The 56396-nt window shown below is 63.5% G+C and carries 51 protein-coding genes and 2 tRNA genes (2 of these 53 running past the window's edge); 28 read left to right on the top strand and 25 right to left on the bottom strand.

Going from position 1 to position 56396, the window contains the following annotated elements; genetic code table 11:
* The 3 genes in view from mksF to mksB are tightly spaced (each overlapping or abutting the next) and all read right to left on the bottom strand, a layout consistent with a single transcriptional unit that may run on beyond the window.
* Positions 1–2614 carry the 5' portion of an Mks condensin complex protein MksF gene (gene mksF, locus ACIQUI_RS11635; protein ID WP_391132261.1) on the bottom strand. 218 nt of this gene lie to the left of the window's left edge, so the window shows 2614 of its 2832 coding nt (coding positions 1–2614); the start codon lies at positions 2612–2614; its stop codon lies off the left edge, out of view.
* Complete coding sequence (gene mksE / locus ACIQUI_RS11630; RefSeq protein WP_346643362.1) at positions 2611–3318, bottom strand: Mks condensin complex protein MksE; 708 nt, start codon at positions 3316–3318, stop codon at positions 2611–2613. Before mksE ends, mksF begins: the two co-directional genes overlap by 4 nt.
* On the bottom strand, positions 3308–4597 hold the full coding sequence (gene mksB, locus ACIQUI_RS11625; RefSeq protein WP_403198394.1) for an Mks condensin complex protein MksB: 1290 nt from the start codon (positions 4595–4597) through the stop codon (positions 3308–3310). Before mksB ends, mksE begins: the two co-directional genes overlap by 11 nt.
* A 456-nt stretch (positions 4598–5053) precedes the next feature.
* On the opposite strand from mksB, the gene ACIQUI_RS11620 reads away from it, so the two are divergent.
* From ACIQUI_RS11620 to ACIQUI_RS11610, 3 genes are all read left to right on the top strand, one after another.
* Positions 5054–5839 (top strand): energy transducer TonB, encoded by a 786-nt coding sequence (locus ACIQUI_RS11620; protein ID WP_403198391.1) that lies wholly within the window; start codon positions 5054–5056, stop codon positions 5837–5839.
* On the top strand, positions 5836–6291 hold the full coding sequence (gene rimI / locus ACIQUI_RS11615) for a ribosomal protein S18-alanine N-acetyltransferase (protein ID WP_012316291.1): 456 nt from the start codon (positions 5836–5838) through the stop codon (positions 6289–6291). The genes ACIQUI_RS11620 and rimI overlap by 4 nt, the downstream gene beginning before the upstream one ends.
* A gap of 62 nt (positions 6292–6353) precedes the next feature.
* A complete protein-coding gene (locus ACIQUI_RS11610) occupies positions 6354–6929 on the top strand; it encodes a D-Ala-D-Ala carboxypeptidase family metallohydrolase (protein WP_403198388.1) in 576 nt (191 codons plus the stop codon).
* Here the strand turns inward: ACIQUI_RS11610 and ACIQUI_RS11605 are convergent.
* On the bottom strand, positions 6869–7786 hold the full coding sequence (locus ACIQUI_RS11605; RefSeq protein ID WP_403198385.1) for a LysR substrate-binding domain-containing protein: 918 nt from the start codon (positions 7784–7786) through the stop codon (positions 6869–6871). The two genes, ACIQUI_RS11610 and ACIQUI_RS11605, sit on opposite strands and share 61 nt — an antisense overlap.
* Positions 7787–8012: 226 nt before the next feature.
* Here ACIQUI_RS11605 and ACIQUI_RS11600 point away from each other — a divergent pair, with 226 nt between their 5' ends.
* The 4 genes from ACIQUI_RS11600 to ACIQUI_RS11585 all read left to right on the top strand — a co-directional run bounded on the left by ACIQUI_RS11600 (position 8013) and on the right by ACIQUI_RS11585 (position 12748).
* Positions 8013–8627, top strand: coding sequence for a LysE family translocator (locus ACIQUI_RS11600; protein ID WP_403198383.1), 615 nt, complete (start codon positions 8013–8015; stop codon positions 8625–8627).
* Between the two features lie 67 nt (positions 8628–8694).
* The gene (locus tag ACIQUI_RS11595; RefSeq protein ID WP_403198380.1) at positions 8695–9216 is read left to right on the top strand and encodes a sigma-70 family RNA polymerase sigma factor; all 522 of its coding nucleotides are present in this window, start codon (positions 8695–8697) and stop codon (positions 9214–9216) included.
* A complete protein-coding gene (locus tag ACIQUI_RS11590; protein WP_403198377.1) occupies positions 9213–10163 on the top strand; it encodes a FecR family protein in 951 nt (316 codons plus the stop codon). The genes ACIQUI_RS11595 and ACIQUI_RS11590 overlap by 4 nt, the downstream gene beginning before the upstream one ends.
* Before the next feature lie 77 nt (positions 10164–10240).
* Entirely contained in the window at positions 10241–12748 is a 2508-nt protein-coding gene (locus tag ACIQUI_RS11585; protein WP_403198374.1) for a TonB-dependent siderophore receptor, read from the top strand.
* 234 nt (positions 12749–12982) lie between these two features.
* On the opposite strand, the gene ACIQUI_RS11580 is transcribed toward ACIQUI_RS11585, so the two are convergent.
* Together ACIQUI_RS11580 and ACIQUI_RS11575 are read right to left on the bottom strand one after the other, a co-directional pair.
* A tRNA-Met gene (locus ACIQUI_RS11580) sits at positions 12983–13059 on the bottom strand.
* 95 nt (positions 13060–13154) lie between these two features.
* The gene (locus tag ACIQUI_RS11575; RefSeq protein ID WP_403198471.1) at positions 13155–14078 is read right to left on the bottom strand and encodes a FecR family protein; all 924 of its coding nucleotides are present in this window, start codon (positions 14076–14078) and stop codon (positions 13155–13157) included.
* 192 nt (positions 14079–14270) lie between these two features.
* Between ACIQUI_RS11575 and ACIQUI_RS11570 the strand changes: the two genes are divergently transcribed.
* From ACIQUI_RS11570 to ACIQUI_RS11560, 3 genes are all read left to right on the top strand, one after another.
* Complete coding sequence (locus ACIQUI_RS11570) at positions 14271–15485, top strand: MFS transporter (RefSeq protein ID WP_403198371.1); 1215 nt, start codon at positions 14271–14273, stop codon at positions 15483–15485.
* Between the two features lie 199 nt (positions 15486–15684).
* Complete coding sequence (locus ACIQUI_RS11565; RefSeq protein WP_403198368.1) at positions 15685–15822, top strand: hypothetical protein; 138 nt, start codon at positions 15685–15687, stop codon at positions 15820–15822.
* 82 nt (positions 15823–15904) lie between these two features.
* On the top strand, positions 15905–17062 hold the full coding sequence (locus ACIQUI_RS11560) for an MFS transporter (RefSeq protein ID WP_403198365.1): 1158 nt from the start codon (positions 15905–15907) through the stop codon (positions 17060–17062).
* Between the two features lie 7 nt (positions 17063–17069).
* Here ACIQUI_RS11560 and ACIQUI_RS11555 read toward each other — a convergent pair whose 3' ends face one another.
* Together ACIQUI_RS11555 and ACIQUI_RS11550 are read right to left on the bottom strand one after the other, a co-directional pair.
* Entirely contained in the window at positions 17070–18026 is a 957-nt protein-coding gene (locus tag ACIQUI_RS11555; protein ID WP_403198363.1) for a FecR domain-containing protein, read from the bottom strand.
* Positions 18013–18528, bottom strand: a complete 516-nt coding sequence (locus tag ACIQUI_RS11550) for a sigma-70 family RNA polymerase sigma factor (RefSeq protein ID WP_403198360.1) — start codon at positions 18526–18528, stop codon at positions 18013–18015. The genes ACIQUI_RS11555 and ACIQUI_RS11550 overlap by 14 nt, the downstream gene beginning before the upstream one ends.
* 171 nt (positions 18529–18699) lie before the next feature.
* On the opposite strand from ACIQUI_RS11550, the gene ACIQUI_RS11545 reads away from it, so the two are divergent.
* From ACIQUI_RS11545 to ACIQUI_RS11535, 3 genes are all read left to right on the top strand, one after another.
* On the top strand, positions 18700–19326 hold the full coding sequence (locus tag ACIQUI_RS11545) for a DNA-3-methyladenine glycosylase family protein (RefSeq protein WP_403198357.1): 627 nt from the start codon (positions 18700–18702) through the stop codon (positions 19324–19326).
* 148 nt (positions 19327–19474) lie between these two features.
* Positions 19475–20527, top strand: coding sequence for a bifunctional DNA-binding transcriptional regulator/O6-methylguanine-DNA methyltransferase Ada (gene ada / locus ACIQUI_RS11540; protein WP_403198354.1), 1053 nt, complete (start codon positions 19475–19477; stop codon positions 20525–20527).
* A gap of 56 nt (positions 20528–20583) precedes the next feature.
* Positions 20584–22986 carry a DUF3772 domain-containing protein gene (locus ACIQUI_RS11535; RefSeq protein WP_403198352.1) on the top strand — a complete coding sequence of 801 codons (2403 nt, stop codon included), beginning with the start codon at positions 20584–20586 and terminating at the stop codon, positions 22984–22986.
* 28 nt (positions 22987–23014) lie between these two features.
* On the opposite strand, the gene ACIQUI_RS11530 is transcribed toward ACIQUI_RS11535, so the two are convergent.
* The 5 genes from ACIQUI_RS11530 to ACIQUI_RS11510 form a co-directional block, all read right to left on the bottom strand.
* Positions 23015–24232: a DUF3422 domain-containing protein gene (locus tag ACIQUI_RS11530; protein WP_403198350.1), complete on the bottom strand. Its 1218-nt coding sequence runs from the start codon at positions 24230–24232 to the stop codon at positions 23015–23017.
* 224 nt (positions 24233–24456) lie between these two features.
* Positions 24457–24708 (bottom strand): DUF6429 family protein, encoded by a 252-nt coding sequence (locus ACIQUI_RS11525; RefSeq protein WP_403198347.1) that lies wholly within the window; start codon positions 24706–24708, stop codon positions 24457–24459.
* Positions 24709–25059: 351 nt separating this feature from the next.
* On the bottom strand, positions 25060–26490 hold the full coding sequence (locus ACIQUI_RS11520) for an aldehyde dehydrogenase family protein (RefSeq protein ID WP_403198344.1): 1431 nt from the start codon (positions 26488–26490) through the stop codon (positions 25060–25062).
* Between the two features lie 13 nt (positions 26491–26503).
* The gene (locus ACIQUI_RS11515) at positions 26504–28003 is read right to left on the bottom strand and encodes a purine-cytosine permease family protein (protein ID WP_403198342.1); all 1500 of its coding nucleotides are present in this window, start codon (positions 28001–28003) and stop codon (positions 26504–26506) included.
* A gap of 93 nt (positions 28004–28096) precedes the next feature.
* Complete coding sequence (locus ACIQUI_RS11510; RefSeq protein WP_403198340.1) at positions 28097–28486, bottom strand: YybH family protein; 390 nt, start codon at positions 28484–28486, stop codon at positions 28097–28099.
* A gap of 258 nt (positions 28487–28744) precedes the next feature.
* Between ACIQUI_RS11510 and ACIQUI_RS11505 the strand changes: the two genes are divergently transcribed.
* From ACIQUI_RS11505 to ACIQUI_RS11465, 9 genes are all read left to right on the top strand, one after another.
* Positions 28745–29248, top strand: a complete 504-nt coding sequence (locus tag ACIQUI_RS11505; RefSeq protein WP_403198337.1) for a sigma-70 family RNA polymerase sigma factor — start codon at positions 28745–28747, stop codon at positions 29246–29248.
* Positions 29245–30189: a FecR domain-containing protein gene (locus ACIQUI_RS11500; RefSeq protein ID WP_403198335.1), complete on the top strand. Its 945-nt coding sequence runs from the start codon at positions 29245–29247 to the stop codon at positions 30187–30189. Before ACIQUI_RS11505 ends, ACIQUI_RS11500 begins: the two co-directional genes overlap by 4 nt.
* A gap of 202 nt (positions 30190–30391) precedes the next feature.
* On the top strand, positions 30392–32812 hold the full coding sequence (locus tag ACIQUI_RS11495; RefSeq protein ID WP_403198333.1) for a TonB-dependent siderophore receptor: 2421 nt from the start codon (positions 30392–30394) through the stop codon (positions 32810–32812).
* 195 nt (positions 32813–33007) lie between these two features.
* Positions 33008–34027 carry a transporter gene (locus ACIQUI_RS11490; protein WP_403198331.1) on the top strand — a complete coding sequence of 340 codons (1020 nt, stop codon included), beginning with the start codon at positions 33008–33010 and terminating at the stop codon, positions 34025–34027.
* A gap of 77 nt (positions 34028–34104) precedes the next feature.
* Positions 34105–34725 carry an isochorismate family cysteine hydrolase YcaC gene (gene ycaC, locus ACIQUI_RS11485; RefSeq protein ID WP_010951959.1) on the top strand — a complete coding sequence of 207 codons (621 nt, stop codon included), beginning with the start codon at positions 34105–34107 and terminating at the stop codon, positions 34723–34725.
* A 106-nt stretch (positions 34726–34831) separates the two neighbouring features.
* A complete protein-coding gene (ppk2, locus tag ACIQUI_RS11480) occupies positions 34832–35650 on the top strand; it encodes a polyphosphate kinase 2 (protein WP_403198328.1) in 819 nt (272 codons plus the stop codon).
* Positions 35651–35803: 153 nt separating this feature from the next.
* Positions 35804–36310 (top strand): sigma-70 family RNA polymerase sigma factor, encoded by a 507-nt coding sequence (locus tag ACIQUI_RS11475; protein WP_403198326.1) that lies wholly within the window; start codon positions 35804–35806, stop codon positions 36308–36310.
* Entirely contained in the window at positions 36307–37254 is a 948-nt protein-coding gene (locus ACIQUI_RS11470; RefSeq protein WP_403198323.1) for a FecR domain-containing protein, read from the top strand. The genes ACIQUI_RS11475 and ACIQUI_RS11470 overlap by 4 nt, the downstream gene beginning before the upstream one ends.
* A 203-nt stretch (positions 37255–37457) precedes the next feature.
* Entirely contained in the window at positions 37458–39860 is a 2403-nt protein-coding gene (locus tag ACIQUI_RS11465; protein WP_403198320.1) for a TonB-dependent siderophore receptor, read from the top strand.
* A 190-nt stretch (positions 39861–40050) separates the two neighbouring features.
* On the opposite strand, the gene ychF is transcribed toward ACIQUI_RS11465, so the two are convergent.
* The 8 genes from ychF to ACIQUI_RS11425 all read right to left on the bottom strand — a co-directional run bounded on the left by ychF (position 40051) and on the right by ACIQUI_RS11425 (position 46845).
* Complete coding sequence (gene ychF / locus ACIQUI_RS11460; protein ID WP_023629554.1) at positions 40051–41151, bottom strand: redox-regulated ATPase YchF; 1101 nt, start codon at positions 41149–41151, stop codon at positions 40051–40053.
* Between the two features lie 22 nt (positions 41152–41173).
* The gene (pth, locus tag ACIQUI_RS11455) at positions 41174–41758 is read right to left on the bottom strand and encodes an aminoacyl-tRNA hydrolase (RefSeq protein WP_028631692.1); all 585 of its coding nucleotides are present in this window, start codon (positions 41756–41758) and stop codon (positions 41174–41176) included.
* A gap of 79 nt (positions 41759–41837) precedes the next feature.
* Positions 41838–42431, bottom strand: a complete 594-nt coding sequence (locus ACIQUI_RS11450) for a 50S ribosomal protein L25/general stress protein Ctc (RefSeq protein ID WP_201201641.1) — start codon at positions 42429–42431, stop codon at positions 41838–41840.
* Between the two features lie 120 nt (positions 42432–42551).
* Positions 42552–43493: a ribose-phosphate pyrophosphokinase gene (locus ACIQUI_RS11445; protein ID WP_003247410.1), complete on the bottom strand. Its 942-nt coding sequence runs from the start codon at positions 43491–43493 to the stop codon at positions 42552–42554.
* 48 nt (positions 43494–43541) lie between these two features.
* A tRNA-Gln gene (locus ACIQUI_RS11440) sits at positions 43542–43616 on the bottom strand.
* Between the two features lie 20 nt (positions 43617–43636).
* Positions 43637–44497 carry a 4-(cytidine 5'-diphospho)-2-C-methyl-D-erythritol kinase gene (ispE, locus tag ACIQUI_RS11435; RefSeq protein ID WP_403198317.1) on the bottom strand — a complete coding sequence of 287 codons (861 nt, stop codon included), beginning with the start codon at positions 44495–44497 and terminating at the stop codon, positions 43637–43639.
* A 4-nt stretch (positions 44498–44501) separates the two neighbouring features.
* Positions 44502–45119 carry a lipoprotein insertase outer membrane protein LolB gene (gene lolB, locus ACIQUI_RS11430; RefSeq protein WP_403198314.1) on the bottom strand — a complete coding sequence of 206 codons (618 nt, stop codon included), beginning with the start codon at positions 45117–45119 and terminating at the stop codon, positions 44502–44504.
* A 4-nt stretch (positions 45120–45123) separates the two neighbouring features.
* Positions 45124–46845: a tetratricopeptide repeat protein gene (locus tag ACIQUI_RS11425; protein WP_403198311.1), complete on the bottom strand. Its 1722-nt coding sequence runs from the start codon at positions 46843–46845 to the stop codon at positions 45124–45126.
* Between the two features lie 661 nt (positions 46846–47506).
* Here ACIQUI_RS11425 and hemA point away from each other — a divergent pair.
* The 6 genes from hemA (at position 47507) to ACIQUI_RS11395 (ending at position 52852) form a co-directional block, all read left to right on the top strand.
* Positions 47507–48784, top strand: coding sequence for a glutamyl-tRNA reductase (hemA, locus tag ACIQUI_RS11420; RefSeq protein WP_391124120.1), 1278 nt, complete (start codon positions 47507–47509; stop codon positions 48782–48784).
* Positions 48781–49863, top strand: a complete 1083-nt coding sequence (gene prfA, locus ACIQUI_RS11415; RefSeq protein WP_403198309.1) for a peptide chain release factor 1 — start codon at positions 48781–48783, stop codon at positions 49861–49863. The genes hemA and prfA overlap by 4 nt, the downstream gene beginning before the upstream one ends.
* Positions 49863–50693 (top strand): peptide chain release factor N(5)-glutamine methyltransferase, encoded by an 831-nt coding sequence (gene prmC / locus ACIQUI_RS11410; protein ID WP_403198306.1) that lies wholly within the window; start codon positions 49863–49865, stop codon positions 50691–50693. Before prfA ends, prmC begins: the two co-directional genes overlap by 1 nt.
* Positions 50687–51442, top strand: coding sequence for a molybdopterin-synthase adenylyltransferase MoeB (locus ACIQUI_RS11405; protein WP_403198304.1), 756 nt, complete (start codon positions 50687–50689; stop codon positions 51440–51442). Before prmC ends, ACIQUI_RS11405 begins: the two co-directional genes overlap by 7 nt.
* A complete protein-coding gene (murI, locus tag ACIQUI_RS11400) occupies positions 51435–52232 on the top strand; it encodes a glutamate racemase (protein WP_403198301.1) in 798 nt (265 codons plus the stop codon). Before ACIQUI_RS11405 ends, murI begins: the two co-directional genes overlap by 8 nt.
* 101 nt (positions 52233–52333) lie before the next feature.
* A complete protein-coding gene (locus tag ACIQUI_RS11395; RefSeq protein WP_403198298.1) occupies positions 52334–52852 on the top strand; it encodes an acyloxyacyl hydrolase in 519 nt (172 codons plus the stop codon).
* A 124-nt stretch (positions 52853–52976) separates the two neighbouring features.
* Here the strand turns inward: ACIQUI_RS11395 and ACIQUI_RS11390 are convergent, their stop codons facing one another.
* The 4 genes in view from ACIQUI_RS11390 to ACIQUI_RS11375 are tightly spaced (at most 11 nt apart) and all read right to left on the bottom strand, a layout consistent with a single transcriptional unit that may run on beyond the window.
* Positions 52977–53675 (bottom strand): SDR family NAD(P)-dependent oxidoreductase, encoded by a 699-nt coding sequence (locus ACIQUI_RS11390; RefSeq protein ID WP_403198296.1) that lies wholly within the window; start codon positions 53673–53675, stop codon positions 52977–52979.
* Between the two features lie 11 nt (positions 53676–53686).
* Positions 53687–55114 (bottom strand): deoxyribodipyrimidine photo-lyase, encoded by a 1428-nt coding sequence (phrB, locus tag ACIQUI_RS11385; protein ID WP_403198293.1) that lies wholly within the window; start codon positions 55112–55114, stop codon positions 53687–53689.
* The gene (locus ACIQUI_RS11380) at positions 55105–56007 is read right to left on the bottom strand and encodes a MerR family transcriptional regulator (protein WP_403198290.1); all 903 of its coding nucleotides are present in this window, start codon (positions 56005–56007) and stop codon (positions 55105–55107) included. The genes phrB and ACIQUI_RS11380 overlap by 10 nt, the downstream gene beginning before the upstream one ends.
* A protein-coding gene (locus ACIQUI_RS11375; RefSeq protein WP_403198287.1) for a YbgA family protein crosses the window boundary here: on the bottom strand, positions 55997–56396 show its end. 569 nt of this gene lie beyond the right edge of the window; 400 of the gene's 969 nt are visible here — the last part of the coding sequence; the start codon falls outside the window, past its right edge; its stop codon occupies positions 55997–55999. Before ACIQUI_RS11375 ends, ACIQUI_RS11380 begins: the two co-directional genes overlap by 11 nt.

Below are 56396 nucleotides of genomic sequence, written 5' to 3'. Positions count from 1 at the left end.
GTTCGTCGATGTCCGCCGCCTCATCCAGGTAGTACGGCAGGCGAATGCGCCCGGCCAGGTCGCGGTCCATCAGGTGCAGCAACAGGTACATGTTGGTCAGCGCCTTGATGGTCATGGTAGTGCCGTTGGACGCAGCGCCGTCGATGTCGGCGTGGATGATCGGCTGGCCGTTGACCTTGGTGATCTCGAACGCCAGCTCGAACAGGTCCTTCAGGCCCAGCTGGTTGTGGTTGGCCGCTACCAGGCGTGCCAGGTACTCCTTGGCCTCTTCGTTCTTGTTGTCCTGCTCGGCGCTCTGGGTCAGGTCGAATACCGACAGGGTCTCGCCTTCTTCGTACTGGCCGGCACTGTGGATGATCTGGTCGATGTGCTTGAGCGCTTCCTTGTTCGGCGCCAGCACGACGCGGAAGCTTTCCAGGTTGGAGACCTGGCGCTTGTTGATCTCGCGGTTGAACAGGGCCAGCTGGTGTTCGAGGCTGTCGTAGTCACTGCGGATGTTGCGCAGGGTACGGGCGATGTCGGTGACTGCTGCACGGCGTGCCTTGGCCAGGGTCAGGGCTTCTTCGGTGCGGTGTGCATAGGCGTTCACCAGCAGTTGCAGGCGGCGCTCCATGTCGTCTTCGCTGTCGAACTTGGCCACGCCTTTCAGGCGCACCTGGGCGTACAGCGCCTCGATCTGGTTATCCACCCGCTGCAGGCCCTGCCAGCTGTCCTGGTAATCGTTGAGCAGCGGCAGCAGGTTGTCCATCGAATCGTCGATGGCTTCCATGAACGGCGTGCCGTAGGGCAGGTCGGCCGGCAGCAGCTGGCGACGGCGCAGGGCGTCTTCCAGGGTGCGCTGCTTGGACTCGAGGTCGCCGATTTGCCGGCCGACCAGTTGCAGCTTGGCCGACAGCTGCTGGACACGCTCGGTAAAGGCGTCACTGGAGCGCTTGAGCTCGTCCTGGGCGGCCTCCAGCTGCGACAGTTGCTCGAGCTTTTCCGGCTCTTCGGCGCTCAGGGTTTCGCTGCGGCGGAAGTCTTCCAGCGCCTTCTGCGCGTCCAGTACCTGTTGGTACAGGGTCTCGGTCTGCGCCTTCGAGGCGGTGCGGTCGGCGGTCACGGCCTGCTGGGTCTTGAGCTGCTTCAGCTCTTTTTCCAGGCGCTCTTTCTGGTCGCGCAGGGCGGCGCGATCGGCCAGGGCCTGCAGGGCCGGCGGGTCGATGTGGGTGAGGTCGATGGACAGGCCCGGGGCCTCGAAGCGCTCGCCCTTGAAGCCGTCGAGTACCGCTTCCAGCGATTTTACCCACACGTCGCTGTCGTCCAGCTCGATGCCGCGGTCGCCCAGCGGCAAGCTGAACAGTGCACCGTTGAACAGGCGCATCAGGCGATCGACATCCTGCTGCGAGAACTCTTCGCGCAGGCGGGCATAGCTGTTGTTGTCGGCGTGGTCCAGCTGCTGCTTGACCTGCTTCAGGCGCTTTTCCAGGTCGCGGACACGCTCGTCCAGGTCTTCGGCGCTGAACTGCCGCGACTGGGCCAGGGCGCCGGCCAGTTCGTCATGGGCATCCTTGGCTGCCAGCAGCTGCTGCTCCAGCACCTTGACGTCATCGACCAGGGCAAAGCGGTGCTTGAGCACCGACAGTTCACCCAGCCAACGCTGGATGCCGGTAATTTCCCGCTCCAGGCGCATCAGCTCCTGGGTACCGCCGCGCTGGTCGTTCTGCAAGCGGTCCTGCTCGCCACGGTAGTGCTCGGACTGGATGACCAGCTCTTCCTTGCGCGCCATGGCGTATTCCTGCCAGGTGCCCAGCAGGGTGTCGAGCACGGGCGAAATGCGGTGCAGCTTGCCGCGCAGGATGTCGCGCTGAGCCACGCCACCGGCCAAGGCCTCGACCAGCGGGCCGGCGGCAACCAGGGCGTTGTAGTCCTGCTCCATGCGGCGCACGTCGCGGAAGGCTTCCTCGCACGCGGCAATGTAGTCGACGCTGCCCGAACGCAGGCTGTGCTCGAACGCGTCGAGGAACAGCTGCTTGAGCTTGGCGGCGGTGATTTCGCGCATGTGCAGCAGGTTGATGAACAGCGCGCGGAAGGTTTTCAGGCTTTGCTCGCTGGTGGAGCGCAGCGGGATCATGGTCAGGTCCAGCGGCACTGAAGTGTGGCCGCCAACCAGCAGGCGGCGCAGTTCGTCCGGCTTCAGCTCGTAAGCCTTGATCCCCAGGCGTTCAAGGTTGGTGAACAACTCTTTCTGGCGCAGGCAGGTGTCGTTCTTCTGGTAGTGGGCCAGGTCCAGCTCGCCCTTGTAGGCGAAGAACTGGTGGCCGAAGCCGCCACCCGGGCCGCGGCCGACTACGCCGATCACGTGCGGGCCGTGGGGCAGGCTCAGCTCGCAGAGAATGTACGAGGTGTCGCTGGCGAAGTAGAAACGGCGCGACTGCTCGAGGCTGTACTTGCCGAAGCTCATGTCCGACATGCGCGCCAGGATCGGGAACTGCAGGGCGTTGATCGACGCCGATTTACCCAGGTTGTTGGCACCGTAGACCGACAGCGGGTGCTCCAGCGGGAACAGGCCCAGGCTGTAGCCGGCGGTGTTGAGCAATGCAAAGCGGCGAATGCCGTAGCGTTCCTGGCTCATGCGTCAATCTCCTGTTGCTCTTCACGGATGGCCCGGGCCAGGGCGTCCTCTTCGCTTTCCTCGCCGTCGAACGGGCTGAGGTCGAGCGGGTCGTCGGTGCGGTTGAGTTCTTCGGGGCTTTCTTCCTCGACCAGTACCGGGGTCGGCAGCGGCAGGTCGCTGTGCAGGGTGGCGGCCAGGTCACGGTCTTGCTGCACCGACAGGCACACATCGAGGAAGCGGTGCATCGGCGGAAGGAAGCGGTAGATACCGCCTTCTTCATGGGCAAAGCCCAGCTGGGTCATGCGGCGCAGGATTTTTTCTTCCAGCTCGTCCACGGTCTGCACTTCGGCCTGCAGGAACAGGTCGCGGTACTTGTCCAGCAGCGAGGGCAGCTCGTCACGGCCGATACTGCCGCCGTCGAGCACGGCCATCGGGTCGCGGCCCTGGTCGGCCAGGTGCTCGACCAGGATGAAGGTGAACAGCGACAGCCGCTGCGCGGTCTTGTTCACCTGCGCGGCGGTCATGTCCGGCACGAAGTAGTAGAACCCGCGGGTGTCGCACACCAGCTCGAAGCCCAGGGCTTTGAACAAGGTGCGGTACTGGTCCTGGAAGTTCGACAGCTGGGCGTACAGCTCGGGGTCGCGGCGGCTGACGTGGAAGCCTTTGAACAGCTCGCGGAAGATCGGCGCGAGCTGGGACAGTTCGGAAAGATCAAGATGCATGGGCTGGGCTCGCGTTGGATTCGGTAGGCGCGCTGGTGGCGTCTTCGCGGCTGGAAGTCAGGGCGAACGAGCGCAGGCTGACCAGGTGTTCCTGGGTGGTGTACTCGCGGCGGTCGAGGCGTTCGCGCTTGAAGCGCTTTTCCCGCGACAGGCGCGAGAACCAGTACAGCAGCTCGTCGGTGGCGCCTTCGGGTTCCTGCTCCAGCAGCCAGACCATCAGGTCGGGCAGCGGCAGGGCCTGTTCGCAGCGCTCGGCCATTTCCTTGACCGTGCGCGGTGCGCGGGGCAGGGCGCCGGACTGGGGGTTGTGGGCCTTGGGGAAGCGTGCCGGCTTGGGCTCGAAGCGCGCCAGGGCGTAAACATAGGCCTCGACCTGGCTGGCGCTGCCAAGGAAGGTGCTTTGCGGGCGGGTGAACATTGGCATGGCCGCTTGCGGCACGGCATCGATGCCCTTGCGCCGGATGACCGACAGGGCCAGTGCGGCGCCACGGGTCACGGCGTTGTGCCGGCGGGCTTCTTCACGCAGCGGCAACAGCAGTTCGCGGGCGTGGCGCAGGGTGAGCTGGGCGCTGGTCTGCATTTCCAGGATGCGCGCGTGGGTACGCAGCAGCATGTCGTCGTCGACCAGGTGGCCCAGGCGGGCCTGTTCGCCCAGCAGCTTCAGCAGCACGGTCTCGACCTTGCGCACGCCTTGTTCGAAGGCGCCGTCGGCGTTCACCAGCTGGATCATCGGCTCGACGTATTCGTCCCAGGTGGCCAGTACTTCGGCGTAACGCTGGCGCAGCGGGATCTGGCGGTTGCTGGTCTTGGCGCGTTCGGCCACTGCCACCAGTGCCTGCTCGTCATTGTCGAGTTTTTTAAGCACATCGCGCACACGCATGTCGAGCAGGCGCAGCTGGCGCGCCAGGTCGTCGCTGTCGCGGTTGTCGAAGGCGTCCTGGATGTGGCCGGCAAGGCGCTCCAGGTGCCGCAGGTAGGCTTCGATCTCCAGGCACAGACCCAGCCGGTGTTCGCGGCGCAGGTAGGCGAGGAAGTCGTGGATCTGCGCATTCAGCTCGAAGCGGTTCGGGCTTTTCGCCACCGGGACCAGGATGTCCAGGCGGATCCACACGTCGAGTAGCTGGGTGATGTCCTGCGGGGTGCTTTCGAGCTGCTGGCGGCCCACATGCTGGCGCAACTCGACCAGGCTCAGGGTGCCCTGGTCGAAACGCTCGCACAGCGGCTCGATCAGGGCCCAGTGTTCGGCTAGGGCGCGCAGGACGCGCTTGGGTTCGATCATTGGCTTCGACTCGTTGCCAAGAAAAAGGGGGCGATTGTACTGCATCCGGGGGGGAGGTTTTCACCCCTTGGTCTGTAATGGGGCGTGTATGCCTTTAATTTTGCAGCGCCTGTCAGACCGAGCGCCGCCCGCGCGGCGCTTCGCGGGGCAAGCCCGCTCCCACATTTGTTGCAACGTGCCGAACCTGCAAGTCCATGGTTGTCAGCCTTGGTTGCCCAGACTGGATTTCTCGACTGGCGCATCCGCCGCCCCACCTGTCTTGAGACTTGCGCCAAGGCGGACAACGCCACTTCCACAGGCATGGCCACGTTGCAACAAATGTGGGAGCGGCGGTGCGGCGATCCGACTTGCCCCGCGAAGCGCCGCGCGGGCGGCGCTCGGTCTGACAGGCGCTGCAAAACCCAAGGCATACGCGCTAGAATACCCCCCAATTTTCGCCCCTCGGAACCCCGCCCCTTGCTCACCGAACCCCGTCGCCGCGCCTTCCTTTCCGCCATGCAAGTGGTGCACTGGCTGCCGCGCGCCGAACTGCCGTTCGCCGCACCGTCGCGGCCCGAGCTGTTGTTACCGGTGGCGCCGGTCGACGACATCGATTTCGAGGTCAAGCCGGCGCAGGCTTCAAACGACGCGCCCGCTACGCCCCAGGCCCGTTCCGGTGAAAGGCCGAAAATCGAGATCCCGCGCCCGGGCAGTGCGCCCAAGCCGGCTGCAAAACCCGTCGAGGCCGGCGAACAACCCGCACCGCCACGCCCGGCCCCTGTGCCGCCGCCGCGTTTCTCGCTGCAACTGCTGCGCGCCGGCAGCTGCCTGCTGCTGGTCGAGCTGACCACCGGCCAGCCGTTCCAGAGCCGCGATCCGTCCTACCTGCTGCTCAAGGACATGCTGCGTGCCGCAGGCCTGCCCGACGCCCCGCAGATCATCGGCGAGCCGGTGCGCTGGCCGCTGCTGGTGCGCGGCAACATGGACCAGGGCCCGGATGCCGCGCGCGATTTTGTCCGGGGCTTTGTCCAGGCGCGCCTTGAGGACGCCCCGTGCACCTGCCTGTGGCTGATCGGCCTGCCGGCACTGCGCTTTGCCGCCAATGCCGAGGCCGACGCCTGGTACCAAACCCTGAAGCTCGACGGCCTGGGCGATGCCTGGGCGTTGCCGGGCCTTGAACTGTTGATGGACGAGCCGCAGCGCAAGGCGGACGTCTGGAAAGCCATGCGCCAGCTGATGGCGCGCTGGAAGAGCGTTGAATGAGTGAATCGATCAGTTTCCGCCCGATGACCGAGGCGGATCTGGATGCCGTACTTAAGATCGAATATGCCGCGTTCAGTCACCCCTGGACCCGTGGGATTTTTCAGGATGCGCTCAAGTCGTACGAAGTCTGGCTGATGTTCGACGGCCAGCAGCAGGTTGGCCATGGGGTGATCAACGTGATCATCGACGAGGCGCACCTGCTCAACATCACCGTCAAGCCGGAAAACCAGGGCCGTGGCCTGGGCCTGCGCCTGCTGGAGCACCTGATGGCCCGGGCTTACCAGTTGAATGGCCGCGAATGCTTCCTGGAAGTACGCGCCAGCAACCAGTCGGCCTATCGTTTGTACGAGCGCTACGGTTTCAACGAAATCGGCCGCCGGCGCGACTATTATCCGGTAGCTGGTGGTCGCGAAGACGCCCTGGTGATGGCCTGCACCCTGCTTGAGGACTGACCAGGCACAGCGGCTACCACTATTGGCCTTTTCTTTGTTCTCTATGCACGGATGGATAAAGGATGAAAAAACGGCTTCTGGTGGCGGGCCTGCTGATCGCTGTTGCATCACACGCCGATGAACGCGACCTGTGGATGTTCGCCCAATGGGCAGGCGACCATCAAACCCGGCCCTTCCGTGAAATGCTGGTGGATGCCCGCCTTTACGGCGTAGTGCCTATCCACCAGTTGTTGCGCTCGGCATCGGACTGGAAGCTCTGCCAGGCGTCTCCTTTTGCCGTGCCACCCACCAGCAACTGGCCGGCAGTACGCTCGACCCTTTCGCTGATCAGGACGCTTGATGAGCAAGGTATCCTGCGCCAGTTCGAAGTGGTCTCGGCCTACCGCAACCCACGCCTGAATACCTGCGCAGGTGGTGCTGCCAACAGTGCCCATACCCGCGCTTTCGCCGTCGATATCCTGCTGCCGGCCTGGGCCGACCCCAACCCGCTGTGCCGCTTCTGGCAGCAGTATGGGCAGGCCTGGAGCATGGGCCTGGGGCGCTACCCGTCCGGGCGCATCCATGTGGACACTGCCGGCTATCGGACCTGGGGCGGCGATGGCAGTGCCGGGTCGTCGTTCTGCGTCAAGCCCAAGTGAGCCAGGCAACGCTGGCATTCGCCCGTGACCCATTCGGCGAAACGCTGACGCTTGCCGTTATCTTCAAGGGGTTGTGGGCTAAGCAGGTGGTAGGCCGAGCCATCGCGCACAAAACCGAACGGTGCCTGCAACTGGCCGTTGTCCAGTTCGTCACGCACCATCAGGGCCGAGGCCATGGCCAGCCCCAGGCCGGCGCTGGCGGCCTGGATTGACAGGTAGAAGTGCTCGTAGTCGCTGCGTTCGTCGTGCCGCACCTGCTGGCCGCTCAGGCGCAGCCAGGTGGGCCAGGCGCCGGGGCGGGTAGCGCTGTGCAGCAGGCGCTGGCCTTGCACTTGGGTGGGAGTGTTGGGGCTGCATACCGGGCCGATCCATTCGTCACAGATCTTCTGGTTGTACAGCTGGTTGCCCCAGTGGAAGTCGTCGCGGCGGATTGCCAGGTCGACGCCACTACGGGCGAAGTCCAGCGGCCCACCGGCGGCCACCAGGTGCAGCTGCAGGTCGGGGTGGTCGGCATGGAAGCGGGGGAGGCGCGGGATCAGCCAGCGCATGGCGATGGTTGGCTCGCAGGAGAGCACCAGTACATTGTCGCGGGCCTGATCCTGCAGGCGCTGCACGGCGCCCTCGAGCTGTTCGAAAATCGCCTGGGTGGTGCTTTGCAGGGCACGGCCGGCAGGGGTGAGGAAAATGGCCCGGTTGCGGCGTTCGAACAAGTCCACGCCAAGGTTTTCTTCAAGCAGGCGGATTTGCCGACTGACCGCGCCATGGGTGACGTGCAGGTGCTCGGCGGCGCGCACGAAGCTTTCGGTCTGGGCGGCGATGTCGAAGTAGCGGAAGGCGTTGAGTGGCGGCAGTTTCATGGCATCCCTTTTAACCTGTGCCGGCCTCTTCGCGGGCATGCCCGCTCCCACAGGTCCTGCGCTTTTCTGTGGGAGCGGGCGTGCCCGCGAAGAGGCCAGCTCAGGCGCTATAGCTCTGTGAGAAAAACTATCAGATCTGCCTCACTATAAATCGATTTTTACCCGCCCGTATCATCCCGATAATCCCTGGGTCTGTGCATTTCCATCGCCTATCGAGACCCACCCAATGACCGAACTCATCGCCGTCGCCCTGTTCACCCTGCTCGCCGTCATCAGCCCGGGCGCCGATTTCGCCATGGTCACCCGCAGCAGTTATGCACAGGGCCGCAAGGCCGGCCTTGCCGCTGCTGTGGGTATTGCGCTGGGGGTGCAGGTACATGTGCTGTACACGGTCTTGGGCATTGCCCTGATCATCAGCCAGAACCCACCGTTGTTCCTCACCATGAAAGTACTGGGTGCCGGCTACCTGATCTATCTGGGCTACCAGTCACTGACCAATACCCGGCGTATCAGCCTTGACGGGGTTGGGCCCTCGGCTGCCGGTGTGCTGCAGGCCCTGCGCACGGGCTTTCTGACCAATGCCCTCAACCCCAAGACCATGCTGTTTGTCATCAGCGCCTTCACCCAGGTAGTCCAGCCTGGCAGCCCGCTGGCGCTGGATTTCGCCTATGGCGCGTTCATGTCCTTTGCCCATTGGTTGTGGTTCAGCCTGGTGGCGGTGTTTTTCTCCAGTACTGCATTACGCAAGGCCATGATCGAACGGCAATGGCTGGTGGACCGTGCCATCGGCCTGGCGCTGATCGGGCTTGGCCTTGCGGTAGCGGTAAGCGGAATACGGTGAAGTGTCGATTGCATGACGAGGTGATGGCCATTTAGAATAGAATCATTCCCATTTGCGAAGCCTCGCGATGAAAACACCACCACCCGCCGTTGCCGACAGCCTGGACGCTTTGTACAAGGGCTATCACAGTTGGTTGCTGGTGTGGTTGCGCCAACGCCTGAACTGCCCGCAGCATGCGGCAGACATGGCTCAGGACACGTTCGTCCGCTTACTCAGCGCTGGCAGCTACGTTGCCCCCCGTGAACCACGGGCCTTGCTGGCCACGGTCGCGCGGCGCCTGCTGATCGACCGTGGCCGTAGGCACAAGCTCGAGCAGGCCTATCGCGAAGCGCTGGCGTTGCATGTGGAGCAGATGGAGCAAGCGCCTTCCCCCGAGCAGGTTCACGCCGCCGTACAAGCCCTGGAGCAGATCGACCGCGCCTTGTCGCGCATGCAGCCGCGGGTACGTCAGGCGTTTGTGCTGCGCCACCTTGAAGGCCTGAGCCACAGCGAAATCGCCGAGCACCTGCAGGTGTCCACCAAAAGCGTGCAGGGCTACCTGGTGCAAGCGCTGCTGGCATGCCACGCCGCTGCCGAGGCCTGCCTGTGAGCCCGGAAGTCCTCCATGAAGCCGCCGAATGGCTGGTACGCCTGGACGACCAGCCCAGCGGCCGCGACCGTGAAGCGTTTCGTGCCTGGCTGGCGCAGGACAGCGAGCACCTCGAAGCCTTCCAGCGCATGCAGGAAACCTTGGCGCCCTTGCAGTTACTCAAGCAGGCGCCGGCTCGCAGCGCGCTGCGGGCGCTCAAGCAACAGCGGCGTTCGGCGCAAGCCCTCAAGGCGCTCGCGCTGGCTGCCGTGCTGGCCCTGCCCTTAGGCATGCTCGTGCAGCAGGGGCCGGCGTATCTGCTGGCTGATATCCGCACCGGCAGCGGCGAATGGGCCACGCGGCAGTTGCCCGATGGCAGCCTGCTGCGGCTGGACGGTGGGTCCGCCGTCGACCTGGACTTCGATGAGCGTACGCGCACGCTTCACCTGCTGCGCGGGGAAATCCTGGTGGATGTGGCCAAGGACGCCGGGCGCCCGTTCAAGGTGGTGACCGAACATGGCAGCGTGCGGGCGTTGGGCACACGCTTTGTGGTGGAGCAATTGGCCGAAAGTTCGCGCCTGGCAATGGTCGAGTCCAGCACTGAAGTCGACAGCCATGGCCGGCAGCGGGTGGTGTCGGCAGGCCAGGAACTGTACTTCGACGCGACGGGGCCCGGCGAGGTGCAGGCCATCGACGGCAGGAGTGTGGAGCAGGCCTGGGCAAGACACCAGTTGGTAGTACGTGAACGGCCGCTGGTCGAAGTGCTTGAACAGCTGGGTCGTAATCATTCGGGCTACCTGCTGTTCGATCGCAAAGCCCTGGCGAACATCCGCGTCACCGCCGTATTGCCGGCCGACGACAGCGAGCGTGCATTGCGCCTGTTGGCGCGCAGCCTGCCGCTGGGTATCGATCACTACACGCCCTGGATCACGCGGGTGCGCTACCTGCACGCATCCGAGCCCAGATAAAAAAGATTCCCACCTGCTTCCAGTTCCCGATTTCCGTGCGTCCTTGTCGTAAGCCAACATAACGGAGTATCGGGAACATGCTTTCTACACTGCGCGCGCGCATTCCTTTCAGGCCTCGCAATGCACTGGCATTAGGCCTTCACCTGGGGCTGGGCAGCCTGCCGCTGTTGCTGGCACCGCTGGCGGTGGCCCAGCAGCAGGTGCAGCGCTATGACATCCCGGCAGGCGCCTTGGGTGATGTGCTCAGCAGCTTCGCACGGCAGGCCGGCGTGGCGATTTCGTTCGACGCCACACAAGTGGCTGGGCGGCGTAGCGCGGGCTTGCAGGGCAGTTATGGCGTGAATGAAGGCTTCGCCATGCTGCTGGGCGGGCAGGGCATGCAGGCGCAGGGCAGTGACGACGGCTTCGTGCTGGTCAGCGTGCCAGGCAGTGAAGGGGCGTTGGAACTGGGTGCGACCACCATCAACAGCCAGTTGCTGGGCAGCACTACCGAGGGCACGGGTTCGTACACCACGGGTATCACCAACGCTGCTACCAGGCTCAACCTCAGCCTGCGCGAGACACCGCAGTCGGTCAGTGTAATGACCCGCCAGCGGATGGAAGACCAGAACCTGCGCAGCATCGGGCAGGTGTTGGAGCAAACGCCGGGGGTCAATGTGCAGAGCCCGGGCAGTGATCGCCTGTATGTGTTCTCGCGCGGCCTGGCGATCGACAGCTACCAGTACGACGGCATGCCAACCACCACGTTCGCTTTCAGCCAGGCGCTGCCCCAGGCGCTTTCGGACATGGCGATCTACGACCGGGTCGAAGTGGTGCGGGGTGCTACCGGCTTGTTGACGGGGGCGGGCGACCCGTCCGGCACGGTAAACCTGGTGCGCAAGAAACCCACGGAGCATTTCAAGGGCTACATCAGTGGCGGGCTGGGCTCCTGGGATCTGTACCGCACTGAAGTGGATGTGTCCGGCCCGTTGACCGACAACGGTGCCGTGCGCGGCCGTGCAGTAGCGGCGTACCAGCAGAGCAACAGTTTCACCGACCACCTGCAGCAACAGAAGACCATCGTGTACGGCGTCAGCGAGATGGACCTGTCGCCGGACACGCTGTTTACCCTGGGCGTGGAGTACCTGGACAGCGACCCGCGAGGTTTCTCCACCACAGGTTTGCCGGTGGTGGCCACCGATGGCTCGGGGCGTGGTTTCCAGTACCGCATGCCGCGCTCGTACAACGGTGCCAGCCGCGATAGCAGCAACCAGCAGGAGTCGGTGAACACCTTCACCTCGCTTGAGCAGCGGTTGGGCGAAGGCTGGTCACTCAAGCTCGCTGCCAATTATCTGTACGGCACCCGAGACTACGACTCGGTCATCGTTGGTACCACCACCGGCGTGCTCAACCCGGCCACGGGCGATGGCTTGCGCTACACCGCCACCAAGGGTGACAACACGCAGAAGCAACGCGGCATCGACCTGATGCTCAGTGGCCCGTTCCAGTTGCTGGGGCGTGAACACGAGTTGGTGATGGGCTTCAATTACCAAAGCTATGAGAACCGCCGCAACGGCTTTGGCAACTTGCTGGCCAACGGCAGCAGCAACAATGGTGTCAGTGGTGTGCCGGTGAATGTCTGGACCTGGGACAACCAAGGCCCGACGCCGTCCTACAACTTCAACCGCGAGGACGACGATATCGACCAGCGCCAGACCGGCGCCTACCTGGCCACGCGCCTGAAGCCGACGGATGACCTGTCGGTAATTCTGGGTGCACGGGTCAGCAACTACCAGTACGACGCCCTGTTCCACTACCACGTTGCCAGCCTGCAACCCTATGACACCGAAGACTCGGTCAAGGCCACCGGTGAAGTGACACCCTATGCCGGCGTGGTCTACGACCTGAACGACGTGCACTCGGTTTATGCCAGCTATACCAGCATCTTCAAGCCGCAGCCTTATCGTAGCCAGGCCGGGAAGTTGCTGGAGCCGCGCGAAGGCGACAACTACGAAGTCGGCCTGAAGAGCGAGTATTTTGGTGGCCGCCTGAACACCGCCATCGCGCTGTATGAAGTCAAGCTGGACAACGACGCCGTGGCCGACGGGACCGTGGCCGGCAGCGATGGCCTGATTACCGCTTATCGTGCGGAAAAGACCACCACCCGCGGTATCGACATGGAACTGAGCGGGGAGCTGGCGCCGGGCTGGAACCTGGCCGCCAGCTATACCCATTCCAGGGTGAAGGACAACGACGGTGAGCGGGTCAAGACCACCATCCCGATGGACATGTTCAAGCTGTGGACCACTTACCAACTGACCGGTGACCTGCAGCGGCTGACCCTTGGCGGTGGTGTGAACTGGCAGAGCGGCATGCACTTTACCGCCACGCCATGGCAGGTCAGTAACCCTGTGAAGATCAAGCAAGGGGACTATGCCACGGTTGGCCTGATGGCCCGCTACAAGTTCAACCGGCAGTGGTCGGCGACTGCGACCGTGAACAACCTGTTCGATAAGAAGTACTTCAGCTCATTCGACGACAACTTCAACAGTGCGTCGTATGGCGAGCCGCGCAACTTCATGCTGAGTTCGAAGTGGGAGTTCTGAATCTTTAATGGGCTAGCGCCATGCCCTGTGGGAGCGGGCGTGCCCGCGAAGAATGCAACGCGGTATATGGCACCGGCTTCGCCGGTGTTCGCGGGCAAGTCGGATCGCCGCACCGCCGCTCCCACAGGGATCACGCCAGCTTTTAGAAATTGAGCAAGACAGTTGCTGGCGGACCTGAACTTTTCCGCAGGCAAAGAAAAAGGGCTTACCTTGCGGTAAGCCCTTCGTCTTGTTTGGTGGCTACACAGGGACTTGAACCCCGGACCCCAGCATTATGAATGCTATGCTCTAACCAACTGAGCTATGTAGCCGATGGCGCGCATTATTCTCTTGAACGGCCCCCCTGTCAACACTCATTTCAAAAAAAATTTGCACGCTTTCAAAAACTTAGCGGCCGGGCGCGGTTTCAGTGCACCACAAGCCAGTGTCCGAGCACGCCCTGCAACTGCAGATGCTGGGCCGCAGCCAGGGATTGCAGGCTTTGCTCAGGCTGATCGAGGTTGAAATCACCGCTCACCCGCCGATGGGCCATTTGTTCATCCATCATCCACAGGCGCTGCCCCTGGTAGCCGGCAAGGCGTTCCAGCACTTGCCCCAATGGCATGTCGACGGCTTTCAGGCGGCCGTTGCGCCAGCTGTCGGCGGTTTTAAGGTCAGCCTTCTGCACCGGGTCGATACGCGTGTCATCAAAAGTGACCCGCTCACCCGCCGAGACCATGCGCTGATCACCGCCTTGGGTGATCATGGCCTTGCCACTGAGTACCACCAGTTCATCATGACCTGCATGGCGGGCGACCTGCAGGCGGGTGCCGAACACCTGGATACGTGCGTTGCCCACTTCCACTTCCATGGCCCGCCCGTCGAGCACCACTTCCAGCAACACCTGGCCCTGCACCAGGTGCAACTGGCGGGTGCGGCCACGCAGGTCGACGTTCATGGCGCTGGCGCTGTCCATGTTCAGCGTGGTGCCATCTGCCAGGCGGGTGCTGCGGCGCTCGCCCACGTCGGTGTGCAGCTCGCTGGCCAGGCGCTGCATCAGCGGCCAGTACAGGTAGGCTGCAGCGCCCAGCACCAGCAGGAATAGCAGTGCCAACCATTTGCCCAGGTGGCTGCGGCGCACGGTGACTTGCCGTGGGCGCGGGCGGGCGGGTGGTGGCTGCAGTTGCTGCCAGAAGGTCTCCAGCTCGGCATAGGCGTGCGCGTTTTCTGGTACCTGGCACCAGGCCGCGAATGCCTGGCGCTGGGCTTCGTCACAGCCGGGTTGGCGCAATAGCGAAAACCACTCCAGCGCTTCCTGCTGTGGGTCGGGCTGCAACTGCATGGCGGGCATCGGGCTCATGGGGTCGGTCTGCTCACGATAGGGGCCGTTTCGCCCAACGATGACAGGGGTTTGAGTCAAGGATGCTAATTATATTGAGAACCATTTTCAAGTACGTTGCGACGGAGGGATAAAAAAGGTAGCTATGTATCTATTTGTTTCCTGATAATCGGATCCCAAACCTGAGCACGGAGATTTAGGCAAATGGCCATCAGTAGTGCCTCCACCGCGACCACCAGCGCAACGGCAAACCAAGCCACGCCGCTGGTGATGCGTATTATTGGTTTCTGTGCCCTGGCGCACCTGATCAACGACCTGATCCAGTCGGTGCTGCCGGCGATCTACCCGATGCTCAAGGCCAATTACGACCTGAGCTTCGCCCAGATCGGCCTGATCACCCTGACGTTCCAGATCACCGCTTCGCTGCTGCAACCCTGGGTCGGCTTCTTTACCGACCGCCGGCCGACGCCGAACCTGTTGCCGATGGGCACCCTGTGCACGCTGGTGGGCATCGTGATGCTTGCCTTCGTGGGCAGCTTCCCGATGATCTTGCTGGCCTCGGCGCTGGTGGGGATCGGCTCGTCGACGTTCCACCCGGAAACCTCGCGTATTGCACGCCTGGCCTCGGGCGGGCGCTTCGGCCTTGCACAGTCCACGTTCCAGGTGGGCGGCAATACCGGTTCGGCCCTGGGCCCGTTGCTGGCGGCGGCCATCGTCATCCCGTTCGGCCAGAGCCACGTAGCCTGGTTCGGCCTGGCCGCGCTGTTCTTCCTGGGCGTCACCCTGATGCTGCGTGGCTGGTACAAGGAACACCTCAACCAGGCGAAGGCGCGCAAGGCGGTGCAGGCCACCCATGGCATTTCGCGCAATCGGGTCATCGCGGCGCTGATCGTGCTGGGCCTGCTGGTGTTCTCCAAATACTTCTACATGGCCAGCTTCACCAGCTACTTCACCTTCTACCTGATCGAGAAGTTCGATGTGTCGGTGGCCAGCTCGCAGCTGCACCTGTTCCTGTTCCTGGGGGCGGTGGCGGCGGGTACCTTCTTTGGTGGGCCGATCGGTGACCGCATCGGGCGCAAGGCGGTGATCTGGTTCTCGATCCTGGGGGTGACGCCGTTCACCCTGGCGTTGCCGTATGCCGACCTGTTCTGGACCACCGTGCTGAGCGTGGTCATCGGCTTTATCCTGGCCTCGGCGTTCTCCGCAATCGTTGTGTATGCGCAAGAGCTGGTACCGGGCAGTGTGGGCATGATTGCCGGGATCTTCTTCGGGCTGATGTTCGGCTTTGGCGGCATCGGCGCGGCGCTGCTGGGCTATGTGGCAGACCTGCGTGGCATCGAATATGTTTATGGGGTGTGCTCGTTCCTGCCGTTGTTCGGGTTGTTGGCGGTGTTCTTGCCGAGTACCGGCAAGCGCTGATAAAGCCGGGGCTGCCTTGCAGCCCATCGCCGGCAAGCCAGCTCCCACCTCGACCGCATTGGCCTCAAGCCATACGCGGTCCCTGTGGGAGCTGGCTTGCCGGCGATGGGGCGCGTAGCGTCCCCGACAATTGACGACCTGATCATCGTTGGCCTAGAGTGCCGCCTCTTTTTCAACCGCCCACAAAGTAGCCAACGCAATGCGCCGTACCCAGTCCTTGCCCAACGCCCGCCAGCCTGCCCTCCAGGCCCTGCGCCGTGCGTGGCCGAGCGACACGGTGCTCAAGCGCCGTCGCAGCGTGCTGTTCGCCTTTACCTTCTCGCCACACCCCGCCTGAACTGATCTGCGCTTTTGCGTCGCTCGCCACCCGGCGTGCGCGCCTGTGTCTGCACGTCTTTTCGGTTTGCAAGGAGTGGTACATGAACATGCGTTTGCTGGCGGGCCTGTTGTTCGCCGTTTCGGTCGTGGGTTTCAGCCTGGGGGCCAGCCTGCCGCTGGTGTCGTTGCGCCTGCATGAGGCCGGGGCCGGCACCCTGGAAATCGGCATCATTTCTGCCATCCCCGCTGCGGGCATGATGCTCTCGGCGTTCCTGGTCGACGCCTGCTGCCGCCACCTCACCCGGCGTACCATCTACCTGCTGTGCTTCAGCCTGTGCACGGTCAGCATTGCCTTGCTCGAGTCGGCGTTCGGCTCGCTGTGGCTGCTGGCGCTGCTGCGCCTGGGCCTGGGGCTTGGCATGGGCATCGCCATCATCCTTGGCGAGTCGTGGGTCAACGAGCTGTGCCCGGAGCACAACCGCGGCAAGATCATGGCCCTGTATGCCACCAGCTTCACCGGCTTCCAGGTGCTTGGCCCGGCCATGCTGGCGGTGCTGGGGGCTGACAGCCCGTGGATCACCGGGGTGGTCACTGCCTGCTATGGCCTGGCGCTGCTGTGCATCGTGCTGACCGTTCCCAACGACCATGTCGAGCATGAAGAGGGGGAGAAGAGCTTCGGCCTGGCCGGGTTCTTCCGTGTGGCGCCGGCGTTGTGCATGGCGGTGCTGTTCTTCTCGTTCTTCGATGCCGTGGTGCTGTCGCTGCTGCCGGTGTATGCCACCAGCCATGGTTTTGCCGTGGGCGTGGCAGCGCTGATGGTGACCGTGGTGTTTGCCGGCGACATGCTGTGCCAGTTGCCGCTGGGCTGGTTGGCCGACCGGGTCGAGCGCACCGGGCTGCACCTGGTGTGCGGGTTGGTGGCGATGGCGATTGGCATCGGCCTGCCTTGGCTGCTGAACATGACCTGGCTGCTGTGGCCACTGCTGGTGGTGCTGGGCGCGGTGGCAGGCGGTATCTATACCTTGGCGCTGGTGCTGATCGGGCAGCGCTTCAAGGGCCAGGACCTGGTGACTGCCAACGCCAGCGTGGGCTTGCTGTGGGGTGTGGGTAGCCTGATCGGGCCACTGCTCAGTGGCGCGGCGATGGGTGTTGCGCCGCACGGCCTGCCCATGGCACTGGCGTTGATGGCAGGGCTGTTCGTGTGCTTTGCCCGCCAGTCGTACCGGCGTGCGGGGCGGGTGCGTGCGGTAGCGCAGTGATGGCGGTTCAGGCTGCGCCGATGTTTACCCAATAGCGCGTCCTGTAATCGACCCGCACGGGCAGGCTGCGCGTGAGCAATTGCAGGATCTGCCCGGTGTCGGCCAACTGGAAGGTGCCCGACACCTTCAGGTTCGCTACCTCAGGGGCGCAGCGCAACAGGCCCGGGCGGTAGCGGGCGAGTTCGGCGACAAACTCGGCCAATGGCATCTGCTGCACGCTGAGCACACCGTCGGTCCAAGCCCAGGGGTCGCTGCGCAATGTCACCGCCTGGATACTGCCGTTTGCCCCGACCTGCAGGGTTTCGCCCTGCGCTATCTGCCGCGCAGCGGCAGAGGAGGGGAACAGCGTCACTTCACCACGACGCACGGACAGCAGCAGCCCCTGATTGTTTTCGCGCAGCAGCAGTTGGCTGCCCAGGGTGGTCAGCGGGCCGACGCGGGTGTCGATGCGAAAAGGGCGGGTGTCATTCGGGTTGCTGTCCAGGCTGACTTCGCCCTGTACCAGCTCCAGTTGGCGTTGCTCGGCACTGTAGTGCAAATCGATGGCGCTGGCGGTGTTGAGCTGGATACGGCTGCCGTCACTGCCTTGCCACTGGCGCTGTTCACCTGTGGCGGTGCGGCTGTCGGCCAGCAACTGCGGCAGGCCCAAGGGCTCGCGTGCAGCCCAGCCCAGGCTGCCGCCAACGGCGAGCACGCCCAGCAGTTTGAGGTGGTCGCGGCGGCTGACCTGTTGGCGCTGGCTGCCGGCCAGGGTGCGCCGGCTGAGCGCCTTGGGCAGCCCGGCCATTTCGTCGCTGAGGTGGCTGACACGTTGCCAGGCCAGCGGGTTGTGTGGGTGGCTGCCCAGCCACTGCTGGAATTGTTGCTCGGTACGCGCGCTGGGGCGGTCAAAGCGCAGTTTCACCAGCCAGTCGATGGCCTGGTCGACCTGCGCCTGCGCCGGCGTGATGTCAGGCGTCGGCATAGCGCAACCGGTAGCAGACGCCCAGCGCCTTGGCCAGGTCGCGCTCGATGGTGGCGCGGGACACATCCAGCTGCTGGGCGATCTGCACAATGCTCAAACCGTCCAGTTGGGCCAGCAGAAACGCTTGGCGTGTACGTGGTTTCAACTGGTGAAGGGCACGGTCAAGACGGTCCAGTGCATCGAGAATGACCAGCCGGTGCTCTTCGCTGGGCACCTCGGCTTCGGGCAGGTGGGCAAGGCTTTCCTGGTAGGCCCGCTCCAGCGCACCACGGCGGAACTGGTCAATCATCAAGCCACGGGCGATGCTGCTAAGGTAGGCGCGGGGTTCTTTCAGCGGCGACACCTGGCGGGCCCGCAATACCCGCACAAAGGTATCCTGGGCCAGGTCGGCGGCTTGCTCGCTGCAACCGACGCGGCTGCGCAACCAGCCACGGAGCCAGCCATGGTGGGCCTGATACAGCAGAGCGACCTCGGTCGGCCTGAGCGTGTCGTTGATCTGCATCTTGGCGAAGGCCCGGTCCCGTATGATGTGTGATTGCGAATATTTCTCAATTCTATGCGGGTATAACGGCGTCGGGCAATGGTATGCCAGGAATAAGCCGCGCAAGAACCGGCGTTTGTCCGATGAACGGCTGCGCTAAGCTGGACCTGCAACAACCGTGATGGAGCTGCCATGATTCTTGCCGACCTTTCGCCACAGGCCTACCGCGAGGCTACCGATTACCTGGCCGCGCTCGACCCGGACTGGGCGCGGCACATTGCTGCCATTGGGCCCTGCCTGCACCAGGCCACGCCCGGGCGTGAGCCTTACGAGGCGTTGGTCAGGGCCATTGCCTATCAGCAACTGCACGCCCGTGCCGCCGAGGCGATCCTTGGTCGCTTGCTGGCACTGTTCCCGCAGGCTGAATTTCCGTCGCCGGAGCAGTTGCTGGCAGCCAGCCCGCAAACCCTGCGCGCCTGTGGTTTCTCGGCAAGCAAGATGGCCACGGTGCAGGGCATCGCCCAGGCGCGGCTGGAGGGTAGGGTGCCAACGCGGGAAGAGGCTTTGGCCATGGCCGATGAAGCCTTGATCGAGCGCCTGATAGCCTTGCGCGGGGTAGGGCGGTGGACGGTGGAAATGCTGTTGATCTATTGCCTGGAGCGCTCGGACATTCTGCCGGTGGACGACTTTGGCGTGCGCGAAGGGTATCGGCGGCTGAAGGGGCTGGAAAAGGCGCCGACACCGGCGCAGATGCGCTCGCTGGGTGGTGGATGGCGGCCTTACCGCACGGTGGCGGCCTGGTACCTGTGGCGGGCCTGAGGTTTTTGCACTGCCTGTGCCGGCCCTTTCGCGGGCAAGCCCGCTCCCACAGGTACTCCACAGGGCTCGGGCATTGTGCAATCTCTGTGGGAGCGGGCTTGCCCGCGAAGAGGCCAGCACAGGCGAACACTTATCTGGATGCTGCCCCATGACTCTGTACACCACTCCCGACCAACGCTGGCAAGCCGTAGAGTCCCGCGACACCACCGCCACCGGCCACTTCGTCTTCGCCGTCCGCACCACCGGCGTCTACTGCCACCCCGGCTGCAAGTCGCGGATGGCCAAGCGCTGCAACGTCGAATTCTTCGACACCCCCGTTGCCGCCGAAGCGGCCGGTTACCGTGCCTGCAAACGCTGTATCGCCAAGGCCAGCACCACCCGCCACAGCCAACTGGTCACCCGTGCCTGCCGCCTTATCGAAACCAGCGACCCTGCGCCCAGCCTCGACCAGCTCAGCGCGCAGTTGGCCGTGAGCCCCTTCCACCTGCACCGCCTGTTCAAGGCTGAAACCGGTGTTACCCCCAAGGCCTACGCCACCGCCTTTCGCGCCCGGCGCTTGCGTGCGCACCTGGATGACGGCCAGCGCTCAGTCACCGACGCCATCTACGACGCTGGCTACAACTCCAACAGCCGCTTCTACGAAAGCGCCGACCAGCGCCTGGGCATGCGGCCCCGGCAGTACCGCTCCGGTGGCACAGGGGCAACCATCCACTTTGCTGTTGGCCAATGTTCGCTGGGCGCGATTCTGGTGGCCCAGAGCGAGAAGGGTATTTGCGCAATCCTGCTGGGCGACGACCCTGAAGCCCTGCTGCAAGACCTGCAAGACCAGTTTCCCAAAGCCCGCCTGATTGGCGGCGACAGCGACTACGAGCAACGGGTTGCCGAAGTGGTGGGTTTTGTCGAGGCTCCGGCGCTGGGCCTGGCCTTGCCACTGGATGTGCAGGGCACAGCGTTCCAGGAGCGCGTGTGGCAGGCCCTGCGCGAGGTACCGGCAGGCACCCGGGTCAGTTACACCGACATCGCCGAGCGCATCGGCGCGCCCAAGGCCGTGCGTGCGGTGGCCATGGCCTGCGCGGCCAACCACATCGCCGTGGCCATACCTTGTCATCGGGTAGTGCGCCGCGACGGCGACATCAGCGGCTATCGCTGGGGTGTCGAGCGCAAGCAGCAGTTGCTGAAGCGAGAAACGGCACTCTCCTGATTGCCTGAAGCCGCGTAGAATCCCCCGCCAAATCGAGTTGTAAAGAGGAAACTTCGATGAGGCGTGTCAGCCTTGCCCGCTATTGCGCAGGCCTTATGGTCCTGATGTTGGCGCTTGCCAGCCCGGCCTGGTCGGCCCCGACCACGGCATTGTCCAACCTGGCAGCTGCCGAAGCGCCAGCGCTGGATGAAAACGCCAGCATTGAACAACTGAGTGACCGGCTGGACCTGATTCGCCAGGGCGTCACCAGCGAGGCCAACGACGACCTGCTGTCGCAACTGCGCCTGGCCGCCATGCAGGTGCAACGCCAGGCGGATGCACTGAGTGCACAGCGTACCGCTGACATAGGCAAGCTCGACGACAAGCTGAAGGTCATCGGCCCGCTCCAGCCGGACGAGGCCGCCACCCTGACCCAGCAGCGCAAAGCGCTGGAGGCCGAGAAAAAGGCCCTGGTAGCCCAGCAGGACCAGGCCACCAAGCTGACCCAGTCGGCCCGGGACCTGTCCACGCAAATCGTCAACCTGCGCCGCAGCCAGTTCAACTCGCAGATCACCAGCCGCGCGGCTTCGCCACTGAGCCCGGCGTTCTGGCAAAGCATCATTCGCCCCACCCAGGACGACGTGGCGCGCCTGCGTGACCTGCGCGGCGAGGCTGCCGATGCCATCGGCAGTGCCTTCAGCGCCGAGAACCGCTGGCTGTTCCTCGCCAGCCTGGTGGCGGCGATTCTGGTCTGGACCTTGGTGCGGCGCGTGCTGGAGCGGTTGCTGGCCAGCGCCATGGTCGGCTGGTTGCCCGAAGGCCGGCTGCGCCGCAGCGCCTTGGCCGTGGGCGTCAGCCTGGCAACCCTGGGCACCATTGCTGGCTCTGTGTCGCTGCTGCGCTGGGGGCTGGAGAGCAGCGCCGAGTTGGGCGCCGATATCGCCAGCCTCACCAACCACATTCTCACCCTGGTGGTGTTCAGCGCCTTCATCACCGGCCTTGGCCGCGCCATGCTGATGCTGCAGCGCCCGTCCTGGCGGCTGCCGGCGATCCATGACGAAGTCGCCAGTGCGCTGGGCTGGTTCCCCAAGGTGCTGGCTTTGGCGCTGATGGTCATGATGACCATGGAGCGCATGAACAGCGTGATCGGCGCCAGCCTGGCGCTGACCGTGGCCGTCAATGGCCTGACCGCGCTGGTGGTGGCGTGCATTTTTGCCGGCGCGCTGCTGCGCTACCGTCACACCCTGCGCAAGCATGACCTGGAGCGCCCCACGGGCCTGGCCGGGCTGATCCCGTTCGTGATGGTCATCTGGTTGGCGTTGATTCTGCTGGCGCTGCTCACCGGTTACCTGACACTCGCCTATTTCCTTACAGCCAAGCTGCTGTGGGTGAGCCTGGTGGTCACCTGTGCCTACTTGTTGACGACCTTCTTCGGCGACCTGTGCGAAACCCTGCTGTCGCCACGTCAGCCCGGCGGGCTGGCGCTGGCCGCCACCCTGGGACTGGCGCCTCGTCACCAGGCCCAGGCCAGCACTATCCTGGCCGGCATCGGTCGCACCATCGTGCTGTTCCTGGCGCTGTTGCTGGTGTTGATGCCGTCGGGTACCAGCCCAAGCGAGTTGCTGCTGAGCCTGGGTGACTGGGACGGCACTGGTGGCAAGTTGCTGGGCAACCTGAACATCGTGCCGCAGGACATCCTGCTGGCGCTGGGGATCTTCTTCGGCGGCTTGTTCGCCATTCGCGTGGTCAAGCGCTGGCTGAGCGATCGCCTGCTGCCGGAAACCGACATGGACGCCGGCATGCGCGCCTCGCTGGTGACCCTGGTGGGTTACCTGGGCTTCCTGTTCCTGGCCATGCTGGTGATGTCGACCTTGCGCATCAACCTCACCAGCCTGACCTGGGTGGTCAGTGCGCTTTCGGTAGGTATCGGTTTTGGCTTGCAGCAGATCGTGCAGAACTTCATCTCCGGCCTGATCCTGCTGACCGAACGCCCGGTGAAGGTGGGCGACTGGGTCAGCCTGGCGGGCGTGGAGGGTGATATCCGCCGCATCAACGTGCGCGCCACCGAGATCCAGATGTCTGACCGTTCGACGGTGATCGTGCCCAACTCGCAGTTCATTTCGCAGAACGTGCGCAACGTGACCATGGGCAATGCGCTGGGCGTGGTCGGCATTACCCTGACACTGCCGCTGGAGACCGATGCCAACCGTGTGCGCGAGCTGTTGCTGGCGGCGTACCACGAGCATGAGGCGATTCTGGATGCGCCGGCGACTTCGGTGTCATTCAAGGACCTGACCAGCAGCGGGATGGTGATTGGGGTCAGTGGCTATGTAGCGGGGCCGCGGCAGGTTTCGGGTACCCGTAGCGACTTGCTGTTCACCATTCTTGGGCGGTTGCGCGATGAAGGCATCCCGCTGTCGTCGCCGCAAAGTATGGTGCTGGTCCAGGAGGGCTCTCGCCCCACTGACGAGTCGGTGTGAAGAGCGGGGGCGCAAGGCGCCCCCGAATTCAATGCTGCTTGGCCTGCCTGATCCGCAGCAAGATCACCAGCAGCACCAACAGTACAGGCGGCGCCATGGCCAACAGGCCATCCCGCGCCGTCAGCCCCAGGCCCAGCACATTCAGCCCGCCATACAGCAGCTTGAACAAGTTCAGCAGGTAATAGGTGATGGCGAAGATCGACAGCCCTTCCACCGCCCGCTGGATCTTCACCTGGGCGTCGGCCCGGGTATTGAGGCTGCGCAGGATCTCGGCGTTCTGTTCTTCCATCTCTACCTGTACCCGTGCCTGCAACAGGTCGCCCAGGTTCGCCACGTTCTTCGCCAATTGCTCAAGCCGCTGCTCGGTAGCTGCGCAATAGCGCACTGTCGGTTTGAACCGGCGCTCGATGAACACCCCCAGGCGCTGGCAGTCGCCCACGTGGCTTTCCCGCAGCTCGCCCAGGCGTTCGAACACCAACTGTGCATAGGCCTGGGTGGCGCCGAAGCGGTGGCGGGTTTTCACCGTGTGGCTGACCACCTGGCGTGACAGGTGGGCGATGGCCTCCAGCAGCCCTTTGGAATCATGCCCATCGCCCCCGGCACTGCGCTCGGAAAGGCTGACCAAGGTCTTGTCGAAGGCATCGAGTTCCTGGCTCAGGGCCTTGGCCGTGGTCAGGGTCAACGAGGCCATCATGCGGTACGTCTCGATCTCCAGCAGGCGACGGATCATGCGGCCCTGGCGGTAGGCATTGAGGCGGCGGTTGATGAACAGGAAGCGGCTGGTGCCATCCTCGGTCAGGCGAAAATCACTCCACACCACCGCATCGCCACCGCCAACGCACGAGCCGCACGGGTCCTTGAAGCCATAATGGGCCAGGTTCAGGTCCTGTTCGTCACGTACCAGCACCTGCACGGCATTGATTACCTGCGCCGCCTGCGGGGCAATCGCTTCGGCCAGCACAGGCGGCAGGGTTTGCCATTCAATGTCGGTGGCAGCGCAGGGCACCACCAGCGTCAGGGTAAAGAACTCGGTGTGCCGTTCCCATTTGAACGGGTGGCCGTCCAGGCGGGTGATGCCCTGGGCCGCTGCACTGTCCAGAGCCTCCGGGCAGCAGCGTTGCAGCAGCGCAGCGCACGCGGCATCACCGCCGAGCAGGGCCAGGTGGAAGACATGCGCCGGGCCGTCGAAGTACAGCGACGGGCGGGCGTGCAGTTCGTTGTGCAAGGCGGTGCGTTGAGGGTGCATGGGTGGTCCGGCCTGGTGTTGTGATTGTGGGGGTACCAGGAAGTGGGACTTTGCGGGGGGAGGGGAAAGTCACGCGGGGCGCAGTTTTGTTCTGCTTGTGCCGGCCTCTTCGCGGGTGAATCGGACCGCCGCACCGCCGCTCCCACAGGTACAGCGCTGCCTGTCGGGCCTGTGCTATCCCTGTGGGAGCGGGCGTGCCCGCGAAGAGGCCAGAGAAGCCAGCATCAATCTTCGAGCTTTTCTTTGTCAGGACTCTCAGCGAAAAGCCGATCTGCGATCAGCTTGCCTCTATCCATGCCCTCAGGTGTCAACCAGACAGACTTCGCCTTGCCCTGCGGTTTGGTGATGAACCCTTGCTCATGCAGCTTGTTCATCACCTCAAAATCGAAGCCTTTCCAGGCATTACCGCCGTTGAAGCTGAAGGTCGCCAGCAGGGCAAGCACCGCGTCTTCGATCAACTGGTCGTCATAATTCATGATTTCGTCCTCGTTAGCGGCTGTAGCTGGTTGACACTGATGTCGGCACAGCAACTGCCTTGAGAGGAGAGTCTCACTATTTAGCGGTTCGGGCGAGACGATTTATCAATGTGTCGCTACCTCCAGCCGAAGCAGTGGGTTTCAGGTTGGGACAGGTCTCACATCCGAGGGGCCAAGGCGAGGGCTTCGCCCTCGATCGCCGGCAAGCCAGCTCCCACAGGGACTGCGCAAGACTTTGGATTTTGAGCAAAACCATTGCTCCCACAGGTACTGCACATAGCTTGAGGCCGATGCGGTCGAGGTGGGAGCTGGCTTGCCTGCGAATGGGCCGCAACGCGGCCCCTTGCGATATCAGCCGAGGCACCGGGTCACATGCTTGACCGACTGGTAGGCCGACAACCCCCAAGGCCCCAGCTCACGGCCGATCCCGCTCCCCTTGGTGCCGCCCCAGGAGGTTTCGACAAACACCGCCTGTATCGAGTTGATCCACACATGGCCAACCTCCAGCGCATCGGCCACGCGCTCGGCACGTTCAAGGTCAGCGGAGCAGACGGTAGCTACCAGCCCGAAGCGGCTGTCGTTGGCCTCGGCAATCGCCTGTTCCTCACTGGCAAACCGCCGTGCGCACAGCACCGGGCCAAAGATTTCCTCGGTCCATAGGCGGCTGTGTTTCGGCACATCGGTATACAGCGTCGGGCTGACGAACCAGCCGTCACGGTCAAGCGCCTTGCCACCGGCCAGGCACTGCAAACCTTCCTCGCGCGCAGTGGCAAAGTAACTGGCCACCTTCAGCCATTGCGCCTGGCTGGTCAGCGGGCCCATGTCGACTTCTTCGGTCAGCGGATTACCGACCCGCAGGTTTTCCAGGGCTGCCTGCAAGCGCGGCAGCAGCGCATCGGCAATACCGTCCTGCACCAGCAGACGCGAAGTGGCCGAGCACATCTGCCCGGCGTTCCAGGTGATGCCGGCGACGATCCATTCCACCGCCTGGTCCACATCGCAATCATCGAATACCACGATCGCCGACTTGCCACCCAGCTCCAGCGTCACCGGCCGGCACTGCGCCGACGCGCTGCGCATCACCTGGCTGCCAACACTGTTGCTGCCGGTGAACGACAGCTTGTCCAGGCCATTGTGGCTGCTCAGCGCGGCACCGGTCTCGGCTTTGCCGTTGACGATGTTCAGCACGCCAGCCGGCAGGCCCAGGGCATCGGCGATCTGGCCGTAGGCCTGCTCGATCAGTGGGGTGACTTCCGAAGGCTTGAGCACCACGGTGCAGCCGGCGGCCAGGGCTGGCGCGAGCTTCCAGGCGCTGGTCACCAGTGGGAAGTTCCACGGCACGATCAGGCCGACCACACCCACTGGTTCCAGGCGGGTGCGGGCGGTGAAGCCTGGCACGGCCAGCGGCACATCGCGGTTCTTCGATGGCAGCTGTTCTGCCAGCTCGGCGTAGTAGCTGAAGGTGGCGATGGCATCGTCGAGGTCGATCTCGGCCTCATGACGTGGCTTGCCGTTGTTGCGCATTTGCAGGGTGATCAACGCTTCACGGCGCTGCCCGAGCTGTTCGGCAAAGCCGCGCAGGTAAGCGGCGCGTTCGCTGGCGCTGGTGCTTTTCCAGGCGGGCAGGGCGCCCCGGGCGGCGGCCACGGCCTGGTCGACCTGGGCAACGCTGGCCGCCATGAACTCGGCGAACGGTTGCCCGAGCGCTGGGTCGTTGACGCTGATGCAGTCGCTGCCTTGGCCTTCGACCCAGCGGCCGGCGATGTAGTGGGAAGTGGTCATGGTCGGTTTCCAGTCAGGCCATTTCGGCAGTGGTTACCGGCGTGTGCGCAGTGCTTTTGCAGCGCACCCAACGCGGCCCTTGAGGGCCATACACGCCAGCAGGTTCAGGGAACAGGTTGAGCAGCAACAGGTACAGCACGCCAGCCAGGCCGAGGGTGACCGGCAGGCTCAGGTCGATGCCACCGGCCAGGTCGCCCAGCGGGCCGACGAACTGCCCTGGCAGGTTGACGAAGCACAGGCCAACCGCCGCGCTGGGGATCCACGCCCCCATGCCGCGCCAGTTCCAGCCATGCAGGAACCAGTAGTGGCCACCACGCTGGCCGCGGGTGAATACCTGCAGGTCATCGGCGTGGTAGAAGCCGCGGCGGGTGATCAGGCCGAGGATCATGATCACCATCCAGGGGCTGGTGCAGGTGATGATGAGCACTGCAAAGGTCGACACGCTCTGTACCAGATTGAAGGTGAAGCGGCCAACGAAGATGAAGCCGATCGCCAGCACACCGATCAGCAACGTGGCGCCGGCGCGGCTGAGCAGGCGCGGGAACACGCTGGACATGTCCAGGCCGGTGCCATACAGCGCTGTGGTGCCGGTGGACATGCCGCCGATCACTGCAATCAGGCACACCGGCAGGAAGAACCAGCTTGGTGCCACTGCCAGCAAGCCGCCCACATAGTTGTTGGCGGCAATGTAGTCCGGTGCCTGGGTTGCTACCAGGGTGGCGGTGCACAGGCCGAACAGGAACGGAATCAGCGTTGCACCCTGGGCAGCAATCACCGCCGGCATGATGCGCGTTTTGGGTGTTTCCCGCGGGATGTAGCGCGACCAGTCGCCCAAGAAGGCGCCAAACGACACCGGGTTGCTCATGGCCAGGATCGCCGCCCCGACGAACGCCGCCCAGAAGCCCGCCTGGCCCAGGTTGACGCTACCGGCATAGCTGGCGTCGAATGGCCCGGCAAAGGCGACGATGCCCAGCAGGAACAGCAGGCTCGAAGCCCACACGGCGATCTTGTTGACCCACAGCATGAAGCGAAAGCCAAAGATGCACACCACCAGCACCAGCACGGCGAACAGGCCGTAGGCCAGGCCCAGGGTGAGGTCGGTTTCCGGCAGGCCAGCCAGGCGCTTGGCGCCACCGACCAGAGCATCGCCCGAGCTCCACACCGACAGCGAGAAGAACGCCACCGCCGTGAGCAGCGACAGGAACGAGCCGACGATACGCCCGTGCACGCCAAAGTGTGCGCCCGACGACACCGCGTTGTTGGTGCCGTTCAGCGCCCCGAACAGGCCCATTGGCGCAAGAATCAGCGCGCCCACGCCGACGCCGAGCAGAATCGCCCATACGCCTGCCTGGAACGACAGCCCGAACAGCACCGGGAAACTGCCCAGCACGGCCGTGGCGAAGGTATTGGCACCGCCGAAAATCAGGCGGAACAGGTCCAGTGGGGAGGCGTCGCGTTGATCGGCGGGGATCTGTTCGACGCCGTTGGTCTCGATACCGGTCGAGTGGCTCATGGTGATGCTCCAGCGCGGTTGTTGTAGCCGGCGCAGTGCGCGGGCCTTCTTGTGGGTGCGATGGCAGGGCGGCAGGGCCGCGTAAAAAGGTGATCAGGCCGGCGAGACGACCGACAGGTGCTCATGGCAGGCCAGCCACTGGTCGCCATGGCGGCGGAAGACGATGGTCTCGCGCTCGCTCAATTGCAGTTCCTCACCGGCGATACGAATGTGTGTGGCCACATCGTGCATGAAGATCGCCACGTCACCTTGCAGGCTTACGTGGGCATTGCCCGATTCGCAGGCAAGCACGGCAAAACCTTCGGCCTGCCACTGGGCCCAGAGGTCTTCGTAGGCGCGGCGCGACAGCAGCGGTTGCGGCAAGGTGTGGAAAAGGAACGTGGCGTCTTCGCTGAAGCAGGCGAAATAGCGGGCGGTATCGTTGCTGGCAAACGCGGCAACGAGGTCGGCGGCGGCTTGGCGCACCTGGAGTGTCTGGTCCACGGGAGTGGCCTCACGGTTTTTGTGATTATGGTGAAGCGATTCTGGTGGCGGTTGGCAAACGGACAAATCGCTGGCAGCAAATAATCAGTTCAGGAATTTGTGAAGTGATGGCAGCGACCAGGTACCCGACCAAGTGGCGCTGATGCAGCACATGCCATTTGTCTGCTTTAACGCCCCCCTGATATTGAAATGCCCCTTCATGTAAATAATACTGCTTCCCATTAACACCCTCGCGTAACCCTGCCCCGAGGTATTTCCGTGTCGTCGCAGCCTCACAACGCTCAAGTCGGCGAGCTTTACCGTGGCCATCACTCGTGGCTGCGTGGTTGGTTGTTCAAGCGCCTGGAATGTCAGCACCAGGCCGCCGACCTGGCCCAGGACACGTTCCTGCGCCTGCTGGGGCGTGACACCCTCAACGGGCTGCGCGAACCCCGTGCGTTTCTGGCCACCGTCGCCAAGGGGCTGGTGGTTGACCATTACCGTCGGCTGAGCCTGGAGCGCGCCTGGCTCGACAGCCTGGCGTGTTTGCCTGAGCCCGAGGCCCCGTCAGCCGAAGCGCGGGTACTGGTGCTTGAAACCCTGATGGAAATCGACCGCATGCTCGATGGGCTGAAGCCCAAGGTGCGCAGTGCGTTCCTGCTGTCGCAACTCGACGGCCTGACTTATCCACAGATCGCCGAGCAGCTTGGCATCTCGCTCAGCTCGGTGCAGCAGTACATGACCCAGGCGTTTGGCCACTGCTATCGAGTGCTGTATTCGTGAGTGCAGCCGAACCGACCGAGCTGGTGGTGGCGCAGGCCATCGACTGGCGCGTACGCCTGGCCTCGGGGCTGGCCCAGGTGGAAGAACTGCAAGCCTGCCAGCGCTGGCGCAGCCTGCACCCAAGCCATGAGCAGGCCTGGCAGCGCCTGGCTGTGTTCGATGGGCGCCTGGGCGCGATGCCGCCACCCCAGGCCAGCCAGGCCTTGCGTTACCGTGACCGGCGCACGGTGCTCAAAGGGCTGGTGTTGCTGGTTGGCGGTTCAGCCGTGGTTGGTAGCGCAAGCCTGGGCTTGCGCGGTTCGCCCTGGCTGGCAGCGCAGCAAACTGCCATGGGGGAGCGCAGGCGCCTGCAGTTGCCTGATGGCGGTTGGCTGCAGATGAACAGTGACACCGCACTGGACCTGGCATTCGACAGCCAGCAACGGCGGGTAAAACTGCTGGCCGGCGAGGTGATGATCCAGACCGGCAAACAGGGGGCTGAACGGCCATTCTGGGTCGATACCCCCCAGGGTGTCTTGCAGGCATTGGGGACCGCTTTCTCGGTACGGCTCAATGGCGACAGCGCGTTGCTGGCCGTAGAGGAGGGGGCCGTTGCCGTGAGGCCGGGCACCTGGCAGCAACCGGCAGCCGTTATCCACGCTGCAGAGCAGGTGCGTTTCGACCGGCAAGGGGTGTTTGCAACCCAGCCGCTGGACCGCGATGCACTGGCCTGGCGCGATGGGTACCTGGTGGTTCGGCAATGGCCTTTGGCACAACTGTGTGCCGAGCTTGGGCGTTATCGCAGCGGGGTGTTGCGCTGTGACCCGGCCGTTGCGCACTTGCTGATTTCCGGCGTATTCCCGCTGGACGAACCTGACCGGGCGCTGGCGGCATTGGGCCGCAGCTTGCCGGTGCGGGCGCGCTACCTGACCCGGTGGTGGGTAACCCTCGAGCCGGCCTGACAACGTGCATTGGCCCCTTCGCGGGCATGCCCGCTCCCACAGGCATAGTGTTAACTCGAAGCCAGCACAGTTCCTGTGGGAGCGGGCGTGCCCGCGAAGCAGCCCACGCAAACCTCATTGAAAATATTTCCTGTTTCTTTTGCAGTTTTTTCGCCGTGGCTCGGCCTCCTTGCAATTCCGCTCATGACCACAAGGAAACCCCATGGCGTCGTTCCCGCACACTCCGCTTGCCCGCGCCCTGCGTATCGCCCTGCTAGGCCTGAGCGTCAGCCTGCCTCTGGGCAGCCTGGCGCAAGCCGCGCCAAGCCATCACTTCGAAGTCCCGGCCGGTAGCCTGGAAGGTGCCCTCAATGCCTACGCCCGCCAGGCTGGGGTGCTGTTGAGTTTCGACCCGGCGCTCACCCGTGGCCTGAGCAGCCGCGGGCTGTCAGGTGATTACCCCATCGATGTAGGCTTTGCTTCCCTGCTCGGCAACACCGACCTGGCCGCCGAGGTCAGCAGCGATGGCAGCTGGCGCGTGGTGCGAGCAGCAACCGAAGGGGCCGTAACCCTGCAGGCACAGACCATTTCAGCCACGGGCGAGGAGAACCCGTTAGGGCCGGTGGGCAGTTACGTGGCCAAGCGCAGCGTAACCGCCAGCAAGACCGACACGCCGATCCACGAGACCCCACAGTCGATCTCGGTGGTAACCCGTGAGCGCATGGAGGCCCAGGGTGTGCAATCGGTCAACGAGGCCCTGCGCTATACCCCGGGCGTGTCCTCCTACGGCGCCAACAACCGCTCCGACTGGTACACCGTGGTGCGCGGCTTTTCGCCCACCACTTACCTCGACGGCCTGCAACTGCCGACCACCATCAACCTTGCCAGCTGGATGGTCGACCCCTACATGCTCGAACGTGTCGAAGTGCTGCGCGGCCCGGCGGGTGTGTTGTACGGGCAGGGCGACCCGGGAGGGGTGATCAACCAGGTCTCCAAGCGCCCCAGCACTGTCAGCAGCCATGAAATCCAGGCCCAGTACGGCACCGATGCGCGCCGCCAGTTGGGCTTTGATAGTACCGGTGCACTGGATGAAGAAGGCGTGTGGAGCTACCGCGTAACTGCAGTCGGCCATGAAGCCAATATTCGTGATACGCCGTGGGAGGACAAACGCCAGGCGCTTTCTGCCGCCCTGACCTGGCAGCCTTCCGAAGACACCCGGCTGACGGTAATGGGCAACTACCTGGCGGATGATTCCAACGCTCAGGACAACTTCCTGCCCGCGGTCGGTACCTTGTCCCACTCGCCCTACGGCAAGATCGGCCGCGATACCTTCACCGGCGACAAGCACTTCTCCAAATACGAGAAGACCCAATACAGCCTCGGCTACGAATTCGAAACCCGCCTGAACGACGTCTGGCAGCTGCGCCAGAACCTGCGCTATTCGCACCTGGACCTGAACGACAACATGGTCTTCGGCGTTGGTACCACTGGCTACTACGGCATGGAAGGCGGTGACGAGCGCACGCTGCTGCGCTACGCCGGCATCGAAAACCCCAAGTACAGCCGTTGGGCTGTGGATAACCAGGCCCAGGCCGATTTCAGCACGGGTGGCATCCGCCACACCCTGCTCATTGGCGTGGACTGGCAGCGCCAGCAAACCTCTGACCCACAGGCGTATGTCCTGACGACCCCCGTCGACTTGTACGGCGGTGTGGACTACGGCCCGGTCGACGCCAGCCAGTTCACCCCGGATACCTGGAGCTACAGCCACCAGACCAGCCGCCAGACCGGGCTGTACCTGCAAGACCAGCTGCATTTCGCCGACCACTGGGTACTCACCCTGGGGGGCCGCTATGACTGGGCCACCTCCGCAACCCGCAACTGGACCGATGCCGGCTCCGATCCCGAAATCCACACCCGCGACGAGGCATTCAGTGGCCGGGTTGGCCTGGTGTACCTGGCCGACAATGGCCTGGCGCCTTACCTGAGCTACAGCGAAGGCTTTACGCCTAACCCCGGCACCGATGCCAACAACCAGCCGTTCGAACCCACCGAAGCCAAGCAATATGAGGCGGGCATCAAGTACCAGCCGCCGGGCTCGAACAGTTCGGTAACCGCCGCCGTATTCGAAATTACCCAGGACAATGTGCTGACCACTGCCCCAGGCAACCCCAACGACAAGGTGCAGACCGGCCAGGTGCGCTCGCGTGGCATCGAGCTGGAAGGGGTGGCCAGCCTGAGCAACGAGCTCAACCTGATTGCCACCTACACCTACCAGGACGTAAAGGTGACCAAGGCCAATGACGAGACGGATGGCAAGACGCCAATCAGTATCCCGACACCGCGCAACCTGGCCTCGGTATGGGCTGACTACACCTTGCATGATGGTTTGCTCAAGGGCCTGGGTTTTGGCGCCGGGGTGCGTTACACCGGGCGCAACCCGGGGGCACCGGACAACTCGCTGAATGTGCCGGCCTATACCTTGCTCGATGCGGCCGTGCACTACGAAACAGAGCCATGGCGCTTCGCGGTCAATGCCAGCAACCTGGCTGACAAGGAGTATGTGGCGGGTTGTTATGACGCTACCCGTTGCATCTACGGCAATGGCCGCACAGTGCTAGGCACGGCGACCTATCGCTGGTAAACGCCAATCTTGTGGGAGCGGGCTTGCCCGCGAAGAATGCGACGCGCGGCATGGCACCGGCTTCGCCGGTGTTCGCGGGCAAGCCCGCTCCCACAGGGGTTGTATTGGCTGTGCCGCTGAAGGTTGCTGTCATCTGACTGCAACGAATATTCAGCAACATTTCTGCCATTTCCCCGTGCCTCATTGCGAGTTCGAATGGGCCATCCCGCGCTACACCTGCCACAGGACCACGACCTGTTCGGCCTGCTCTACGCCTTCGCCTTCCGTCCCGGCCAGCCCGGGCGTGAAATCGACTCGGCGCAGTTGCTGAGCATGCTCGGCCAGCCGCTGGAGCCGGGCGAGTTCCTGTGGGTGCACCTGAACCTTGCCCACGCGGCCTGCGAGCGCTGGCTGCGCACCCACCTGCAATTGCCCGACGCGTTCTTCGAAACCCTGCGCGAAGGTTCTCGCTCGACCCGCATCGAGCACGCCGACTCGGCATTGCTGGCAGTGGTGAACGACGTGGTGTTCAACTTCGGCCTGGTATCGTCGGACATCTCCACCTTGTGGGCCTGCGCCAGCAGCCAGTTGCTGGTGAGTGCGCGACTACAGCCATTGCACTCGGTGGACAAGCTGCGCTCGTCGGTCAAGCATGGCGAGCGCTTCCATTCGTCCATCGAGCTGCTGGTGCACCTGCTGCGCGACCAGGGCGATGTGCTGACCCAGATCGTGCGCGAAACCACCACCAGCGTCGACCGTATCGAAGACCAGTTGTTGTCTCAGCGCCTCAGCGACAACCGTGCCGAACTGGGCAGCATGCGCCGGGTGCTGGTGCGCTTGCAGCGCCTGCTGGCACTGGAACCGGGGGCATTGCTGCGCCTGCTCAACCGGCCACCCGAGTGGTTGCAGGAGCAAGACATCCGCCAGTTGCGCGCGGCCACAGAGGAATTCACCCTGGTCATCAGCGACCTCACCGCCCTGGGCGAGCGGATCAAGCTGTTGCAGGAAGAAATTGCCGCCAAGCTCAACGAGCAGACCAACCGCACCCTGTTCACCCTGACCGTGGTCACCGTGCTGGCGCTGCCGATCAACATCATCGCCGGTTTCTTCGGCATGAACGTCGGCGGCGTGCCCTTGGCAGAAAACCCTCATGGTTTCTGGGTACTGGTGGCCTTGGTGGCGACCTTCACTGTGCTGGTCGGGCGCTGGGCGTTTCGCAAACGGCAGGAATACTGACCCGACCGACGGCCCCTGCACACCTGCATCCTTGCCTACGCTGATACTCCCAACCCGCTGAAGCAAGGAGATCCGCCATGGCCTTCCAATACAAGCGTCTGGACAAGAACAACGCCGCCGTACTGCTGGTCGACCACCAGACCGGCCTGCTCTCGCTGGTAAGGGACATCGACCCCGACCGCTTCAAGAACAATGTTCTGGCCCTATCTGACCTGGCCAAGTACTTCAAGCTGCCGACCATCCTCACCACCAGCTTCGAGACCGGCCCCAACGGCCCGCTGGTGCCCGAGCTGAAAGAGCAGTTCCCGGACGCCCCCTACATTGCCCGCCCCGGCAACATCAACGCCTGGGACAACGAAGACTTCGTCAAGGCGGTAAAAGCCACCGGCAAGAAGCAGCTGTTGATTGCCGGTGTAGTCACTGAAGTGTGCGTGGCGTTCCCCGCGCTGTCGGCACTGGAGGAGGGCTTCGAGGTGTTCGTCGTCACCGACGCCTCCGGCACCTTCAACGAACTCACCCGCGACTCTGCATGGCGGCGCATGGAGGCTGCCGGTGCGCAACTGATGACCTGGTTCGGCGTGGCGTGTGAGCTGCACCGTGACTGGCGCAATGACATCGAAGGGCTGGGGACCCTGTTCTCCAACCATATCCCGGACTACCGCAACCTGATGACCAGCTACAACAAGCTGGCCAAATAGCGGTTTCATCGGGGCTGCTGTGCAGCCCCAGCCCGATTGGCGAGCGAACAGGCAAACCGTCATGAATTGACCATACTGACTCTTCATTCGCCTTCAGGAGAGTGTCATGTCGAAGCCGTCCAGGAACAAACCCACCCAGGAACAGCCCGAAAAGCTGGGCGGCAAGGCTTACGAAAAAGCACTCAAGCACCTGCATGTCGAGCTGGTGAAGTTGCAGGAGTGGGTGGTGGCCAAGGGCCTGAAGGTCTGCATTGTTTTCGAAGGCCGCGATGGCGCCGGCAAGGGTGGCACCATCAAGGCCATTACCGAGCGCGTCAGCCCTCGCGTGTTTCGTGTGGTGGCGCTGCCTGCACCGACCGAGCGGGAAAAGACCCAGATGTACCTGCAGCGTTACCTGGGCCACCTGCCAGCGGCGGGCGAAGTGGTGATCTTCGATCGCAGCTGGTACAACCGGGCAGGGGTCGAGAGGGTCATGGGCTTTTGTTCTGGCGAGCAGGTGGACAAATTCCTGGCAGGTGTGCCGGTGTTCGAAAAGGTCATGGTCGAATCGGGCATCATCCTGCTCAAATACTGGCTCGAAGTCAGCGCCGAAGAGCAGACACGGCGCCTGCAGGACCGTATCAACGACGGCCGCAAACTGTGGAAGCTGTCGCCGATGGACCTCAAGTCGTACACCCGCTGGGATGACTACACCCAGGCGCGCGACGACATGTTCCAGGCCTCGGATACCGCCTGGGCGCCCTGGTTCATGGCGCACTCCAACGATAAGCGGCGTGCCCGGCTGAACATCATCACCCATCTGCTCAGCCGCATTCCCTACAAGGATATTACCCGCGACCAGCTGGTGAAGCTGCCCAAGCGCGGCAAGATCGGCAAGTACAAGGCCGTGGCCTACCCGTTCAAGGTCGTCGAACAACGCTTCTGATCCCCTCCCTATTCGAAAACTGTGTAGTACCTGTGGGAGCGGGCGTGCCCGCGAAGAAGCCGGCACAGGGGGCGCTTGCGAACACCGGCTGTAGCGCTTCCCGCGCGCTATCTATAAAATGCGATAAATTCTCATTAACATCTGGTCCTGCCCGTGTCAGCATCCAACACCAGCAAGCTGGGCTTTTTCTTCAGCGACCACCACCGCTGGCTACTGCGGCACGTGCAACGGCAGCTGAGCAACCGCCCGGATGCCGAGGACACGGCAGCCGAAACGTTCTGCCAACTGCTCGCCGCCCAGGTCGACCCGGCGACCATCGAGCAGCCGCGTGCCTACCTCTCTACCATTGCCCGCCGGCTGATCTCCGACCGCCACCGCCGCCGCCGCCTTGAGCAGGCGTACCTTGACCGGTTGATGCTGCTGCCGGAGGCATTGGCACCCTCGCCGGAAGAAACCCACTTGCTGCTGGAGGCCTTGCACGCCATCGACCGTAGCCTGGCCGGGCTACCGCTGGTGGTGAAGAAGGCCTTTCTCATGAGCCAGCTCGATGGCCTGACCTACGCGGAAATAGGCCGACGCCTGGAGGTGTGCGAACGTACGGTTGGCCGCTACATGACCCAGGCCCTGCGCCAGTGTTACCTGAGCGGGGCGCAACCATGAGCCGGCCTGTACTCGGCCCGGCCGCCGAACAGGCCATCGCCTGGATGGTGCGCTTGCGTTCCGGGCGTGACGATGCCCGGCAACAGGCACAGTTCCAGCAGTGGCTGGGGCATGACCCGGCCAATGCCCTGGCCTGGGAGCAGTTGCAGCGTGGCCTGGGTGGCCACTTTGAGGTGGTGCGCCGTGCCCCCGGAGCCTTGCGCGACACCTTGCTGGAGCCGGAAGTGGGCAGGCGTGATGTGCTACGGGCGCTGGCCGGGTTTTCTGTGCTGGCTGGCAGCCTGTGGTTTGCTGCCCGCAGCGACACCGGCCAGGCATTGACAGCCGATTTGCGTACCGGCACTGGCGAGCGTCGTAGCTTTACGCTGGCTGACGGCAGCCGGCTGACCCTGAACGCAGGCAGTGCGGTCGATCTGGCCTTCTCCGACAGCCGTCGGCTGTTACGCCTGCACCGGGGAGGGCTGGTAGTGCAGGTGGCAGCAGACCCGGCACGGCCGTTTATCGTGCGCAGCGACCAAGGTGACATACGTGCCCTGGGCACGCGTTTTCTGGTCGAGCAACTGGCGGGCACAACCCGCGTGGTGGTGCTGGAGCATGCCGTGCGCGTATCTCTGCCCGGTGGTTCCGGGCTGGAGCTGGGGGAGGGCCAGGCGGCGTTGCTGCATGGGCAGCACATCGAGCCATTGGCGGCTGGCCAAGCCTACCGTGCCGACTGGGTGCAGGGCCGTCTCAGCGTGCTGGACGAACCTTTGGCGACGGTTATCGAGGCCCTGCGCCCGTATCGCCCGGGGCTTATCCGTGTCAGCCCGCAGGTGCGCAACCTGCGGGTGCAGGGCGTATTCCCGCTGGATGACAGCGAGCGCACCTTGGCTGCCCTTGAAGAGACGATGCCGATCCGCGTGGAACGCTACGGCGCGTGGATGACCCTGATCGAAGCGCGTTGATGGGGGACATACACGACATTGCGGGAGCGGGCGCGCCCGCGAACACGGGCGAAGCCCGTGCCATCCACCGCGGCGCCTGCTCCCACAGGGCCGGCATCTGTGTTGAGTATGGTTTTCGAATGAAAATTTTTATCATGTGTGTCCGGTTTTTTTCGATTGTTCCACCTCTCTCCTGACAACAGTAAAAATTCAGGAGTATCCACGTGTTCAAACCCTGGCCCCTCGCCCTTGCCATCACCTTGGCCGCCGCCCCCACGGCCTTTGTTCGGGCAGAAGGTTTCGCACAGCAACAGCTGCAGCGTTTCGACCTTCCCGCCGCCAGCCTGGCGCAAACCCTCAACGCCATCGCCCGTCAAGGCGGGCAGGTGATGTCGCTGGACCCTGCCTTGGTGGTCGGCAAACAGGCACCCGCCATCCAGGGTGAGATGAGCGCCCTGCAAGCCGTGCAACAGGCGCTGGCGGGCAGCGGGCTGCAGCTGATCGTCACCGGCAGCGGCACCTTCAGCGTGGTGCCGGCGGTCGACGCCAAGGGCGCGCTGGAGCTGGGGGCCACCAATATCAACAGTGTCGGGCTGGGTGAAACCACCGAGGGTTCTGGCTCCTACACCACCGGTGCCGTGACCATAGGCAAGACGCCTCAGTCGCTACGACGTACCCCCCAGTCGGTGACCGTGGTGACACGTAAGCTGATGGACGACAAGAACCTGGTGTCGCTGGACCAGGTGATGGCCCAGACCACCGGCATCACCCGCGCCAACCGCGGCTATGGCAACCACCACTTCAGCTCCCGGGGGTTCGACATCACCGACGACAGCTACATGGTCGACGGGGTGGCGGGGCAGGCCTATGCCTACACCGGCTGGATGATCCCCGACATGGCGGTGTTCGACCGCGTCGAGGTACTGCGTGGTGCTTCAGGCCTGCTGGTGGGGGCGGGCAACCCGGGCGGGGCGGTCAACCTGGTGCGCAAGCGCCCGACCAGCGAGCCGCGTTTCTCCGTGACCACTCGCGCAGGTTCCTGGGACAACTACCGCCTGGACCTGGATGCCAGCGGCAGGCTGAACCCTGAAGGCTCTTTGCGCGGCCGCGTGGTAGCGTCCTACGAGGACCGTGGTTACTTCACCGATGTCAGCAAGTCCAAGCGGCCTTTGCTGTACGGTATCGTCGAGGGCGACCTGAGCGATGCCACTACCGTCGCCTTGGGTTTGCGCCGGCAAACCTCTCGTATTGACGGCTACAGCGTACTGGGCCTGCCGACCAACCCCGACGGCAGCAACCCGCACCTCAAGCGTTCCACCTTCCTGGGCCAGGACTGGGCCAGGCTGCAAACCCGCACAGATGAAGTGTTCGCGGACCTGAACCACCGTTTCAACGACAACTGGACTGGCAAGCTGGCGTTGTCGCACGCTGAAAGCAGCTACAACCGCAGTGCCATCGAGTGGAGTGCGGAAGATACGCTGGAGTACGGCAGCCCCACTGGGCCTATGATCAACGACACCAGCTTTCACAAGTTCGATGTCACCGCCAACGCCCTGGACGGCCACCTGAATGGTGAATTCGAAGCCTTCGGCCTGAGCCATCAGCTGTCGCTGGGGGCCAACTGGTCCAGGCGCAAGATGAATGACAAGGACGCCACGGTCAGGCTGGATACACCCATCCCGCTCAACGTGTTCGACCCGGACCACAGTATCGTCCCCGAGCCTTCGCGACAGGGGTGGGACTACAAGGACGACACCTTCGATACCCGCTACGGTACCTACCTCAATGCCCGCCTGCACATGACAGAAGACTTGAGCCTGGTACTGGGTGGGCGTCTGAGCTGGTACAAGACCGAGTCCTGGAGTGACGACCTGAAAAGCACCAATGAACAGGCGCACGAGTTCACGCCCTTTGTTGGTGCCATCTATGACCTGGACAGCAACTGGTCGCTGTACGCCAGCTATGCCGACATTTTCATGCCCCAGGCCGGCTATCGCAGTGCCGGTGGCAAGATGCTCGACCCCGCCATCGGCTCCAACTACGAAACGGGCATCAAGGGCGAGTTGTTCGACAAGCGCCTGAACCTGTCCTTTGCGCTGTTCTACATCGAGCAGAAGGACGTTGCCGCCCGCGACTACGAGAACGATGGCAACTGCCCGACCGACGTGGCCGGCCGTTGCTACGTGAACAGCGACGGCATCAGCCGCAGCAAGGGCTTTGAGGCGGAGGCCAGCGGCGAGCTGCTGCCGGGCCTGCAAGTGGCGGCGGGCTACACCTTCAACACCACCCAGTCGGAGACTGGCGGGCCGATCTCGGCGCAAACGCCCAAGCACCTGTTGCGGGTCAACACCAACTACACCCTGCCGGGGCAGTGGAACCGCTTCAGTGTCGGTGGTGGTGTGTCGGCACAGTCCCACTATTACGACGCCTACAACGGCGTGAGCAACAGTGGCCGGGCGGTGTTCGATGCCCGGGCGGCGTACAAGCTCGACCAGCACTGGACGGTGGGCGTGGATGTGGAGAACCTGCTGGACCGCAAGTACTTCGACTCCACCGGCTACTGGACCCGTGGCACCACCTACGGCACGCCGCGTAGCTACATGCTGAGCTTGCGTGGGGATTTCTGATTGATTCACCTGTTGCCTGTACCGGCCTCATCGCCGGCAAGCCAGCTCCCACAGGTGCTGCGCTGGCCTCAAGGCTTGTGCAGTACCTGTGGGAGCTGGCTTGCCGGCGATGAGGCCGGCACAGGCAGCAAAAAACAAAACCCCTTGAAGCGCAAGCCTCAAGGGGTTTGTGGTTACTGCAGGCTACCGCTTAGACGTTGAAGCGGAAGTGCATCACGTCGCCATCTTTGACGATGTAATCCTTGCCTTCCAGGCGCCATTTACCGGCTTCCTTGGCACCGCTTTCACCCTTGAACTGGATGAAGTCGTCATAGGCCACCACTTCAGCGCGGATGAAGCCTTTTTCGAAGTCGGTGTGAATCACGCCCGCGGCTTGTGGTGCGGTGGCACCCACGCGTACGGTCCAGGCACGTACTTCCTGCACGCCGGCAGTGAAGTAGGTTTGCAGGTTCAGCAGTTCGTAACCGGCGCGGATCACGCGGTTCAGGCCAGGCTCTTCCAGGCCCAGGGCCTCGAGGAACATGTCCTTCTCTTCGCCATCGTCCAGCTCGGCGATTTCAGCTTCGATCTTGTTGCACACCGGCACCACCACCGCGCCTTCTTCTTCGGCGATGGCCTTGACCACGTCCAGGTGCGGGTTGTTGTCGAAACCGTCTTCGGCCACGTTGGCGATGTACATCACCGGCTTGCTGGTCAGCAGGTGGAAGCCACGGATGACGGCTTTTTCGTCGTCAGCCATGTTCTTCATCAGGCTGCGCGCAGGCTTGCCTTCGGTGAAGTGCGGGATCAGCTTTTCCAGGATGGCCTTTTGCGCCAGGGCGTCCTTGTCGCCGCCCTTGGCGTTGCGGGCAACCTTCTGCAGTTGCTTCTCGCAGCTGTCGAGGTCGGCGAAGATCAGTTCGAGGTCGATGATCTCGATGTCACGCTTGGGGTCGACGCTGTTGGAAACGTGGATCACGTTCTCGTCTTCGAAGCAGCGCACCACGTGGGCAATGGCGTCGGTCTCGCGGATGTTGGCGAGGAACTTGTTGCCCAGGCCTTCGCCTTTCGACGCACCGGCCACCAGGCCGGCGATGTCGACGAATTCCATGGTGGTCGGCAGGATGCGGTTAGGCTTGACGATTTCAGCCAGCGCAGCCAAACGAGCATCGGGCATCGGCACGATGCCGCTGTTCGGCTCGATGGTGCAGAAAGGGAAGTTCTCCGCCGCGATGCCAGACTTGGTCAGGGCGTTGAACAGGGTGGACTTGCCGACGTTGGGCAGGCCGACGATGCCGCAATTGAAACCCATGGGTATTCCCCTCTCTAGGAAATCAGGCCTTCTGGCTGTGCAGCTCGCGCATCGCCTTGGCGAAATCGCCGGCAAGCACGTCCGGCAGCACGCCGAGGGCAAAATCGATGCTGGCGTCGAGCTTCTCCTGCTCGGCGCGCGGCGCGCGGCCCAGGACGAAGTTGGAGACCAGTTTGGCGTCGCCCGGGTGGCCAATGCCAAGCCGCAGGCGGTGGAAGTCGTTCTGGTTGCCGAGCTGCGCGATGATGTCGCGCAGGCCGTTGTGCCCACCATGGCCGCCGCCGCGCTTGAGCTTGGCAACGCCCGGAGGCAGGTCGAGTTCGTCGTGCGCCACCAGGATTGCTTCCGGCTTGATGCGGAAGAAATTGGCCAGAGCCGCCACGGACTGGCCGCTACGGTTCATGTAGGTGGTGGGGATCAACAAACGAACGTCGTTGCCCTGATGGCTGAACTTAGCCGTCAGGCCGAAATATTTTTTGTCAGCGGCGAGCGAAACACGCTGGGCGCTGGCAATGCGTTCAACGAAAAGAGCCCCTGCGTTATGCCGGGTCTGTTCGTATTCGGGGCCGGGGTTACCCAGGCCGACGATCAACTGGATGGCGGTCACGTCAGGGGCTCTTCCTTGGAGTTGGTGGGTTACAGGGCGCGCGGCACTGTAACCCGATCAACGCCGGCGTGCGAGTGGATTACTCGGCAGCGCCTTCTGCTTCTGGAGCAACGCGTGGAGCGTGAACGTTGGCAACAGCTTTGTCATCACCGTGGGCCAGAGCTACGAACTCTACGCCTTTCGGAGCTTTCAGGTCCGACAGGTGGATGATGGTGCCGATTTCAGCGTTGGCCAGGTCGACTTCGATGAACTCAGGCAGGTCTTTGGCTTCGCAGGAAACTTCGATCTGCGATTCAACGTGCGAGATCTCGCCGCCTTTCTTGACCGGGGCTTCTTCGTTGATGAAGTGCACTGGAACAACGGCGGTCAGCTTCTGGCCAGCAACGACGCGAACGAAGTCGGCGTGCATGATGAAGCCTTTGGCCGGGTGGCGCTGCATGGCCTTGACGATGACGTTTTGCTTGGCGCCGTCGACGTTCAGTTCGATAACGTGGCTGAAGGCAGCTTCGTTTTCGAACAGTTTGGCGATTTCCTTGGCCACGATGGTCAGGGATTGGGCTTCTTTATCGCCACCGTAAACAACGGCAGGGATGCTGGCGGCGTGACGCAGGCGGCGGCTCGCACCTTTCCCCAGGTCAGTACGCGCTTGGGCGTTCAGGATGAAATCAGTCATTTTACTTCTCCAAAATAGCCTCCCGAATGGCGTTTGCGACCAGCGCCAGACGGGGATGGCAAAAAAGCCCCGCCCCAACACAGGTTGGGGCGGGGCGCTTCACATCAACACGTGTTCCGCTTAGCGGAACATCGCGCTGATCGATTCTTCGTTGCTGATGCGGCGTACCGCTTCAGCGACAACCGGTGCGATATCCAGCTGGCGGATACGGTCACAGGCTTGAGCAGCGGCGGACAGCGGAACGGTGTTGGTCACCACCAGCTCGTCCAGTACCGACTTCTCGATGTTCTCGATCGCGCGGCCCGACAGGACAGGGTGCGTGCAGTAGGCGTAAACCTTGGCAGCGCCGTGTTCTTTCAGGGCCTTGGCCGCGTGGCACAGGGTGCCGGCGGTGTCGACCATGTCGTCTACCAGGATGCAGGTGCGCCCTTCGACGTCGCCGATGATGTGCATAACCTCGGAGTGGTTAGCCTTTTCGCGGCGCTTATCGATGATACCCAGGTCGACGCCCAGGGACTTGGCGACTGCACGTGCACGCACGACGCCACCGATGTCCGGGGAGACAATCATCAGGTTCTCGAAACGCTGGTCTTCGATGTCGTCGACCAGTACGGGCGAGCCGTAGATGTTGTCGACGGGGATATCGAAGAAGCCTTGGATCTGGTCAGCGTGCAGGTCGACGGTGAGAACACGATCGATACCTACGACAGTGAGCATGTCAGCGACAACTTTGGCGCTGATGGCTACACGTGCCGAACGCGGACGGCGGTCCTGGCGGGCATATCCGAAGTAAGGAATCACGGCGGTGATTCGGGATGCTGAGGAGCGGCGGAAGGCGTCGGCCATCACTACCAGTTCCATCAGGTTATCGTTGGTCGGGGCACAAGTCGGCTGAATAATGAAGACGTCTTTACCGCGGACATTTTCATTGATCTCAGTGCTGATCTCGCCGTCGGAGAACTTACCGACAGAGACGTCACCGAGAGGGATATGCAGCTGACGTACGACACGCCGAGCCAGATCGGGGTTAGCGTTCCCCGTAAAGACCATCATCTTGGACACGCGCAGTACCTGAAGGCTGAGGGTATACCTGGATGAGTATAAGGAAAATGGCAGGGGCGGCTGGATTCGAACCAACGCATGGCAGGATCAAAACCTGCTGCCTTACCGCTTGGCGACGCCCCTGTATCTGTTGCTGCGAACGCTTATGCGCTCGACTTCTTGACCAGACTTTGCAGCTTACGATGCAACATCGAAATATTGCTTCCTTTCGCCACAAACCCTGTTTGGGTCGCTGAAAGAAGGGCCAGAACTTTATCAGCTTCGGCTTTGCTTGGGAAGGCCCCAAACACACAACTTCCAGTGCCGGTTAGTCGAGCCTCAGTGAATTTCCCCAGTGAATTCAACGCATTGCGAACTTCCGGGTAATTCTGCTCTACCACCGGTTGGCAGTCATTTCGACTGTTTCCCTTGGGAACGGGGCGCATCTTAAGGGGGAGTGAATCACGTGTCAACTGTGGATGTGAAAAAATTTCTACTGTGCTGACAGACACTTGCGGCACCAGCACGACATACCAGGGCTCTTCCGGGTCGACCGGGGTCAGCTGCTCGCCCACACCCTGGGCAAACGCCGCATGGCCGCGCACGAATACCGGTACGTCGGCACCCAGGCCAAGGCCCAGTGTGGCCAGGCGGTCTTCGTCCCAGTCCAGCTGCCACAGGTGGGCGAGGGCCAGCAGGGTGGTGGCGGCATCCGAGCTGCCGCCGCCGATACCGCCGCCCATGGGCAGCACCTTGGTCAGCCAGATGTCGGCGCCCAGCGGGCTGCCGGACTGTTCCTGCAGCTTGCGCGCGGCACGCACGATCAGGTTGCTGTCGTGCGGTACGGCGTCTATCTCGGTGTGCAGGCGGATAACACCATCGTCACGTACGGCGAAACTCAGTTCGTCGCCATGGTCGAGAAACTGGAACACGGTTTCCAGCTCGTGGTAACCGTCTGCGCGGCGGCCGATGATGTGCAGCCACAGGTTGAGCTTGGCCGGGGCGGGCAGGGTAAGCGTATGCATGAAATCAGTGCCCCAGCTGGCGTGGTTGCCAGTCCTTGACCACCAGGGTCACGTCCAGGTCCTTGCCGTGCAGTTTCAGGCGTTCGGGTAACCAGTAGCCGTTCTGTTCGGTGTAGCTCAGGTACTGTACCTGCCAGCCATCCTGATCAAGGCTGGCCAGGCGGCTGTCGCCGTCCAGGGTCAGCTTGCTCTTGCTGTCGGGGGCGGGCAGGCCGCGAACCCACCACACCAGGTGCGACACGGGCAGCTGCCAGCCGAGTTGTTCTTCCAGCAGCGCTTCCGGGCTGCTGGCCTCGAAACGGCCCTGGTTGGCCACTTCCAGCACCACGCCGCCGGGGCGCCCGGTCAGGCGAGCGGCGCCACGGCCCAGAGGGCCGGCCAGGCGAATGTCGTAGTAGTCCTGGCGCTGCAGCCAGAACAGCGTGCCGCTGCCGGAGTCGCGGGGCGCGCGGATACCGACTTTGCCGTTGATCTGCCAGCCGTCAAGGCTGCTCAGCTGCTCTTTATGGGCGCGCCACTGTTGCGGGTCGCCGTGGCCTTGCAGGGCCTCGCGGCTACCGAAGCCGGCGCAGCCGGCCAGAAGGGCGATCAGGGTGAAGCTAATGCAATGGCGCAGGAACATGGCGTTAAAGGGTCTCGGATCCGGTCAGGCGCAGAACGGTCTTGCGCAGGATGGGGCTGTCGGCCTGGGCTGCGAAGCCCTTGGCCCATACCTGGCGGGCTTCGCGGCGCTTGCCGTTGGCCCACAGCACTTCGCCCAGGTGGGCAGCCACTTCGTGGTCGGGGAAGTTGGCAAAGGCTTGGCGAAGGTAGGTTTCAGCCTCGTCGAGGTTGCCCAGGCGATAGTTGACCCAACCCAGGCTGTCGAGCACTGCCGGGTCGTCCGGAGTCAGCTGGTGGGCCTTGTCGATCAGTGCCTTGGCTTCGTCGTAGCGGGTGGTGCGGTCGGCCAGGGTGTAGCCCAGGGCGTTCAAGGCCATGGCGTTTTCCGGCTCGCGGGCGATGATGGCGCGCAGGTCTTTTTCCATTTGTGCCAGGTCGTCGCGTTTTTCGGACAGCATGGCGCGGGTGTACAGCAGGTTGAGGTCGTCCGGGTAGCGCTGGATGGCTTGCTGCAGCACCTGGCTGGCCTGGGCGTCCTTGTTGTTGTTGCTGTAGCTTTCCGATTCGATCAGGTACAGCTGGATGGCAATGTCCGGCTGGGCTTCGCGGGCCTCGGCGAGCAGGCGTGAGGCGTCGGTACCGCGGCCGTTGGCAATCAGGATGTCGGCCTGGCGCAGTTGCGCTGGCAGGTAGTCTGGGCCGGGGCCGACCAGGGCATACTCGCGCAGGGCGCCTGCGGGGTCGTGGCGTTCTTCGCGGATACGGCCCAGGTTCAGGTGTGCGGCGTCGACGTTGTTGTCACGCTCGATCAGCTCTTGCAGGTAGCCTTCGGCTTCATCCCAGTCCTTGTTCTCCAGGCATACCAGGGCCAGGGAGTAGCGCAGTTCGTCATCGTCGGGGTATTGCTGGACCAGGCTCAGGAACTCGCCCTTGGCATCGGCGATGCGATCCTGTTCGACCAGGGTGCGGGCGTAGGTCAGGCGCAGGCGCTTGTCGTCCGGGTTGTCGCGGATCGCCCCGCGTAACAGGGGCAGTGCTTCCGGGCCGCGGTCCAGGGCCTGCAGCAGGCGGGCGCGCAGCAGGATCGGGGCAATTTCGCCGTTTTGCGCCGGGTGTGACTCGAGCAGCTCCAGCGCCTCTTCGGCCTTGCCGTCCTGGTTCAGCAGCAGGGCCTTGCCGAACACAAGCTGGCCGTTGTCGGGGTATTTCACCAGCAGGCGCTCGAAGCTTTGCAGCAGGCCGTCGCGGGTGCTCTGGTCGGTTTCGGCGGCGGACAGGGCGAGGAAGTCGAAATGGGTGTCGCCTTGGCCCTGCAGCACCTTTTCCATGTAGGCCATGGAGTCGTCATAGCGGCCGGCGCGGGCCAGCTGGATGGCGGCAGCGCGCTGGGCGTCGAGGTTCTGCGGGTCGTTGCGGGCCCAGACCAGGGCATTGTCCAGCGACGGCTCGTCGGCACCGAGGTATTCGGCAATGCGGTAGGCGCGCTCGGAAACACCGGGGTCCTGGGTTTTTGCCGCCTGGTCGGTGTAGTTGGCCAGGGCGATGTCGAAGCGGTTGCGTTGGCCGGCCAGCTCTGCGACCAGCAGGCTATAGAGTGTGTCCTGCTTGAACGAGCCATACACCACGGGCTTTTGGGCCTCGCTTTTTCCGGCCTCGGGGACAAGAGGCTCGGCCTTTTGCGGGGCCAGGCTCTGGCAGCCCTGGAGCAGGGCGAAGGCAAGCAGCAATGCGTATGGTTTGTTCATAGAAGGCTTTAGAAGGACTCACCGGCGGTCGGAGCATGATGACACAAGCGCGGGGGCAAACCCACCTGTGCTGTGGCTGGTTAATTGCGACCTTTGAGGAAGGGGAGGGTTCCGGAGATTGTTGGGTGTGCCGGGTGCATGGCTTGGCATTGTCTGCGCCTATGAGATCGAGCGCCGCCCGCGCGGCGCTTCGCGGGGCAAGCCCGCTCCCACATTTGTTGCAACGTGCCAAACCTGACAGGCCATGGTTGCCCGCCTTCTCGGGCCGGCTCGATTCTTCGGCTGGCACTGCCGCCGCCCCACCTACCTTGAGCCATACACCAAGGCGGGCAACGCCTCACCTACAGGCATGGCCACGTTGCAACAAATGTGGGAGCGGGCTTGCCCCGCGAAGCGCCGCGCGGGCGGCGCTCGATTTCACAGGCGCAGAAAGCATCAAGGCGAACACCGCGAAGCGCCGCGCGGGCGGCGCTCGATTTCACAGGCGCAGAAAGCATCAAGGCGAACACCGCGAAGCGTCGCGCGGGCGGCGCTCGATTTCCGCGCCCATGCAACTATCAAGGCATACCCCACTGCTATCACGACAATAGCGAACGGTGGTTGTCCAAAAACCTGCGAAAGAGGACAATTATCGGCTTCCCGTCACAACCAGCGACCTTGCATGGCCTTTCTTGCACTTGGTATCAACCATAAGACTGCCTCGGTAGACGTACGCGAGCGCGTGGCGTTTACCCCAGAGCAGCTGGTAGACGCCCTGCAGCAGCTCTGCCGACTGACGTCCAGCCGCGAGGCGGCGATCCTGTCGACTTGCAACCGTAGCGAGCTCTATATAGAGCAGGACCACCTGTCCGCCGACGCCGTGCTGCAATGGCTGGCCGACTATCACCGCCTTAGCCTCGACGAGTTGCGCGCCAGCGCCTACGTACACGAAGAGCACGATGCCGTGAAGCACATGATGCGCGTGGCGTCGGGCCTGGACTCGCTGGTGCTCGGCGAGCCGCAGATCCTCGGCCAGATGAAGTCCGCCTACGCCGTGGCGCGTGAGGCCGGCACCGTCGGGCCGCTGCTCGGGCGCCTGTTCCAGGCTACTTTCAGCGCTGCCAAGCAGGTGCGCACCGACACCGCCATTGGTGAAAACCCGGTATCGGTGGCGTTCGCCGCGGTCAGCCTGGCCAAGCAGATATTCGCCGACCTTGGCCGTAGCCAGGCACTGCTGATCGGTGCCGGCGAAACCATCACCCTGGTCGCCCGCCACCTGCACGAGCAGGGCGTGCGCCGTATCGTCGTGGCCAACCGTACCCTGGAGCGGGCCAGTATCCTGGCCGAGCAGTTTGGCGCGCATGCAGTGCTGCTGGCCGACATTCCCCAGGAACTGGCCAACAGCGACATCGTCATCAGCTCTACCGCCAGCCAGTTGCCGATCCTGGGCAAGGGCGCGGTCGAGAGTGCGCTCAAGCAACGTCGGCACAAACCGATCTTCATGGTCGATATCGCCGTGCCACGCGACATCGAACCGGAAGTCGGCGAGCTGGACGATGTCTACCTGTACACTGTCGACGATCTGCACGACGTGGTGGCGGAAAACCTCAAAAGCCGCCAGGGCGCCGCCCAGGCCGCGGAAGAGCTGGTGTCGGTGGGCGCCGAAGACTTCATGCTGCGCCTGCGCGAGCTGGCGGCGGTGGACGTGCTCAAGGCCTACCGCCAGCAAAGCGAACGCCTGCGGGACGAAGAACTGCAAAAGGCCCAGCGCCTGCTAGCCAACGGCGGTAACCCCGAAGACGTACTGGCCGCCCTGGCCCGGGGCCTGACCAACAAACTCCTGCATGCGCCTAGCGTGCAGCTGAAAAAGCTCTCGGCCGAGGGCCGCCTCGATGCGCTGGCCATGGCCCAGGAACTCTTTGCCCTCAACGAGGGCTCGACGGACAAATCCCCGCAATGAAAGCGTCGCTGCTGAACAAACTGGATATCCTCCAGGATCGCTTCGAAGAACTCACCGCCCTGCTTGGTGATGCCGAGGTCATTTCCGACCAGACCCGCTTTCGCGCGTACTCCCGTGAATACGCCGAGGTCGAGCCCGTCTACGCTGCTTATAAAGAGTGGTGCAAAGTGCAGGACGACCTTGAAGGCGCCCAGGCGCTGCTCAAGGACAGTGACCCGGACCTGCGCGAAATGGCCGTGGAAGAAGTGCGTGACGCCAAGGAACAGCTGCTGACGCTGGAGGCGCAGCTGCAACGCATGCTGCTGCCCAAAGACCCCAACGACGGTCGCAACGTGTTCCTCGAGATACGCGCCGGTACAGGGGGCGACGAGGCGGCGATCTTCTCTGGCGATCTGTTCCGCATGTACTCGCGCTATGCCGAAAAACGCGGCTGGCGCCTGGAGATCCTGTCGGAGAACGAGGGCGAGCACGGCGGCTACAAGGAAATCATCGCCCGTGTCGAGGGTGAGAACGTCTACGGCAAGCTCAAGTTCGAGTCCGGCGCCCACCGCGTGCAGCGCGTGCCCGAGACCGAATCCCAAGGCCGCGTGCACACCTCCGCCTGCACGGTGGCGGTGCTGCCCGAGCCGGACGAGCAGGCAGCCATCGAAATCAACCCGGCCGACCTGCGCGTGGATACCTACCGCGCATCCGGTGCCGGTGGCCAGCACGTGAACAAGACCGACTCGGCCATCCGCATTACCCACTTGCCCACCGGCATCGTGGTCGAGTGCCAGGAAGAGCGTTCGCAGCACAAGAACCGGGCCCGTGCCATGTCCTGGCTGTCGGCCAAGCTCAACGACATGCAGACCAGCGCTGCGCAGAATGCCATCGCCAGCGAGCGAAAGCTGCTGGTGGGCTCCGGTGACCGCTCCGAGCGCATTCGCACGTACAATTATCCACAGGGCCGGGTGACCGACCACCGTATCAACCTGACCCTTTACTCGCTGGACGACATCCTCAGCGGTGGCGTGGAGGCGGTGATCGAACCACTGCTGGCCGAATACCAGGCCGATCAACTGGCCGCCCTGGGGGACTGATGACCATCATTGCCAGCTTGCTGCGTAACGCGCAGTTGCCCGAATCGCCCACCGAGCGCCTGGATGCCGAGCTGCTGCTGGCGGCTGCCATCGGCAAGTCGCGCAGCTACCTGCACACCTGGCCCGAGCGCATTGTCAGCAGCGAGGATGCCGAAACCTACGCCGGTTACCTGCAACGCCGCCGTGGCGGAGAGCCGGTTGCCTATATCCTGGGGCAGCAGGGGTTCTGGACGATCGACCTGGAGGTGGCGCCGCATACCCTGATTCCGCGGCCGGATACCGAACTGTTGGTCGAGACCGCCCTCGAACTTCAAGCCGCCTCGCCAGCCAAGGTCCTCGACCTGGGCACCGGTACCGGTGCCATTGCCCTGGCCCTGGCCAGCGATCGCCCGGCCTGGCAGGTGACAGCGGTTGACCGGGTGGAAGAGGCCGCAGCCCTGGCCGAACGCAATCGCCAGCGCCTTGGCCTGGCCAACGCCCAGGTACAGGTAAGCCACTGGTTCGACAGCCTGGCCGGCGAGCGTTTCGACCTGATCGTCAGCAACCCGCCCTACATCGCCGCCGCAGACCCGCACCTCGTGGCCGGTGACGTGCGCTTCGAGCCCAGCAGTGCGCTGGTGGCCGGCGCCGATGGCCTGGACGACCTGCGTGTGATTGCAGCCCAGGCCCCCGCGCACCTGTCACCGGGTGGCTGGCTGCTGCTGGAGCATGGCTACGACCAAGCAGCAGCGGTACGTGCTTTGCTGACCGAGCAGGGCTTTATCGAGGTCGCCAGCCGAACGGACCTGGGCGGCCATGAACGCATTACCCTGGGGCGCCTGCCATGCTGAGTGATGAGGAACTGCTGCGTTACAGCCGGCAGGTATTGCTGGCCCAGATCGACATCGACGGCCAACTGCGGCTCAAGCAAAGCAAGGCACTGATTGTCGGCCTCGGTGGCTTGGGCTCCCCGGTAGCATTGTACCTGGCTGCCGCCGGGGTAGGTGAGCTGCACCTCGCCGACTTCGACACCGTCGACCTGACCAACCTGCAACGCCAGGTGATCCACGACAGTGCAAGTGTTGGCATGAGCAAGGTCGACTCGGCCTTGCAGCGCCTGGGGGCGATCAACCCGAAAATCAGCCTGGTTGCCCATCGCCAGGCACTGGACGAGGACTCGCTGGCTGCCGCCGTGGCGGCGGTCGACCTGGTGCTGGATTGCTCTGACAATTTTGCCACGCGCGAGGCGGTCAACGCCGCGTGCGTCGCGGCTGGCAAGCCACTGGTAAGTGGCGCAGCGATCCGCCTGGAAGGGCAGTTGTCAGTGTTCGACCCGCGGCGTGACTACAGCCCCTGCTACCACTGTTTGTATGGGCATGGCAGTGAAGATGAACTGACCTGCAGCGAAGCCGGCGTGATCGGCCCACTGGTGGGCCTGGTGGGCAGCTTGCAGGCGCTGGAGGCGATGAAATTGCTGGCTGGCTTCGGTGAGCCGCTGGTCGGCCGCCTGTTGTTGATCGATGCCCTTGGCACCCGTATCCGTGAGTTGCGCGTCAAGCGCGACCCGGCCTGTGCAGTTTGCGGCAAGCGCGATGGTTGAGCGTTCGGCGCCGGTCGGTGTGATGGACTCGGGGGTCGGCGGTTTGTCGGTGCTCGCCGAGATCCAGCGCTTGCTGCCCAACGAGACCCTGCTGTATGTGGCCGATTGCGGCCATGTGCCTTACGGTGAGAAGTCGCCGGACTACATCCGTGAACGCTGCCGGCGCATAGCCGCGTTCTTCCACGAGCAAGGCGCCAAGGCCATGGTCCTTGCGTGCAATACCGCCACGGTGGCGGCGGTGGCCGACTTGCGCGAGTTGTACCCAACCTGGCCGCTGGTGGGCATGGAGCCCGCCGTGAAGCCCGCAGCGGCGGCTACCCGCTCGGGCGTGGTCGGTGTGCTGGCCACTACCGGTACCCTGCAGAGCGCCAAGTTCGCGGCTTTGCTCGACCGTTTTGCCAACGACGTGCAGGTCATCACCCAGCCTTGCCCGGGGCTGGTCGAACTGATCGAGACCGGCGATCTCGCCAGCGTGGCGCTGCGCCAGATGCTGCTTGGCTATGTGCAGCCGCTATTGGCCGCCGGCTGCGACACACTGATCCTCGGTTGCACCCATTACCCCTTCCTGCGCCCGTTACTGGCCGAGCTGGTGCCAGCGGATGTGGCAATCATCGACACGGGCGCGGCCGTGGCGCGCCAACTGCAGCGGCTGCTGGGTGCCAATGATCTGCTGGCCGAAGGCCCGGCTGGCGAGGCCCGCTTCTGGACCAGCGCTGACCCAGAAACCCTGAGAAAAATCCTACCTGTGCTGTGGCATAAGTCCGACGATGTGCAAAGCTTTGCGTTGTAAAAAAAACGTGAAAAATAGCTGAACTATCGTTCCACTGCTGCTTTCTACCGCTTTGCCTGAAATGAGGCGGACACTAATAACAGCGATGAAGGATGTTTCTCATGAAGAAACTGCTCGGCTTGGCGGCGGCTGCCGTCTTTACCCTGGGGCAAGCGCTGTCGGCGCAGGCTGCCGACGTTTCGTTTTCGGTGGGGCAGACCGGTGACTCGACCATGGTCTATCGGCTGGGGCTGCAATCGAACTGGGACGCTAGCTGGTGGCAGACCAGCGTCGGCCGGCTGACCGGCTACTGGGATGGGGCCTATACCTATTGGGATGGCGACAAGACGGCCAGCAACCATAGCCTGTCCTTTGCACCGGTATTCGTCTATGAATTTGCCGGGCAGTCGGTGAAGCCCTACATCGAAGCAGGGATCGGCGTTGCGGCGTTTTCCAGCACCGAACTGGAAAGCAACGAACTAGGCTCGGCGTTTCAGTTCGAGGACCGCATCGGCTTTGGCTTGCGCTTTGCGGGTGGGCATGAGATCGGCGTGAGGGCGATTCACTACTCCAATGCCGGTATCAAAGAGCCCAACGATGGGGTGGAGAGCTATAGCCTGCATTACCGCATGGCGCTCTGATTTTTCCTGCGCCGGCCTCTTCGCGGGTAAACCCGCTCCCACAGGTACAGCACAGGTCTTGAATCTTGTGGTGATCCTGTGGGAGCGGGCTTGCCCGCGAAGAGGCCGGTGCAGGTTTGAGTGCCTAGGGCCTCAACGGCCAGAGGCTGCTGAGGTCCAGGGTCTCAAGTACCAGTTCCGGCTCCCTTTGTGGCCACCGCCGCAACAGTTCTTCAGCCGCACTCTGCGGCGTCCACTCCTCCGGTATCGCCTGGGCAGGCGTAACAGGTGTCTTCAAGGATTGTGGCCCCACCACTGTGAGCTGAACCCCATGAGCATCCAGTGCCTTGCGCTGCTCGCGCATCCATTGTGGCGTGCTGTTCCAACCTGCCGTGACCTGCGTCGGTGCATACAACTGCAACGCTGAGTAACGGTTGAAAACCGCCATCACCTGTGGCGAATCGCCCTGCGCCAGCAATGGCAATGCATAGCCCAGGCAATGCTCAGCGGCCACTTGGTTACTGGTGACAATGGCCTCGATCAGCTCGCTGTCGGAAACATCATCAGCCAAGTAGTCACTGGTACCCGCATTGATGATCAGGCCATCCAGCGAACACCAGGCATGGCATATTTGCTGGGAAGCGGCCGCTGCCTGTTGTTCTTCATGCAGTTGCCAAGGCACGCGCAACAGCTGGCTGCCATAGCGCGCGCTCAAGCCATCGAGCACCTCATCATCCTTGCCGCTTGCCGCGACACGATGCCCCTGTTCCAGCATCCGTTCCACCAATGCCAAGCCAAGTCCATTGCTTGCGCCTGTAACCCAAAACCTGCGTGAGTGAGTCAAGACGTTTTCCCCTAATGCTGCTGGCGTGGCAGGCTCTTGAAAGCCTCCAATGCACGCAAGCGACTACTACTAAGTTCTACTATTGGACTTTGATACAAACTATTAGCAAAAAGATCCGTCGATTTCATCGGTTGGTGAATGGTCTTTTCATCGAGCCCCTCCAGTTCAGGTAACCATTGTCGAATGAAGCGCCCTTGAGGGTCGAAGCGCTGCGACTGCGAAATCGGGTTGAAGATGCGGAAATAGGGCACTGCGTCGGTGCCGGTGGACGCACTCCACTGCCAGCCGCCATTGTTGGCGGCCAGGTCACCGTCTATCAGGTGGCGCATGAAATGCCGCTCGCCCTTGCGCCAGTCGATCAGCAGGTTCTTGCTGAGGAACATGGCCACCACCATGCGCAGGCGGTTGTGCATCCACCCGGTGTGCAGCAACTGGCGCATGGCCGCATCAATGATCGGGAACCCGGTGCGGCCCTGTTCCCAGGCTTGCAGGTCTGCCGGCGCATCACGCCAGGGCAACGCTTCAGTCTGGGCGCGGAAGGCTCGGTGCCGTGAAACCTGCGGGTAGCCGGTCAGGATGTGTTTGTAGAATTCGCGCCAGAGCAGCTCGTTGACCCAGGTCTGCACGCCGACGCTGCCACTGTCGAACTCGCCCCGGTTGCTGGCCAATGCGCCGTGCAGGCACTGGCGCGGTGAAATCACGCCCGCAGCCAGGTAGGTGGAGAGCTGGCTGGTACCCGGCTTGGCCGGCAGGTCGCGCAACTGCTGGTAGTCATCGATGGTTTCGTCAAGAAAGCGCGACAACCGCGCTTGCGCCTCAGCCTCACCGGCCGGCCAGTGGTCGCTCAGGGCACGCTCAGGCTTTTCGAACCCGTCCACGTGTTGGGGGATCGGGTCACTGCTGATTGGCAGCGGTGCCTGGGGTTTCACTCGGTGGGCCATGGCAGGCAGGCTGCGGTGCAGGTGCCCCAGGCAGGTTTTCTTGAACTGGCTGAAGACCTGGAAGTAGTCGCCACTGCGCGTGAGGATGGTGCCGGGGCGGAAGAACAACTGGTCGAGGTGGCTGTGTGCCTGGATGCCCGATTTTTCCAACAGGGCGCGGGTGGCGTCGTCGCGGCGTTGTTCGTTTACGCCGTACTCTTCGTTCCAGTGAGCGCTTGCCACCTGATGCTGGCGGCATACCTCAAGGACGGCTTGAGGGGCCTGGTCCCAGGTGTCGATGGTGCGGATCAGCAGGGGAATGTTCAGGTCTTGCAGCGACTTGCGCAAATCACGCAGGTTGCGCAGCCAGAAGTCGACTTTGCAGGCAGCGTCGTCGTGGGCCTGCCATTGGCCGGGGCTGATCAGCCACAGGGCGATGGTAGGGCCGCGCTCGCTGGCGGCGCTGAGTGCAGTGTTGTCATTGATGCGCAGGTCGCTGCGCAGCCAGGTCAGGTGCATGGTGCAATGGTCTCTACAGGCTGGCGGTCATGGGCTTGAAGCAAACGCAATGCCGCCTGAGGGGTATCGAACAGGGCGAGGTTGGGCAGTTCCAGGGCACGCAACTGGGCTTCGTGCAGCGCCAGCGTCGGGCCACCGGCCAGGGTTTTCACGGGCAGGTTGAGCAGGGTGCGCTGCAGTGCCTTGGCATCGATGCGTGGCCCCAGGTGCAGCAGCACGGCGCGGGGGTTGAGCGTGGTTACAGCGCGTTGCAGGTGCTGGCCGGTGACCGGGTGTTCCAGCACCTCGACCGGGAAGCCATTGCTGGTCAACAGCCAGGCGCATAACCATAGACCCGGGCTGAAGGCACGCTCGCTGTCTACTACCAGTAGCACAGCAGGGCCCTGCAGCAGCTGGTTGTCGTGGTAGACCCGGGCGCCAAGCTTGCTGCGCAGCCAGCTGTGGAAAAAAACCTGTTCCAGCTGCGCATTGAAGTAGGTGCGCCAGCGCAGGTCTAGCAGGTCGAGCAGCGGCATGAGCAATTGCTCGCACAGGGTGACGGCCGGGTACAGGGCCATGGCCTGGTTGAGCTGTTGGTCGAGCGCACGTTGCGACAGGTTGGCGATGGCCTCTGTCAACACTGACTGCCTGGCGTGCCAGTCTCCACTTGGAGGCGTCGTACTGGTGGGGTGGTCGATCAGTTCGCGCACTTGGCCGACCGATGCCCCTCGTTGCAGCCAGCCAAGAATGGCCTCGACCCGTTCGACCTGTTCCAAGGGATACAGGCGATGCCCTTTTTCAGTGCGCTGCGGCTTGAGCAAGCCATATCGGCGCTCCCAGGCGCGTAGGGTGACCGGGTTGACGCCAGTGCGGCGGGCCAGTTCGCCGATGGGCAGCAAGCTTTCAGACCGCATTGCGCAGGCCCAGGCTTTCAGGGTGCGGCTGCAGGTAGGCCTGCTGCTGCAGGTAGGGGTCAGGGTGCTTGCGCAAATGGTGCTTGATCAGGGTCAGCGGAACGACCAGCGGCACCACGCCTTGCTGGTACTGGCTGATGACTGTCTGCAACTCGGCCTTGTCCTGTTGCGTCAGGTTGTTTTTGAAATAGCCGCTCAGGTGCTGCAGCACATTGCAATGGGTGCCGCGGCTGGCGCAGCGGCGCAGGGCCTGCATCAGCTCGCTGAAGTAGCGCGGGCCGACAAGTTGCGGGTCGTCGTCCCGGTTCATGCTGCCCAGCAGTCGGCCCAAGGTGCGATAGGCCTGAGGGTTGTTGGCCATCACCAGGTATTTGTAACGGGAATGAAAG

Source organism: Pseudomonas sp. NPDC090592 (assembly GCF_044769185.1).
In the GTDB taxonomy this organism is placed as follows: Bacteria; Pseudomonadota; Gammaproteobacteria; order Pseudomonadales; family Pseudomonadaceae; genus Aquipseudomonas.
Note: the sequence above shows the minus strand (reverse complement) of the source record. Positions and strands in the feature narration are given on the sequence as shown.

Excerpts from the sequence above, each read along its gene's own strand:
- mksE (WP_346643362.1), bottom strand. The coding sequence starts at position 3,318 with ATGCATCTTGATCTTTCCGAACTGTCCCAGCTCGCGCCGATCTTCCGC.
- ppk2 (WP_403198328.1), top strand. The coding sequence starts at position 34,832 with ATGTCGAAGCCGTCCAGGAACAAACCCACCCAGGAACAGCCCGAAAAG.
- ACIQUI_RS11565 (WP_403198368.1), top strand. The coding sequence starts at position 15,685 with ATGCGCCGTACCCAGTCCTTGCCCAACGCCCGCCAGCCTGCCCTCCAG.
- ACIQUI_RS11405 (WP_403198304.1), top strand. The coding sequence starts at position 50,687 with ATGCTGAGTGATGAGGAACTGCTGCGTTACAGCCGGCAGGTATTGCTG.
- ACIQUI_RS11570 (WP_403198371.1), top strand. The coding sequence starts at position 14,271 with ATGGCCATCAGTAGTGCCTCCACCGCGACCACCAGCGCAACGGCAAAC.
- ispE (WP_403198317.1), bottom strand. The coding sequence starts at position 44,497 with ATGCATACGCTTACCCTGCCCGCCCCGGCCAAGCTCAACCTGTGGCTG.
- murI (WP_403198301.1), top strand. The coding sequence starts at position 51,435 with ATGGTTGAGCGTTCGGCGCCGGTCGGTGTGATGGACTCGGGGGTCGGC.
- ACIQUI_RS11535 (WP_403198352.1), top strand. The coding sequence starts at position 20,584 with ATGAGGCGTGTCAGCCTTGCCCGCTATTGCGCAGGCCTTATGGTCCTG.
- ACIQUI_RS11380 (WP_403198290.1), bottom strand. The coding sequence starts at position 56,007 with ATGCGGTCTGAAAGCTTGCTGCCCATCGGCGAACTGGCCCGCCGCACT.
- ACIQUI_RS11470 (WP_403198323.1), top strand. The coding sequence starts at position 36,307 with ATGAGCCGGCCTGTACTCGGCCCGGCCGCCGAACAGGCCATCGCCTGG.
- rimI (WP_012316291.1), top strand. The coding sequence starts at position 5,836 with ATGAGTGAATCGATCAGTTTCCGCCCGATGACCGAGGCGGATCTGGAT.
- ACIQUI_RS11575 (WP_403198471.1), bottom strand. The coding sequence starts at position 14,078 with ATGCCCGCCATGCAGTTGCAGCCCGACCCACAGCAGGAAGCGCTGGAG.
- ACIQUI_RS11605 (WP_403198385.1), bottom strand. The coding sequence starts at position 7,786 with ATGAAACTGCCGCCACTCAACGCCTTCCGCTACTTCGACATCGCCGCC.
- prfA (WP_403198309.1), top strand. The coding sequence starts at position 48,781 with ATGAAAGCGTCGCTGCTGAACAAACTGGATATCCTCCAGGATCGCTTC.
- ACIQUI_RS11425 (WP_403198311.1), bottom strand. The coding sequence starts at position 46,845 with ATGAACAAACCATACGCATTGCTGCTTGCCTTCGCCCTGCTCCAGGGC.
- ACIQUI_RS11555 (WP_403198363.1), bottom strand. The coding sequence starts at position 18,026 with ATGCCGACGCCTGACATCACGCCGGCGCAGGCGCAGGTCGACCAGGCC.
- ACIQUI_RS11490 (WP_403198331.1), top strand. The coding sequence starts at position 33,008 with ATGGGCCATCCCGCGCTACACCTGCCACAGGACCACGACCTGTTCGGC.
- ACIQUI_RS11515 (WP_403198342.1), bottom strand. The coding sequence starts at position 28,003 with ATGAGCCACTCGACCGGTATCGAGACCAACGGCGTCGAACAGATCCCC.
- ACIQUI_RS11585 (WP_403198374.1), top strand. The coding sequence starts at position 10,241 with ATGCTTTCTACACTGCGCGCGCGCATTCCTTTCAGGCCTCGCAATGCA.
- ACIQUI_RS11530 (WP_403198350.1), bottom strand. The coding sequence starts at position 24,232 with ATGCACCCTCAACGCACCGCCTTGCACAACGAACTGCACGCCCGCCCG.
- ACIQUI_RS11600 (WP_403198383.1), top strand. The coding sequence starts at position 8,013 with ATGACCGAACTCATCGCCGTCGCCCTGTTCACCCTGCTCGCCGTCATC.
- ACIQUI_RS11595 (WP_403198380.1), top strand. The coding sequence starts at position 8,695 with ATGAAAACACCACCACCCGCCGTTGCCGACAGCCTGGACGCTTTGTAC.
- ACIQUI_RS11525 (WP_403198347.1), bottom strand. The coding sequence starts at position 24,708 with ATGAATTATGACGACCAGTTGATCGAAGACGCGGTGCTTGCCCTGCTG.
- ACIQUI_RS11495 (WP_403198333.1), top strand. The coding sequence starts at position 30,392 with ATGGCGTCGTTCCCGCACACTCCGCTTGCCCGCGCCCTGCGTATCGCC.
- ACIQUI_RS11395 (WP_403198298.1), top strand. The coding sequence starts at position 52,334 with ATGAAGAAACTGCTCGGCTTGGCGGCGGCTGCCGTCTTTACCCTGGGG.
- lolB (WP_403198314.1), bottom strand. The coding sequence starts at position 45,119 with ATGTTCCTGCGCCATTGCATTAGCTTCACCCTGATCGCCCTTCTGGCC.
- ACIQUI_RS11450 (WP_201201641.1), bottom strand. The coding sequence starts at position 42,431 with ATGACTGATTTCATCCTGAACGCCCAAGCGCGTACTGACCTGGGGAAA.
- ycaC (WP_010951959.1), top strand. The coding sequence starts at position 34,105 with ATGGCCTTCCAATACAAGCGTCTGGACAAGAACAACGCCGCCGTACTG.
- ada (WP_403198354.1), top strand. The coding sequence starts at position 19,475 with ATGACTCTGTACACCACTCCCGACCAACGCTGGCAAGCCGTAGAGTCC.
- ACIQUI_RS11560 (WP_403198365.1), top strand. The coding sequence starts at position 15,905 with ATGAACATGCGTTTGCTGGCGGGCCTGTTGTTCGCCGTTTCGGTCGTG.
- ACIQUI_RS11550 (WP_403198360.1), bottom strand. The coding sequence starts at position 18,528 with ATGCAGATCAACGACACGCTCAGGCCGACCGAGGTCGCTCTGCTGTAT.
- ACIQUI_RS11545 (WP_403198357.1), top strand. The coding sequence starts at position 18,700 with ATGATTCTTGCCGACCTTTCGCCACAGGCCTACCGCGAGGCTACCGAT.
- prmC (WP_403198306.1), top strand. The coding sequence starts at position 49,863 with ATGACCATCATTGCCAGCTTGCTGCGTAACGCGCAGTTGCCCGAATCG.
- ychF (WP_023629554.1), bottom strand. The coding sequence starts at position 41,151 with ATGGGTTTCAATTGCGGCATCGTCGGCCTGCCCAACGTCGGCAAGTCC.
- ACIQUI_RS11520 (WP_403198344.1), bottom strand. The coding sequence starts at position 26,490 with ATGACCACTTCCCACTACATCGCCGGCCGCTGGGTCGAAGGCCAAGGC.
- phrB (WP_403198293.1), bottom strand. The coding sequence starts at position 55,114 with ATGCACCTGACCTGGCTGCGCAGCGACCTGCGCATCAATGACAACACT.
- hemA (WP_391124120.1), top strand. The coding sequence starts at position 47,507 with ATGGCCTTTCTTGCACTTGGTATCAACCATAAGACTGCCTCGGTAGAC.
- mksB (WP_403198394.1), bottom strand. The coding sequence starts at position 4,597 with ATGATCGAACCCAAGCGCGTCCTGCGCGCCCTAGCCGAACACTGGGCC.
- ACIQUI_RS11610 (WP_403198388.1), top strand. The coding sequence starts at position 6,354 with ATGAAAAAACGGCTTCTGGTGGCGGGCCTGCTGATCGCTGTTGCATCA.